Annotated in this window: 58 protein-coding genes and 1 riboswitch (2 of these 59 cut by a window edge); of the genes, 21 read left to right on the plus strand and 37 right to left on the minus strand. The window is 72.1% G+C overall.

Features of this window, described 5'->3' with window-relative positions; translation table 11 throughout:
- Positions 1–571, minus strand: partial view of an AAA family ATPase gene (locus EW117_RS22175; protein WP_165362817.1) — the 5' portion only. It extends 122 nt beyond the left edge of the window; only the first 571 of its 693 coding nucleotides appear in the window; it begins with the start codon at positions 569–571; its stop codon lies off the left edge, out of view.
- Between the two features lie 274 nt (positions 572–845).
- Here EW117_RS22175 and EW117_RS22180 point away from each other — a divergent pair, with 274 nt between their 5' ends.
- The gene (locus EW117_RS22180) at positions 846–1,211 is read left to right on the plus strand and encodes a hypothetical protein (protein ID WP_129788875.1); all 366 of its coding nucleotides are present in this window, start codon (positions 846–848) and stop codon (positions 1,209–1,211) included.
- A 39-nt stretch (positions 1,212–1,250) separates the two neighbouring features.
- Here EW117_RS22180 and EW117_RS22185 read toward each other — a convergent pair whose 3' ends face one another.
- On the minus strand, positions 1,251–2,102 hold the full coding sequence (locus EW117_RS22185) for a phosphotransferase family protein (protein ID WP_165362818.1): 852 nt from the start codon (positions 2,100–2,102) through the stop codon (positions 1,251–1,253).
- 190 nt (positions 2,103–2,292) lie between these two features.
- Here EW117_RS22185 and EW117_RS22190 point away from each other — a divergent pair, with 190 nt between their 5' ends.
- From EW117_RS22190 to EW117_RS22200, 3 genes are all read left to right on the plus strand, one after another.
- Positions 2,293–2,748 (plus strand): helix-turn-helix transcriptional regulator, encoded by a 456-nt coding sequence (locus tag EW117_RS22190; RefSeq protein ID WP_129788877.1) that lies wholly within the window; start codon positions 2,293–2,295, stop codon positions 2,746–2,748.
- Positions 2,749–2,769: 21 nt separating this feature from the next.
- On the plus strand, positions 2,770–3,189 hold the full coding sequence (locus EW117_RS22195) for a VOC family protein (protein ID WP_165362819.1): 420 nt from the start codon (positions 2,770–2,772) through the stop codon (positions 3,187–3,189).
- Positions 3,190–3,377: 188 nt separating this feature from the next.
- A complete protein-coding gene (locus EW117_RS22200; protein WP_129788879.1) occupies positions 3,378–5,831 on the plus strand; it encodes an ATP-binding cassette domain-containing protein in 2,454 nt (817 codons plus the stop codon).
- A 46-nt stretch (positions 5,832–5,877) separates the two neighbouring features.
- On the opposite strand, the gene EW117_RS22205 is transcribed toward EW117_RS22200, so the two are convergent.
- Positions 5,878–6,612, minus strand: a complete 735-nt coding sequence (locus tag EW117_RS22205) for a response regulator (RefSeq protein WP_129788880.1) — start codon at positions 6,610–6,612, stop codon at positions 5,878–5,880.
- A 91-nt stretch (positions 6,613–6,703) separates the two neighbouring features.
- Between EW117_RS22205 and EW117_RS22210 the strand changes: the two genes are divergently transcribed.
- Together EW117_RS22210 and EW117_RS22215 are read left to right on the plus strand one after the other, a co-directional pair.
- Positions 6,704–7,990 carry a sensor histidine kinase gene (locus EW117_RS22210; RefSeq protein ID WP_129788881.1) on the plus strand — a complete coding sequence of 429 codons (1,287 nt, stop codon included), beginning with the start codon at positions 6,704–6,706 and terminating at the stop codon, positions 7,988–7,990.
- Between the two features lie 92 nt (positions 7,991–8,082).
- The gene (locus tag EW117_RS22215; RefSeq protein WP_129788882.1) at positions 8,083–9,186 is read left to right on the plus strand and encodes a fatty acid desaturase family protein; all 1,104 of its coding nucleotides are present in this window, start codon (positions 8,083–8,085) and stop codon (positions 9,184–9,186) included.
- Between the two features lie 60 nt (positions 9,187–9,246).
- On the opposite strand, the gene EW117_RS22220 is transcribed toward EW117_RS22215, so the two are convergent.
- A complete protein-coding gene (locus tag EW117_RS22220; RefSeq protein WP_207211993.1) occupies positions 9,247–10,215 on the minus strand; it encodes an oxidoreductase in 969 nt (322 codons plus the stop codon).
- Positions 10,216–10,322: 107 nt separating this feature from the next.
- Between EW117_RS22220 and EW117_RS22225 the strand changes: the two genes are divergently transcribed.
- The 3 genes from EW117_RS22225 to EW117_RS22235 are packed head-to-tail and all read left to right on the plus strand — an operon-like array spanning position 10,323 to position 11,834.
- Entirely contained in the window at positions 10,323–10,982 is a 660-nt protein-coding gene (locus EW117_RS22225) for a helix-turn-helix domain-containing protein (RefSeq protein WP_129788883.1), read from the plus strand.
- Positions 10,983–11,013: 31 nt separating this feature from the next.
- Complete coding sequence (locus EW117_RS22230; RefSeq protein WP_129788884.1) at positions 11,014–11,394, plus strand: MmcQ/YjbR family DNA-binding protein; 381 nt, start codon at positions 11,014–11,016, stop codon at positions 11,392–11,394.
- A gap of 14 nt (positions 11,395–11,408) precedes the next feature.
- Positions 11,409–11,834, plus strand: a complete 426-nt coding sequence (locus tag EW117_RS22235) for a YybH family protein (protein ID WP_129788885.1) — start codon at positions 11,409–11,411, stop codon at positions 11,832–11,834.
- 21 nt (positions 11,835–11,855) lie between these two features.
- Here the strand turns inward: EW117_RS22235 and EW117_RS22240 are convergent, their stop codons facing one another.
- Complete coding sequence (locus EW117_RS22240) at positions 11,856–12,797, minus strand: NAD(P)-dependent oxidoreductase (protein ID WP_165362820.1); 942 nt, start codon at positions 12,795–12,797, stop codon at positions 11,856–11,858.
- Positions 12,798–12,852: 55 nt separating this feature from the next.
- Positions 12,853–13,392, minus strand: a complete 540-nt coding sequence (locus EW117_RS22245; protein ID WP_129788887.1) for a GrpB family protein — start codon at positions 13,390–13,392, stop codon at positions 12,853–12,855.
- A gap of 500 nt (positions 13,393–13,892) precedes the next feature.
- Here EW117_RS22245 and EW117_RS22250 point away from each other — a divergent pair, with 500 nt between their 5' ends.
- On the plus strand, positions 13,893–14,477 hold the full coding sequence (locus tag EW117_RS22250; RefSeq protein WP_129788888.1) for a TOPRIM nucleotidyl transferase/hydrolase domain-containing protein: 585 nt from the start codon (positions 13,893–13,895) through the stop codon (positions 14,475–14,477).
- Here EW117_RS22250 and EW117_RS22255 read toward each other — a convergent pair.
- Complete coding sequence (locus EW117_RS22255; protein ID WP_129788889.1) at positions 14,474–15,520, minus strand: alcohol dehydrogenase catalytic domain-containing protein; 1,047 nt, start codon at positions 15,518–15,520, stop codon at positions 14,474–14,476. The genes EW117_RS22250 and EW117_RS22255 overlap by 4 nt on opposite strands.
- A 197-nt stretch (positions 15,521–15,717) precedes the next feature.
- Between EW117_RS22255 and EW117_RS22260 the strand changes: the two genes are divergently transcribed.
- From EW117_RS22260 to EW117_RS22275, 4 genes are all read left to right on the plus strand, one after another.
- Positions 15,718–16,683 (plus strand): ABC transporter ATP-binding protein, encoded by a 966-nt coding sequence (locus EW117_RS22260; RefSeq protein WP_129788890.1) that lies wholly within the window; start codon positions 15,718–15,720, stop codon positions 16,681–16,683.
- Positions 16,680–17,537: an ABC transporter permease gene (locus EW117_RS22265; protein ID WP_129788891.1), complete on the plus strand. Its 858-nt coding sequence runs from the start codon at positions 16,680–16,682 to the stop codon at positions 17,535–17,537. Before EW117_RS22260 ends, EW117_RS22265 begins: the two co-directional genes overlap by 4 nt.
- 155 nt (positions 17,538–17,692) lie before the next feature.
- A complete protein-coding gene (locus EW117_RS22270) occupies positions 17,693–18,724 on the plus strand; it encodes a tyrosine-type recombinase/integrase (protein ID WP_129788892.1) in 1,032 nt (343 codons plus the stop codon).
- 113 nt (positions 18,725–18,837) lie between these two features.
- A complete protein-coding gene (locus EW117_RS22275; protein WP_129788945.1) occupies positions 18,838–20,067 on the plus strand; it encodes a phospholipase D-like domain-containing protein in 1,230 nt (409 codons plus the stop codon).
- 71 nt (positions 20,068–20,138) lie between these two features.
- Here the strand turns inward: EW117_RS22275 and EW117_RS22280 are convergent, their stop codons facing one another.
- The gene (locus tag EW117_RS22280) at positions 20,139–20,705 is read right to left on the minus strand and encodes a TetR/AcrR family transcriptional regulator (protein ID WP_129788893.1); all 567 of its coding nucleotides are present in this window, start codon (positions 20,703–20,705) and stop codon (positions 20,139–20,141) included.
- A gap of 96 nt (positions 20,706–20,801) precedes the next feature.
- On the opposite strand from EW117_RS22280, the gene EW117_RS22285 reads away from it, so the two are divergent.
- The gene (locus EW117_RS22285) at positions 20,802–21,746 is read left to right on the plus strand and encodes an NmrA family NAD(P)-binding protein (RefSeq protein ID WP_129788894.1); all 945 of its coding nucleotides are present in this window, start codon (positions 20,802–20,804) and stop codon (positions 21,744–21,746) included.
- Positions 21,747–21,807: 61 nt separating this feature from the next.
- Here EW117_RS22285 and EW117_RS22290 read toward each other — a convergent pair whose 3' ends face one another.
- The 10 genes from EW117_RS22290 to clsA form a co-directional block, all read right to left on the minus strand.
- The gene (locus EW117_RS22290) at positions 21,808–22,893 is read right to left on the minus strand and encodes a mechanosensitive ion channel family protein (protein ID WP_129788895.1); all 1,086 of its coding nucleotides are present in this window, start codon (positions 22,891–22,893) and stop codon (positions 21,808–21,810) included.
- Between the two features lie 99 nt (positions 22,894–22,992).
- A complete protein-coding gene (locus tag EW117_RS22295) occupies positions 22,993–23,670 on the minus strand; it encodes an MBL fold metallo-hydrolase (protein ID WP_129788896.1) in 678 nt (225 codons plus the stop codon).
- Positions 23,671–23,773: 103 nt separating this feature from the next.
- A complete protein-coding gene (locus EW117_RS22300) occupies positions 23,774–24,364 on the minus strand; it encodes a MerR family transcriptional regulator (RefSeq protein WP_129788897.1) in 591 nt (196 codons plus the stop codon).
- Positions 24,365–24,464: 100 nt separating this feature from the next.
- The gene (locus EW117_RS22305; protein WP_129788946.1) at positions 24,465–24,971 is read right to left on the minus strand and encodes a bifunctional nuclease family protein; all 507 of its coding nucleotides are present in this window, start codon (positions 24,969–24,971) and stop codon (positions 24,465–24,467) included.
- Positions 24,972–25,157: 186 nt separating this feature from the next.
- Positions 25,158–25,952 (minus strand): transcriptional regulator FtsR, encoded by a 795-nt coding sequence (gene ftsR, locus EW117_RS22310; protein ID WP_242504447.1) that lies wholly within the window; start codon positions 25,950–25,952, stop codon positions 25,158–25,160.
- Positions 25,949–26,422, minus strand: a complete 474-nt coding sequence (locus EW117_RS22315; RefSeq protein ID WP_129788899.1) for an FHA domain-containing protein — start codon at positions 26,420–26,422, stop codon at positions 25,949–25,951. The genes ftsR and EW117_RS22315 overlap by 4 nt, the downstream gene beginning before the upstream one ends.
- Positions 26,423–26,677: 255 nt before the next feature.
- On the minus strand, positions 26,678–27,676 hold the full coding sequence (locus EW117_RS22320) for a DUF881 domain-containing protein (RefSeq protein ID WP_242504448.1): 999 nt from the start codon (positions 27,674–27,676) through the stop codon (positions 26,678–26,680).
- Between the two features lie 2 nt (positions 27,677–27,678).
- Complete coding sequence (locus EW117_RS22325; protein ID WP_129788900.1) at positions 27,679–28,011, minus strand: small basic family protein; 333 nt, start codon at positions 28,009–28,011, stop codon at positions 27,679–27,681.
- Entirely contained in the window at positions 28,008–28,976 is a 969-nt protein-coding gene (locus EW117_RS22330; RefSeq protein ID WP_129788901.1) for a DUF881 domain-containing protein, read from the minus strand. The genes EW117_RS22325 and EW117_RS22330 overlap by 4 nt, the downstream gene beginning before the upstream one ends.
- A complete protein-coding gene (gene clsA / locus EW117_RS22335; protein WP_129788947.1) occupies positions 28,973–29,527 on the minus strand; it encodes a cardiolipin synthase ClsA in 555 nt (184 codons plus the stop codon). Before clsA ends, EW117_RS22330 begins: the two co-directional genes overlap by 4 nt.
- A 366-nt stretch (positions 29,528–29,893) precedes the next feature.
- Between clsA and EW117_RS22340 the strand changes: the two genes are divergently transcribed.
- On the plus strand, positions 29,894–31,846 hold the full coding sequence (locus EW117_RS22340; protein WP_129788902.1) for a DEAD/DEAH box helicase: 1,953 nt from the start codon (positions 29,894–29,896) through the stop codon (positions 31,844–31,846).
- A gap of 101 nt (positions 31,847–31,947) precedes the next feature.
- On the opposite strand, the gene EW117_RS22345 is transcribed toward EW117_RS22340, so the two are convergent.
- The 12 genes from EW117_RS22345 to rpe form a co-directional block, all read right to left on the minus strand.
- Positions 31,948–32,409, minus strand: coding sequence for a PH domain-containing protein (locus tag EW117_RS22345; protein ID WP_242504450.1), 462 nt, complete (start codon positions 32,407–32,409; stop codon positions 31,948–31,950).
- Positions 32,410–32,448: 39 nt separating this feature from the next.
- Entirely contained in the window at positions 32,449–33,312 is an 864-nt protein-coding gene (gene hisG, locus EW117_RS22350; protein ID WP_129788904.1) for an ATP phosphoribosyltransferase, read from the minus strand.
- Positions 33,313–33,401: 89 nt separating this feature from the next.
- Complete coding sequence (locus EW117_RS22355; RefSeq protein ID WP_108494143.1) at positions 33,402–33,665, minus strand: phosphoribosyl-ATP diphosphatase; 264 nt, start codon at positions 33,663–33,665, stop codon at positions 33,402–33,404.
- A gap of 66 nt (positions 33,666–33,731) precedes the next feature.
- Complete coding sequence (locus tag EW117_RS22360) at positions 33,732–34,343, minus strand: hypothetical protein (protein ID WP_129788905.1); 612 nt, start codon at positions 34,341–34,343, stop codon at positions 33,732–33,734.
- Between the two features lie 220 nt (positions 34,344–34,563).
- Positions 34,564–35,043: a 6,7-dimethyl-8-ribityllumazine synthase gene (gene ribH, locus EW117_RS22365; protein WP_129788906.1), complete on the minus strand. Its 480-nt coding sequence runs from the start codon at positions 35,041–35,043 to the stop codon at positions 34,564–34,566.
- Complete coding sequence (gene ribB / locus EW117_RS22370; RefSeq protein WP_129788948.1) at positions 35,040–36,530, minus strand: 3,4-dihydroxy-2-butanone-4-phosphate synthase; 1,491 nt, start codon at positions 36,528–36,530, stop codon at positions 35,040–35,042. Before ribB ends, ribH begins: the two co-directional genes overlap by 4 nt.
- A gap of 68 nt (positions 36,531–36,598) precedes the next feature.
- The gene (locus EW117_RS22375) at positions 36,599–37,303 is read right to left on the minus strand and encodes a riboflavin synthase (protein ID WP_129788907.1); all 705 of its coding nucleotides are present in this window, start codon (positions 37,301–37,303) and stop codon (positions 36,599–36,601) included.
- A complete protein-coding gene (gene ribD / locus EW117_RS22380; RefSeq protein ID WP_129788949.1) occupies positions 37,303–38,391 on the minus strand; it encodes a bifunctional diaminohydroxyphosphoribosylaminopyrimidine deaminase/5-amino-6-(5-phosphoribosylamino)uracil reductase RibD in 1,089 nt (362 codons plus the stop codon). Before ribD ends, EW117_RS22375 begins: the two co-directional genes overlap by 1 nt.
- A 197-nt stretch (positions 38,392–38,588) precedes the next feature.
- Positions 38,589–38,723: riboswitch (FMN riboswitch) on the minus strand.
- A gap of 106 nt (positions 38,724–38,829) precedes the next feature.
- Entirely contained in the window at positions 38,830–39,507 is a 678-nt protein-coding gene (locus tag EW117_RS22385) for a DUF2306 domain-containing protein (RefSeq protein WP_242504452.1), read from the minus strand.
- Between the two features lie 112 nt (positions 39,508–39,619).
- The gene (locus EW117_RS22390; protein ID WP_277986487.1) at positions 39,620–40,279 is read right to left on the minus strand and encodes a response regulator; all 660 of its coding nucleotides are present in this window, start codon (positions 40,277–40,279) and stop codon (positions 39,620–39,622) included.
- Between the two features lie 59 nt (positions 40,280–40,338).
- Complete coding sequence (locus EW117_RS22395; RefSeq protein WP_129788910.1) at positions 40,339–41,622, minus strand: histidine kinase; 1,284 nt, start codon at positions 41,620–41,622, stop codon at positions 40,339–40,341.
- A 174-nt stretch (positions 41,623–41,796) separates the two neighbouring features.
- Positions 41,797–42,459 carry a ribulose-phosphate 3-epimerase gene (gene rpe / locus EW117_RS22400; RefSeq protein WP_129788911.1) on the minus strand — a complete coding sequence of 221 codons (663 nt, stop codon included), beginning with the start codon at positions 42,457–42,459 and terminating at the stop codon, positions 41,797–41,799.
- Between the two features lie 92 nt (positions 42,460–42,551).
- On the opposite strand from rpe, the gene EW117_RS22405 reads away from it, so the two are divergent.
- Entirely contained in the window at positions 42,552–42,980 is a 429-nt protein-coding gene (locus EW117_RS22405) for a DUF1761 domain-containing protein (protein ID WP_129788912.1), read from the plus strand.
- A 69-nt stretch (positions 42,981–43,049) separates the two neighbouring features.
- On the opposite strand, the gene EW117_RS22410 is transcribed toward EW117_RS22405, so the two are convergent.
- The gene (locus EW117_RS22410; RefSeq protein ID WP_207211994.1) at positions 43,050–43,889 is read right to left on the minus strand and encodes an alpha/beta fold hydrolase; all 840 of its coding nucleotides are present in this window, start codon (positions 43,887–43,889) and stop codon (positions 43,050–43,052) included.
- Positions 43,890–43,959: 70 nt separating this feature from the next.
- Here EW117_RS22410 and EW117_RS22415 point away from each other — a divergent pair, with 70 nt between their 5' ends.
- From EW117_RS22415 to EW117_RS22430, 3 genes are all read left to right on the plus strand, one after another.
- Positions 43,960–44,910, plus strand: coding sequence for a helix-turn-helix domain-containing protein (locus EW117_RS22415; protein ID WP_129788913.1), 951 nt, complete (start codon positions 43,960–43,962; stop codon positions 44,908–44,910).
- A gap of 814 nt (positions 44,911–45,724) precedes the next feature.
- A complete protein-coding gene (locus EW117_RS22425; protein WP_207211995.1) occupies positions 45,725–46,813 on the plus strand; it encodes a hypothetical protein in 1,089 nt (362 codons plus the stop codon).
- A gap of 9 nt (positions 46,814–46,822) precedes the next feature.
- A complete protein-coding gene (locus tag EW117_RS22430; protein WP_129788916.1) occupies positions 46,823–47,317 on the plus strand; it encodes a DUF3592 domain-containing protein in 495 nt (164 codons plus the stop codon).
- 12 nt (positions 47,318–47,329) lie between these two features.
- Here EW117_RS22430 and EW117_RS22435 read toward each other — a convergent pair whose 3' ends face one another.
- Positions 47,330–48,964: a transcription antitermination factor NusB gene (locus tag EW117_RS22435; protein ID WP_129788917.1), complete on the minus strand. Its 1,635-nt coding sequence runs from the start codon at positions 48,962–48,964 to the stop codon at positions 47,330–47,332.
- Entirely contained in the window at positions 48,961–49,971 is a 1,011-nt protein-coding gene (gene fmt, locus EW117_RS22440) for a methionyl-tRNA formyltransferase (protein WP_129788918.1), read from the minus strand. The genes EW117_RS22435 and fmt overlap by 4 nt, the downstream gene beginning before the upstream one ends.
- 171 nt (positions 49,972–50,142) lie before the next feature.
- Between fmt and EW117_RS22445 the strand changes: the two genes are divergently transcribed.
- Positions 50,143–50,853, plus strand: a complete 711-nt coding sequence (locus tag EW117_RS22445; protein WP_129788919.1) for a hypothetical protein — start codon at positions 50,143–50,145, stop codon at positions 50,851–50,853.
- Between the two features lie 67 nt (positions 50,854–50,920).
- Here the strand turns inward: EW117_RS22445 and EW117_RS22450 are convergent, their stop codons facing one another.
- The 4 genes from EW117_RS22450 to coaBC form a co-directional block, all read right to left on the minus strand.
- Positions 50,921–51,592 (minus strand): HAD family hydrolase, encoded by a 672-nt coding sequence (locus EW117_RS22450; protein WP_242504453.1) that lies wholly within the window; start codon positions 51,590–51,592, stop codon positions 50,921–50,923.
- Positions 51,589–53,922, minus strand: coding sequence for a primosomal protein N' (locus EW117_RS22455; RefSeq protein WP_129788920.1), 2,334 nt, complete (start codon positions 53,920–53,922; stop codon positions 51,589–51,591). The genes EW117_RS22450 and EW117_RS22455 overlap by 4 nt, the downstream gene beginning before the upstream one ends.
- A 69-nt stretch (positions 53,923–53,991) precedes the next feature.
- Positions 53,992–55,182, minus strand: coding sequence for a methionine adenosyltransferase (metK, locus tag EW117_RS22460; RefSeq protein ID WP_129788921.1), 1,191 nt, complete (start codon positions 55,180–55,182; stop codon positions 53,992–53,994).
- A 111-nt stretch (positions 55,183–55,293) separates the two neighbouring features.
- A protein-coding gene (gene coaBC, locus EW117_RS22465) for a bifunctional phosphopantothenoylcysteine decarboxylase/phosphopantothenate--cysteine ligase CoaBC (protein WP_129788922.1) crosses the window boundary here: on the minus strand, positions 55,294–55,590 show its 3' end. 966 nt of this gene lie beyond the right edge of the window; only the last 297 of its 1,263 coding nucleotides appear in the window; the start codon falls outside the window, past its right edge; its stop codon occupies positions 55,294–55,296.

Consider the following 55,590-nt stretch of genomic DNA (forward strand, 5'->3'; position numbering starts at 1 on the left):
CCGCGAGCGCCGAGCGCTGCGCCGTCCACCGTTCCCAGTGCCGCACGAACTCCTCGGGTCGCACGACCCGGCCACGGTCCAGCTGCCCGTCCAGCGCGTCGTCCAGGGAGACGTCGACCGCCACCAGCACGGGATCCCAGCCCCGCGACCGGGCCAGCAGCCCCAGGCTCTCTCGCCGGCGCTCACGGGTGGCGGTGTCGTGCACCAGGAGCGGTGCGCCCGAGCGTGGTCCGCGCAGCAGGTACAGCAGCGTGACGGCGGCGTGCAGCGTGTGCACCGCCCACCGGTAGGCCGCGTACGGCACCCAGGAGGGCAGGCGCCTGGCGAAGCCTCTGCGGTAGCGGTCGGGGTCGAGGACGACGCTGCCGGGGACGTCGTCGGCGATCCGGGCCAGCAGGGTGCTCTTGCCGGCGCCGGGGACGCCTCCCACCACGATCAGCAGCGGGTCGGGCGTGCTGCCGGGCGTGTTGCCGGCGGGGTTGTCGGGGGTGTTGCCAGGCGCACGATGGGGGGAGTCACCGGGGGAGCCAGGTACCGGGCGCAGCCAGGACAGGGGAGCGGAAGTCGTCACGTGGTCCTCCATGCGTAGGGGGCCGGGTGAGCAGCATCGCGCGAGCCGATCCAGGATCGCCGGGAACACCCTGAGAGGATGCTGGACGCGATTCACGGACCGGGGCGAGCCTCGGCGTCGGGCACGGGGCGGGATCCCGTCGGCGCAGGTCGCCGGATGCTCATTTCACCCCTAGAACGGACGAAACCGTCACGTTTGTTCCCGGTTTCGGCGGTGAGTCCTGGCTGGTCGGGACCTGTATCGCCGGTCCGGCGATCCCGCTAAGGTCTGCCGCGTGAAGCGCTTCCTCCTCGGCGTCCTGTCCGGTGTGGTGATCGCCCTGGCGGGCATCGGCACCTGGTCGGTGGTCGCCGACCACCTACGACCCCGCCTGGTCCAGGAGGTGTGCGACCCCGGCGCCGACTCGGCGCCGGTGTGCGTCCAGCTGCGCGACGACGGGACACCGGGCGGTGTGCTGTGGGTAGCCCGCAAGGATCCGGACCTCGGCCCGCGCATCAGCTACGTCGCCAGCCCGTTCACCGATCTCGAGCACGACACGGCCGAGGAGATCGACGTGGCGTTCGAGAGCGACCACCTCGTCGTGCACGGGTCTGACGGCTCGGAGCTGGTCCTCACCGAGGACTTCTACCGGGAGGACTGACGCCCGCCCGTCGCAGGCCTGGCTGTCGCCGGCCGGCCGCTACACGCCGAGCCGGTCGGCGAGATACCGCGCCCGACGCCGCACGCGATCGATGCCCGCGGGGTCGTTGTAGGCGGCGAACGGCGGCCACAGGAAGACCAGGACGGCCAGCTCCTCCAGCATCAGGCTCCGCTCGAGCTCGATGGCATCGAGGTGGACGCCGGCACACGCACACTCCCGCAGGTACTCCTCGAACAGCACGGCCGGCACCCGCGTGCCGGACGGCGTCGCCCGGACGCTGAGCAGCGCGAGGTCCGACGTCGCGCGCCCCGTACCCGACTCCTGCCAGTCGCAGAGCACGACGTCGTTCCCGTGCACCACGTTCCCGGTGTGGCAGTCGCCGTGCACGAACACCGGCGGCGCCGACCCCAGCCGGTCGCGCAGCGCGCCACGACCCGCCAGGAGCTCGTCGAGCCGCGGAAGACGACCCGACCAGAACCCGGCCACCGCGTCGAGGTCCGGGGCCGCGAGCGCGCTCAGCAGGGCGTCCGGACGGTCCCAGTCGCCCGCCGGCACCGGCATCGTGTGCAGCCGGGCCAGCGTGCCACCGAGCCCGCGCCACAGCTCCGGCGACCAGACCGCGACATCGCGCTGCTCGCCGGCGTCGCCCAGGAGCAACGCGACGCCCGCATCGGCCTCGAACGCCCCCAGCAGCGGGGGAACGCACACCGGCGCGTCCGGACCCACCCGGCGATAGAACCGCAGCTCCCGCCCGGCAGCGGCAAGCGCGTCACCACCCAGCTCGGCTCCCGTGACCTTCAGGTACGCCGAACCGCCGTCGGGCAGCCACACACGACGCACCCCCGCGCCGGAACGCGCGTCGGCCGGCGAGGCCCCTCCCGTGAGACGCACCCCGAACACCTCAAGAGCCGACACCATCAGGTCACACAGGTCACGCTCCGGCGCAGGCACCCCCTCAACCTAGCGACGCACACCGACACACCTCCCCGGCCCCGGAACACCCGGTCTCCGGAAGGCCACGCCACCGAAAACCGCACAAGACACCAGACACGAGCCACCAGCACGTGGCAACATCACACACGTGACCAGCAAAGCCGCCGACACCGACCACCTGCGCGACCTCGTCCTCCTGCGCCGCGTCCGCGACCGCATGGACCGCGAGTACACCCAGCCCCTCGACGTCGCGGCGCTCGCGGCCGGGGTCCACATGTCGGCCGGACACCTGTCACGGCAGTTCAAGGCCGCCTACGGAGAATCCCCGTACAGCTACCTCATGACCCGGCGCATCGAACGCGCCATGATGCTGCTGCGCCGCGGAGACCTCAGCGTCACCGAGGTCTGCTTCGCCGTCGGCTGCTCATCGCTCGGCACGTTCAGCACCCGGTTCACCGAGCTCGTCGGCGTACCACCCAGCGTGTACCGCAACGACCCCCTCGCCGCCGAGGCGATCGACACCGCCGGGCTGCCCGCCTGCATCGCCAAACAAGTCACCAGACCGGTCAGGAATCGAGAAGCGCCGCTCAGAGCCCGGTCCTAGCGTGGCCGCATGAACACACACATGAGCACGAACACAGACATCACCATCCACCAGACCTTCCTCCCGCACACCGACCCCGAGGCCTCCCTCGCCTTCTACCGCGACGCCCTCGGCTTCGAGGTCCAGCTCGACGTCGGCCAGGGCGACATGCGCTGGATCACCGTCGGCCCCGCCGGACAGCCCGACACCTCGATCGTGCTGACCCCGCTCGGCGCGGACCCCGGCGTCACCGACGCCGAGCGCCGGACCGTCGCCGAGATGATGGCCAAGGGCACCTACGCCGCCGTCATCCTCGGCGCCAAGGACCTCGAAGCCACGTTCGAACGCGTCCAGGCCAGCGGCGCTGAAGTCATGCAGGAGCCGGTCGACCAGCCCTACGGCTTCCGCGACTGCGCCTTCCGCGACCCGGCCGGCAACACCGTCCGCATCAAGCAGCTCTGACCCGACACCATGTGCATCCCAGGACTGGCGGCACACGCGGCCGCGGCGGGGACATCCCGTCCCCGCCGCCCGCAGGCCGACGCCGAATCACCCGACACCGACGCACCCGCCGCTGGAACAACCACCCACGAAGAGCACACGATGGAACCCCGACCAGCACCCCTCGTGACCGTCATGGAAGGTCGAGCATGAACACGGCGAGCACCACCACAGCGGACACGGCCACAGCGGACGCACCGGCGCTCGCGGCCCACCCGGCGGACACCCACGACCTGATCCGCGTGCAGGGCGCTCGGGAGAACAACCTCAAGGACATCAGCCTCGAGATCCCGAAGCGCCGGCTGACGGTGTTCACCGGCGTCTCGGGGTCGGGCAAGAGCTCGCTGGTGTTCGCGACGATCGCCGCTGAGTCGCAGCGGATGATCAACGAGACGTACAGCGCCTTCGTGCAGGGTTTCATGCCGTCGCTGGACCGCCCGGAGGTGGACCGGCTCGACGGGCTGACGACGGCGATCGTGGTCGACCAGGAGCGTCTCGGCGCGAACCCGCGGTCCACTCTCGGCACCGTGACGGACACCAACGCGCTGCTGCGCATCCTGTTCAGCCGGCTGGGGCAGCCGCAGATCGGGCCGGCGATCGCGTTCTCGTTCAACGTCCCAGCGCGCAAGGCGAGCGGGGTGATGACGTCGGCGACGGGCGAGAAGCAGATCGTGCGCGACGCCGTCTACCACGGTGGAATGTGCCCGCGGTGCGAGGGGCGCGGGCAGGTCTCCGACCTGGACCTGACCAAGTTCTTCGACGACTCGAAGTCCCTCAACGGGGGTGCCATCAAGATCCCGGGGTACACCGCCGACGGGTGGATGGTGGCCAGCTACACCGAGTCGGGGTTCCTGGACCCGGACAAGCCGATCCGCGAGTACACCGAGACGGAGCGGCACGACTTCCTGCACAAGGAGCCTACAAAGATCAAGGCCAAGGGCATCAACATCACCTACGAGGGCCTGGTCCCCAAGATCCGCAAGTCGATGCTGAGCAAGGACGTCGAGGCGCTGCAGCCGCACATCCGGGCGTGGGTGGAGCAGGCGGTGACGTTCGTGACCTGTCCCGACTGCGACGGGACCCGCCTGGCCGAGGCCGCGCGGTCCTCGAAGATCGACGGCATCAGCATCGCCGACGCGTGCGCCATGCAGATCAGCGACCTCGCCACCTGGGTGCGCGGCCTCGATGCGCCGGGCGCCGGGCCCCTGCTGGCGAACCTGCGCCACCAGCTCGACAAGTTCGTGGAGATCGGCCTGGGCTACCTGTCGCTCGACCGCCCGTCGGGCACGCTGTCCGGGGGAGAGGCGCAGCGCACCAAGCTGATCCGGCACCTGGGCTCCGCGCTCACCGACGTCACCTATGTCTTCGACGAGCCGACGATCGGCCTGCACCCGCACGACATCCAGCGCATGAACAAGCTGCTCGTCGAGCTGCGGGACAAGGGCAACACGGTGCTCGTCGTCGAGCACAAGCCGGAGGCCATCGTCATCGCCGACCACGTGGTCGACCTCGGTCCGGGCGCCGGTTCGGCGGGTGGCACCGTGCAGTTCGAGGGCACCGTCGAGGACCTGCGGTCGAGCGGCACCCTCACCGGCCGCCACCTCGGGTACCGGGCGCGGCTCAAGGACGCGGTGCGCCCGGCGTCGAGTGCCCTGGAGATCCGCGGGGCGAGCACGCACAACCTGCAGGACGTCGACGTCGACGTGCCCCTCGGTGTGCTGACCGTCGTCACCGGCGTGGCCGGTTCGGGCAAGAGCTCGCTGATCCACGGGTCGATCCCGGCGGACGCGGGCGTCGTCTCGGTCGACCAGGGCGCGATCAAGGGTTCGCGCCGGTCCAACCCGGCCACGTACACGGGCCTGCTCGACCCGATCCGCAAGGCGTTCGCCAAGGCCAACGGCGTCAAGCCCGCGCTGTTCAGCGCCAACTCCGAGGGCGCCTGCCCCACCTGCAAGGGCGCCGGCGTGATCTACACCGAGCTGGGGTTCATGGACACCGTGGCCACCACCTGTGAGGACTGCGGCGGCAAGCGGTTCGACGCCTCGGCGCTGGTGTACACGCTGGGCGGGGACCCGGGCAGCGGTGACGGTGAGAAGAGCGGCAAGGACATCAGCGAGGTGCTCGCGATGCCGGTCACGGAGGCCGAGGCGTTCTTCGCGAAGGACGGGCCGGCACCGGTCCCGGCCGCGCACAGGATCCTCGAGCGCCTGGCCGACGTCGGCCTCGGTTACCTCGGCATCGGGCAGCCGCTGACCACGCTGTCCGGCGGCGAGCGGCAGCGGCTGAAGCTGGCCGTCGAGATGGCCCGCGAGGGCGGGATCTACGTGCTCGACGAGCCCACCACGGGCCTGCACCTGGCCGACGTCGAGAACTTGCTCGGCCTGCTCGACCGCCTCGTCGAGTCGGGCAAGTCGGTCATCGTCATCGAGCACCACCAGGCGGTCATGGCGCACGCCGACTGGATCATCGACCTCGGCCCCGGTGCGGGGCGCGACGGCGGCCGGGTCGTCTTCGAGGGCACGCCCGCCGAGCTGGTCGCCCAAGCCCGGGCGGGGCGGGCGACGCTCACGGGGGAGCACCTGGCGCAGTACGTCGACGCCTGACGTGCCAGACGTACGGGTCAGCGGAGTGACCTGTACGTCTGGCACGTCAGCGGCCGGCGCGCACCAGGCCCGACTCGTAGGCGCAGACCACCATCTGGGTCCGGTCGCGCAGGTCGAGCTTGTTCAGGATGCGCGAGACGTGTGTCTTGACCGTCTGCTCGGCGAGGTGCAGCTCGGTGGCGATCTCGGCGTTCGACCGGCCGGCGGCGACCAGCTTCATGACGTCGAGCTCACGGTCGGTCAGGGCGGACAGCGTGGCGGACGGCGAGACGGGCAGCGTCGGGCGCGCCGCGTAGTCGGCGATGAGCGTGCGCGTGATCTTCGGCGACAGCAGCGCCTCGCCGGCGGCCACCACACGGACGGCCTGGGTCAGCTCCTCGGGAGGCGAGTCCTTCAGCAGGAACCCGCTGGCACCCGCGCGCAGCGCCGAGAACACGTACTCGTCGGCGTCGAACGTGGTCAGCATGATCACCTTCGGCGGCGTGCCGGGCATGGCCATGATCGTGCGCGTCGCGTCCAGGCCGTTGACCTTCGGCATGCGGATGTCCATCAGGACGACGTCGGGCTGCATGCGGCGCACGGCGTCGGAGATCCCCACACCGTCGTCCGTGGTGCCGACCACCGTGATCCCCTCGTGCGCGTTCAGCAGCGCGGCGAACCCAGCACGGATCATCGACTGGTCGTCGACGATCAGCACGCGGATCGCGCGCCCGGGCGCATCGTGCGCGGAGGACTCGTGCACGGACGCGCCGTGCGCCGTGACATCGGGAGGTGGCGACATGGGACCAACGTAACCGAGACCCGAAAGTATGACGGCGGTTCGCTCCACCGGGTGACGCGGCAAGCGCTGCCCACCGCATAACCTGCAGAGAATGGACCACCCACCTGACTCGACGCCCGAACCACGCGGCGCCGACGCCCCCGGCCAGCAGGCCCGGCGCCCACGGCGTTTCTCCCCGGGGTTGCGTGCCCTGACCCGGCTGGACGTCACCACGGCCTCGATCGCCCGCCGGGAGGTCGTGTGGCTGTGGACGCTGGTCTCGATCATCTCGGTCGCCCTCGTCGCGATCGGCTGGCCGGTGACGGCGTCCGGGTACGGCACCCACCCCGCCGCGGCCATGACCTTCACCCTCGTGTACTGCGCCGCCCCGATCCTGGCGGTGCGCTGGCCATGGGCAGGGCTCAGCGCCTCGGTCGCCGGCGCACTCCCCGTCATGATCCTGACCGCCTCCGCCGCACCCGTGTGGCCGTGGCCGTGGCCCGTCACGGTCCTGCTCGCGCACTGCCTCACAGTGTTCGTGCTCGCCCTGCGACACCCCTGGTACTGGGCGGCGTCCCTCTGGTCTGCGGGCGCGATGCTGACGGTCCTGGCTCCCGCGGCGATCGTCCACGAGGCCGGTGAGGGCGCCGTCGCCAACGGCGTCGTACTGGTCTCCCTGAGCGGCGGCGTAGCCCTGGTCGGCGTGCTGGTGCGGCTGTGGATCCTCAGCATGGTCCGCATGGAGCAGGCCGAACGCCTCAGCGCCGCCGAGACCGGCCGCCGTCGCGAGCTCGAGGAACGCAACAGGATCGCCCGCGAGCTGCACGACGTCGTCGCGCACAGCATGTCGGTCATCACCGTCCAGGCCTCCACGGCCCGCTACCGCCAGCCCGGGCTCGACGAGGCGATCCAGCAGGAGTTCGAAGAGATCGCCGCATCCTCCCGCCGCGCGCTGGGCGAGATGCGCGGCCTGCTCAGCATCCTGCGCGGCCACGACACCGCCCCCACCGCGCCCCTGCCCGGCCTGTCCGACGTCGCCGACCTCGTCGAGTCCACCCGCGCCTCCGGCGTCGAGATCACCTACACCGGCACCGACGCCGAGGTGCCCGACGCCGTCGGGCTGACCGCCTTCCGCCTCGTCCAGGAGGCGCTGAGCAACGCCCTGCGGCACGCCCCCGGATCCGCCGTCACCGTCACCGTCTCCGACGAGGGACACGACCTCCGGGTCCGCGTCACCAACACCGCCCCGGAACGCGCCGACGAGCCCACACCCGGCGCCCGTCTCGGCCTGGCCGGCATCCGCGAACGCGCCCACGCCCTCGGCGGGACCGTCACCGCCGGCCCCACGCCCGACGGCGGCTTCGAGCTCACCGCGACCCTCCCCGTCGCCCAGGACTGAGAACCCACCGGCGACCCGCTACTCAGGTAGGGGGTGAGGTTGGCTCCAGCGGGGGACGCGCGGACCGTGGACCCGTTCCTAGGTTGACGCGCATGACGACGACCGACGCAGCGCCCCGCCCGGCTCCCCAACCCGTCCAGACCCGCCGGCCGCGCACAGCCCGCAACAAGCAGACCAACGACTACTTCGACCTCGCCGAACGCGCCACCGCCGCGGGCCTGATGGGACGCCGAGTCGGCTGGTACGCCGCCCGCACCGCCCTCCTCGCGGCCGGCCTGGCGCTCGCGTTCTGGCTGCTGCTCACGCTGGGCGACACGTGGTGGCAGCTCGCGGTGGCCGTCCTGTTCGGCGTCGTGTTCACGCAGGGCGCGTTCCTCGGTCACGACGCCGCGCACCTGCAGATCTTCCGGTCCGGACGGCGCAACGAGTGGGCGGCGCGGATCATCGCCAACCTCGTCGTCGGGCTCAGCGCCGGCTGGTGGGCCCGCAAGCACAACAAGCACCACGCGAACCCGAACGTGATCGGCAAGGACGGCGACATCGAGACGGGTGCGCTCGTGTTCGTGCCGGGGGAGGAGGCCGGGCGGACCGGGTTCTGGGGCTGGATCACCCGGCACCAGGGCTGGTTGTTCTTCCCGATGCTGACGCTGTTCGGCCCGACACTGCACGCCAACGCCGTCCAGACGCTGGCGACGACGCCGGCGATCAAGCACCGCGGTGCGGAGGCCTGGCTCCTGGGGCTGCGGCTCGTCGGGTTCCCGACCCTCGTATTCCTCACGCTCGGGCCGGCGCTCGGCGCGGCGTTCATGGCCGTGCAGCTCGCGACGTTCGGCCTGTACATGGGCGCCACGTTCGCCCCGAACCACAAGGGGATGCCGCTGATCCCGAAGGACGTCAAGGTCGACTTCCTGCGCCGCCAGGTCCTCACCTCGCGCAACATCCGCGGCGGCTGGTTCGTCGACGTCGCGATGGGCGGGCTGAACTACCAGATCGAGCACCACGTCTTCCCGCGGATGGCCAGCGTCAACCTGAAGCACGCCCGCCCGATCGTGCAGGCGTTCTGCGCCGAGCGCGACATCCCGTACACCGAGACGGGCCTGCTCGAGTCGTACGGGATCATCACCGCGTACCTGAACCGGGTCGGCCTCGGTCACGCCGACCCGATGGACTGCCCGGTCGCCGCGCAGTACCGGTAGCGCGGGAGGGGCGGGACCTGGCGGCATCTGTCGACGTCGGCCGTCAGGTCCCGCACCCGGCTACCTGGGCATCGACGCGCCGGCGGCCGGCACCAGCCCGTCGAGCAGGGCGAGCTCGTCCTCGCTCAGCCGGAGCGCGCCCGCCGCGACGTTCTCCTCCAGGTGCGCCACGCTGCCGGTCCCAGGGATCGCCAGCACGTGCGCACCCCGGTGCAGGGTCCAGGCCAGGCGGACCTGCGCCTCGGTGGCACCGTGGGCCCGCGCGACGGCCGCCACCTCCGCCTGCCCGGTCTCGTCCGGGCCACCCACCAGCCCGGCGCCCGGGACCGCGGCCCCGACGGCGAAGAACGGTACGAACGCGACACCGTGCTCGCCGCACAGGTCGACCAGGGCGTCGTCCTCCCGGCTGGTCAGGCCGTACTGGTTCTGCACGCACACGACCGGTGCGATGCTCATCGCCTCGGTCAGCTGCTCCGGAAGGATGTTGGAGATACCCAGGTGCCGGATCAGACCCGCTTCGCGCAGCTCCGCCAGCGCCCCGAAGTGCTCGGCGACCGATTCGGGCTCGCGCCCCTGCCCGGCCATGCTCGTGCCCCAGCGCAGGTTGACGACGTCGAGGTGATCGCGGCCGAGCTGACGGATGTTCTCCTCGACCTGCGCACGAAGCTGGTCGGGGCGTGCCATCGGCGCCATCTCACCGTCGCGCGACCGGGCCGGCCCGACCTTCGTCGTGATCACCAGGTCGTCCGGGTAGGGCTGCAGGGCCGTGCTGATCAGCTCGTTCGACGAGCGCAGCGGCGCGAAATAGAACGCGGCGGTGTCGATGTGGTTCACACCGAGCTCGACGGCCCGCCGCAGGACCGCGATCGCCGCGTCCCGGCTGCGCGGCGTCTTCTCCCACGGCATGCCCACGAGACGCATCGCGCCGAAACCCATGCGGTTGATCGTGAGGTCACCGAGCTGCCAGGTGCCGGCCGCCGCCGCGTCCGCGGTGCCAGTCATCGTGTTCGTCTTCGTGTCAGTGGTCATGCAGCCAGCATCACGCCGTGCCCGCCCCGTCCCACGGCGCTGGCAACTTGTTGCCAACCGCCCGAGGTAGGTAGCGCGGGGGAGTGGCACCGGGCAGGATCGGTCCCATGCACACCGGTGAGGCCGTCACGATCGTCCACGGCGAGCAAGAGCTCCTCGCCCGGACCATGCACCTGTTCGCGACCGCGACCGACGTCGCCTGCGCCGCCGACGACCTCGCCACCTGGGCAACCGCACAGTCGACCGACGAGTTCGCCGAACTGGTCCGAGACCGCCACCCCGGCGACGTCCGCCTCCGCAAGCTGTACCGGTCCGCCCTGCTGCTCGACCCCGTGGCCGCGCAGCGGCTGGCGCGAGACCGCGACCGGCACGGCGCCCACATCCGCATCACGACCGACGAGATCAACGAGACGATCATCCTCGACCGCCGCCTGGTCATCCTGGCCGGCGACCTCAGCGGCGGCCGCCGCAGCTACAGCATCATCACCCAGCGCGAGGCCGTACAGGGCGTCACCTCCCTGTTCGACGCCGCCTGGCGACCGGCCACCGAGCTCGCCGTCTACGACACCCAGATCGCCGAGATCCGCCAGCTCGCACCCCAGGTGCTCGACCTGCTCAGCCAAGGTGTCAAGGACGAGGCCGCCGCCCGGACCCTGCGCCTCGGCGTCCGCACCTACCGCCGCCGAGTAGCCGAGCTCATGGACGCCCTCGGCGCCGAGTCACGGTTCCAGGCCGGCGCACGCGCCCGAGAGCTCGGCCTCGTCTGACCGTGTCAGTGGCGGGTGCAAGACTCCACCCGTGAGCGAACGTGCACCCGTCCCTACCGACACCGTCCTGCGGCTCGCCGCCATCCTCGAACGCCTCCCCGAGTGCCACGAGCACGACGCCTGGACCGGCGTCGCCTGGAAGACCCACGACGCCACCGTGGCACACGTCTTCGGCGGAGAAGACGGCCTCGTCCGGATCACCTTCCGCGCCGAACCCGACGAAGTCGAAGCCTTCCAGCACCTCGGACCGCAATACTTCAAGGCCAGCTGGGGAACCAACGTCGTCGGCATCGTCCTCGACCAGCACACCGACTGGGACGAGCTCACCGAGCTGCTCACCGACTCCTACTGCATCCAGGCACCACAGACCCTCGCCGCACAGGTCAACCGGCCCACACCCGAAGCCGGCTGAGTAACCTCGGAAACATGACACAGCGCGCAACCACCGAGGCCTGGGTCCGCGGCTACGAACGACTCTGGCGAACACCCGGCACCGACGGGCTCGCAGAACTCTTCACCACCGACGCGTCCTACCTGCCCTCACCCTGGGCGACACCCGTCGTAGGGCTCCCGGCGCTCGCGGAGTTCTGGGAGTCGGAGCGTTCGGGACCGGACGAGTCGTTCACGATGACGTCCGAGGTGATCGCTGTGGACGGTCCGACGGCGGTCGTGCGGGTGAGCGTCGAGTACGGCGCCCCCGAACGCTCCGGCGAGCCTGGTGCGTTCGGCAGCCGCTGGCGCGACCTGTGGGTCCTCCAGTTCGACGAGGACGGGCGCTGTGCGGCGTTCGAGGAGTGGCCGTTCGCGCCGGGGCAGCCCGACGGGCACGACCAGCCCACGGTTCCCCAGTAGCTGAGTCAACAGCGTGGTGGCTCAGTAGCCGCGTTCCCGCACGACCGCCGACGCCGGACGAACACCGCGACGGATCTCGACGAACGCCGCGTCGAGGCTGGTCACGACGTCGGACGGCAGTGTGAGGCCGGAGACGTGGGGCGTGATCGTGACGTCGGGACGGCGCCACAGAGGCGACGACGGCTCCAGCGGCTCCTGTTCGGTGACATCGAGCGTCGCGTGCCGGACTCGGCCCGCGTCGAGTGCGCCCAGCAGGGTCGCGGTGCGCACGGCCGACCCGCGTCCGACGTTGACCAGGTGGACGGCGTCGAAGGCGGCGAGGAGCTCCGGGGTGATCAGGCCCGCGGTCTGCGCCGTGTGGGGGAGTGCCAGCACGAGGACGTCGGCCCTGGCGAGCGCCGGCGTGCTGTGCGCGTCGGCCAGGGGGAGGACGGCGTCGAAGGCGTCGTCGGGTCGCCCGCTCCTGCTCAGTCCGGTGACCCGGTGCCCGACGGCGGCCAGCGCCCGGCCGATCGCCTTTCCCACGGCTCCCGTACCCACCACGATCGCGCCGTCCCGGGTGGGCGGTGCGGATGGCCTGGACGGATCCCACGTGGCCGACGCCGAGTCGGCGACGTAGCGGGCCGTCTGCCAGCGTTCGGCGAGGACCCAGGTCAGGACGTACTCGGCCATGCGCTGCGGCATCGTGCCGGTGGTGCGGGTCAGGAGCACGCCGTCGGGCAACGCCGGAACCAGGTGCTCCACGCCGGCGAAGGGACAGTGCACCCATGCGGAGCCCACGGCGTGCTCGGGTCTTGTCGTGACCGCGAGCGTCGCGCCGTGCTCGATCACCTTCAGGTTCTGCGCCTGCGCCCAGGCGACGAGCGCGTCACGCACGTCCGGGTCGACGTCGTCGCCGAGGCGAACCGTGGGGCGGGCGCGGAGCGCGGCGGCGAGGGCGGGAATCGCGGGTGCTGAGGTCATCATGGCGATTCTGCCTGGTCGCACGACCACGGGGGACGGTGTCAGCTGAGTACAGTTATGTCAGCGAATTGTCGTTCCAGGCGCGTGCCCGTTGCATCAGCTCACCGATCAGGGGTGCTTTGCCGGACCGGTAGCGGACGCGGTCGTGGCGGTCTGCCACGGCGAGCTCGCTCCTCAGGGCGGCGTATTGCTCGGCCGGCTCGGCATGGGTGCGCAGGTAGTCACGGAACAGCAGCCAGTCGCGCCACGAGGCGGAGTTCCGTTCCACGACGTGCAGGTGGTGCGTGCGATGTTCCACCGTCGGGAAGCACACCGACCATTTGCGTTCAACTTCGTCGCCGGGCTCCGGTGCGTGGGTCCAGCCGATCCGTTGCAGCTCCGAGAGCGCCGGAGCGAAGCCTGTGTAGTCGTCGGTCACGGCGACCATGTCGATGATCGGCTTGGCGGGAAGCCCAGGGACCGACGTCGAGCCGATGTGCTCGATGGGGGCAACGAGCCAGCTGACTAGCACAGGCTCGAGCGCTGCCTTCTGCGTGGCGAAGAGTTCGGCCCAGCCGGGGTCGTGAGGCTGGATGACTATCGGGTCCTGGCGCACGCGCTCAGCCTCGCATGTGTGCTGCGGGCTCTGTCAGTGATTCAGCGGTGTGGTGGCTGGTCCCAGAGCTCCTTCCGGATACATCCGATAATGCACATTATGTCATTATGGCGAGGATCGACCCGGAGACCGCTGCCCTGGGCCGTGCATGCTGTGCACTCGCAGCGCTGCGCCCGTGACATGCGCTTTGAGCGCTCAGCCTCGTTGCGAGCGCTCAGCCTCGCCGTTCGCGCCGGCGCACAATCGCCCGCGACGAAGGCGCTCCGAGTTCGGTCGGTTGCTCAACACCGGCATGCAGCCGCTCACCAGCACCTGGCCAAGCCGCACCCCGCCACGCGGACAGCCGGCAGCGCCCCTGCCCCACCAACAGGACACCAACACATCCAAAGCATTGTGTATAGCGCAACACATCGGTCTACAGCCAGCAAAGAAGGTCAACACAGTAACACCCCGAAAATCCTGCGGCCGCTCCCGGGCACGAGGCATACCATCCTCGGACCATGAATCTCGCCGGGATCCTCTCCGCCTCGACGAGCACCGCCGTGCTCGTCGAGGGCGAGAGCGACCGTGCGGCGGTCGAAACACTCGCGGCACGCAGGGGCCTCCCCCTCTCCGATCTCGGGGTGCAGGTCGTGGCGATGGGCGGGATCACCAACGTCGGGCATCACCTCGTCGCGCTCGCCGGCCAGGACGTCCGTGTCGGAGGCCTGTACGACGCCGCGGAGGAGCGCTTCGTCATCAAGGGACTGGACCGGATGGGCCTGCGCCCGTTCGCGGCAGCCACTCCCCTGGCCGATCTCGGCTTCTTCCGGTGCGACCGCGACCTCGAGGACGAGCTCATCCGGGCGATCGGTGTCGACGGGCTCCTCGCCCTGATCGAGTCCGAGGGTGAGCTGCGCAGGTTCGAGCTGCTGCAGGGCCAGCCGGCGCAGCGCGAACGCACCACCATCCAGCAGCTGCACCGCTTCATCGGTTCCAAGAGCGGCCGCAAGGAGCGTTACGGGCGCCGCCTGGCGCAGGCGGTCGCCCTGGACCGGGTGCCCGCGCCGCTGGACGCCGTCCTGCACTGGGTCTCAGAGCCCTAGGGCAGCCGCGGGTCGAGCACCACCATCCCGGCTCGCGGCGCGGAATCCATCGTCGGCACGAGCGCGGCCGCCTCGGTCATACCGACCACCCGGTCGAGCAGATCCTGGGGCCGGAGCGCCCCGGACGCGACCAGCGCGAGCATCTCCGGGTAATCGGCGGCGGCCATGCCGTGACTGCCCAGCACGTCGAGCTCCCAGGCGATCACCCGGCCCATGGGCACGCGCGGTCCGCCGTCGACGGGCGCGAACAGCCCCACCTGGACGTGGCGCCCGCTTCGGCGCAGGCTTCCGATGGCGTCGGCGCACGTCTGCTCGCTGCCGACGGCGTCGACCGCGACGTGGGCCCCGCCGTCCGTCAGCTGCTGCACGACAGCCGGGACGTCGAGGCCGTCGGCGAGCACCGTGCGCTCGGCACCGGCGCGGCGGGCCGCTTCCAGCGCTACCGGCGACCGGTCGACCGCCACCACGTGCGCGCCGCGGGCCACGGCGATCATGATGGCGCTGAGCCCGACGCCCCCCGCACCGACCACGGCGACCCACTCCCCTGCCTCGACCCGTGCCCGCCCGGCCACGGCCCGGTAGGCGGTGGCGAACCGGCAGCCCAGGCTCGCAGCGGTCTCGAACGAGACGCCGTCGGGGATGGCGACCACGTTGGCGTCGGCCGCGTGCAGCACGACGAGCTCCGCGTAGGAGCCCCAGTGCGTGAACCCGGGCTGGGTCTGGTCGGGGCAGACCTGCGCCTGACCGCCGCGGCACCACTCGCACGTCCCGCAGCCGCTCACGAACGGCACGGTGACCCGGTCCCCCACCTGCCATCTCGTGACGCCGGCGCCGACCTGGTCGATCGTGCCCGCGAGCTCGTGGCCGGGGACGTGCGGCAGCTCGGTGATGTCGCTGTCGTGCCCCGACCAGGCATGCCAGTCGCTCAGGCACAGGCCCGTGGCATGCACCCGCACGACCACCCCGCCGTCGGGCGCCTGCGGTGCGGACACCTCGCGGACGTCGATGGGGCCCCGGAACCGGTCGAAGACGATGGCACGCATCAGCGGATTCAACCACGCGCCCGACCGTGACTTCAGCAGAGTTCAGGTGCCGGGCCGGACACGAGCCGGAGTCCGGAGCGCCGTCGGGCATCGGGCCGGTGTTGAGCCGGAGGGGTCGGTGCGTACGCAAACCTGCGTAGGCGGGTGTCGCTCCTGGACGGACGCCGCACCCCTCCTCCGGGGCGCACGGTGGGGACATGGACACAGGCGTGAACGAGACGGGCGAGCTGGTGCTGCGCACCGACGCGCTGACGAAGCGGTACGGCGACCGGGTCGCCGTCGACGGCGTCAGCATGACGGTGCGGCGTGGTGAGGTGTACGGCTTCCTGGGCCACAACGGTGCGGGTAAGACGACGACGCTGCGGATGGTGCTGGGCCTGGTCCGGCCTACCGCGGGTCGGGCGTCGGTGCTGGGCCGTCCGGCGGGGCGAGCGGACGTGACGGGCCGGGTCGGTGCCCTGGTCGAGGGGCCGGGCTTCTACCCGTACCTGTCCGGCAGGGACAACCTGCGCTCCCTGGCTCGCTACCGGCATCTACCGCGTGCGGAGGTGGAGCGGGTCCTGGACCTGGTCGATCTGGCCGGGCGTGGTGACGACGCGTACAAGGGGTACTCCCTGGGGATGAAGCAGCGTCTCGGGGTCGCGGCGGCCCTGCTCGGTGACCCGGAGCTGGTGATCCTGGACGAGCCGACCAACGGGCTGGACCCGGCGGGTATGGCGGACATGCGTGAGCTGGTGGTGTCGCTGGCCCGGGGCGGTCGCACGGTGCTGCTGTCCAGTCATCTGCTGACGGAGGTACAGGAGATCTGTGACCGGGTGGGCGTGATCGACCACGGTCGTCTCCTGCGTGAGGCGGCGGTCGCCGACCTGCGGGGCGGCATCACCGTGCGGGTGCGTGCCACTCCTGCGGACACGGCGCTCGCGGTCGCCACCCGCATGGCCGGCCCGGACGGCGTCCGCACGCTGCCCGACGGCGCCCTGGGTGTCGGCCTGCCCGCCTCGGCCGCGCCCGATCTGACGCGGGCGCTGGTCGCCGCCGGCGTCGACGTGCACGAGGTGGCGCCCAGTGAACGCACCCTCGAAGAGGTGTTCTTCGAGATGACGACCGGCGCCGCCGCCCCGGGCAGCGCCTCGAACGCGAACATGAAGGAGACCGTCTCATGACCGCCGTCCTCGACAGCGCCCGCGCGGAGCTGCTCCGGCTGCGCAAGTGGCCCGCGGTGTGGATCACCGTCGGCGCCTGGATCGCCCTGGCCCTGACCTTCGGGTACGTCTTCGACTACGTCTCCTACGCCACCGGCACGGAGAGCTTCGCCACCGAAGGCACCACAGCGGGCGCGGCCCGGGATGCCCTCCTGACCGGGCTGCTGCCACAGGCCGTGCCCGACGTCCTGGTGCAGGGCATGCCCATGTTCGGCGGGGCGCTCGCGATGGTGCTCGGCGCCCTCGTGGCGGGCAACGGCTTCGGCTGGGGTACGTGGAAGACGGCGTTCACACAGGGCCCGTCCCGGCCGGCGGTCGTCGGCGGATCCCTGATGGCGCTGAGCGCGTTCGTGGTCCTCATCGTCGCGATCACGCTCGTCCTGTTCACCGTCGTCTCGGCGGGGATCGCCCTGACCGAGGGCGAGGCCATCACCTGGCCGACGGCGGGCGACCTCGCGCGGGCGGTGGGCGGCGGGCTCCTGGTCCTTCAGATGTGGGCCCTGCTCGGCTACGCGGTCGGCATCATCGCCCGCGGTCCGGCGCTCGCGGTGGGCCTGGGTCTGGTCTGGGCGCTGGTGGTGGAGAACCTGCTGCGTGGTGTCGGCTCCCTGCTGGACGCGATCGAGCAGCTCACGCACTTCCTGCCGGGCACGGCAGCGGGCTCCCTGGTGGGGTCGCTCACGGGGACGGGTTCCGGCACGCCGGGTGTGCTCGACGTCATCGGCGGCGAACAGGCGGTGCTCACGGTCGCGGCGTACGTCGTGGGCCTGGTCGTGGTGGTCCTGACGGTGATGCGCCGGCGCGACCTGGCCTGACCCGCTCCCGCTGCCGTGTCAGAGCTGCCGTGTTAGACGTACGGGGCACTCAGGTGACCCGTACGTCTGACATCTCTGGACGGATGTCTCGTCGCAGGTCAGGGGCTTATTCCGGCAATTCGGGAGTGTCAGTGGTGCCGCCTAGGGTGACGCTCATGGTCGCTCCCCCGCGCCTCGAGCGCATCACCGTCGACGAAGCCACCCGCCGTTATCTCGCGGCGGTCGAGGTCGAGACGATCCGTGGTGTCCTGTCACCCGCCACGGCGCGCAGCTACACGCGTGACGTCACGGAGTTCGGCAGGCTCACGGGCCGCGACCGGATCCTGGACGACGTCACGGGTGCGGACGTCGACAGTGTCCTGGTGCGCTACCAGTCGGCGCCCGACGCCCGGTACACGGATCCGGGGCGTAAGCCGGGCCCGGGGCGCAGCACAGCCACGGTCAACCGGTTCCGGCAGTCCGTGACCCGGTTCTTCGCGTACGCCGCCCGCGAGTGCTGGGTGCAGGCCGATCCGATGCAGTGGGCGGCCCCGCCCGCCAAGGTGCGTGGCACGCTGCGCACGGCGCGCACAGCCCTGTCGGCCGGAGCTGCCCGCAGCCTCCTGGCCACCGGTCCGGCCGACTCCCCCGCCCGTACCGACCAGGACCTCGCCCTGCGTGACCGGCTCGTCGTCGCACTGCTGCTGGTGCTCGGCCCGCGTGTCTCGGAGCTCGCCCGGACCGACGTCGACGACATGGCCCGCGAGCCCGGCCGTGCCACCTGGCGCATCCGGGGCAAGGGCGGGAACACCCGCACCGTGACGCTGTCCCCGCCGCTGGCCCGTGCCCTGGACGACTACCTCACCCACCTGCGACCCGTCCTGGCGGCCAAACGCCCCCAGGACGACGACGCCCAGCGTGCGCTCCTGCTGTCCTGGCGCGGACGCCGCATCGACACCCAGGCGATCCGCGCCCTGCTCACGCGTGCGGTGGCCCGTATGCCCGCGCCCTACCAGCGTGAGGCCACGCCCCACGCGCTGCGGCACACCACGGCGACCCTGCTCGTGGCCGACGGCTGGGACGTCAAGGTCGTGGCCGAGCTGCTCGGCCACGCGTCGATCGCCACGACCGGCGTCTACCTCGACCGCATCGAGGGCGAGCTCGCGGCCGCCATCCGCTCCCACCCGCTGGCCGCGGCCATCGAGTGAGACCCCGTAAAATGCCGGGCCGATCTGCCGAGACCGGGTACCGTGAGGTCGTGGCGTCCCGCAAGATCCCCGGTAATCTCCCGAAGCTCACGCTCGACATCCCGTCCGGCTTCATGCAGCGTGCCCGCACGCTCGCGACCCGCGCCGCGATCGTCGCGGCCGCCGTGCCGGTCGGGGCAGCGGTCGCGCTCATGGTGACCGACAAGATCCGACGGCGCGTGCACCCGCTCACCTCGAAGTTCCCCACCGAGAAGCCGCTCACGGAGCACATCGACGAGACCGCCACCACGGTCTACACCTACGGCGCGGACCTGTTCGAGGCGATGCTCGACGCCATCCAGGGTGCACGCAAGACCGTGATGCTCGAGTCGTACATCTGGAAGAGCGACCAGGTGGGCCAGCAGTTCAAGCAGGCGCTGATCGACGCGGCCGCACGCGGCGTGGACGTCTACGTCATCGTGGACGGCTTCGCCAACCTCGTCGTCCCCTACTCGTTCTTCCGCTTCCCGCCCAGCGTGCACGTGCTGCGCTTCCCCGTGCTGCGCCCCGGGATGGCCTACCTCAACATCCGCACCTCCGGCCGCGACCACCGCAAGATCCTGGTGGTCGACGACGAGGTCGGCTTCGTCGGCGGCTACAACATCGGCTCCCTGTACGCGACGCAATGGCGCGACACTCATGTCCGCCTCGCCGGGCCGTCCGTGTGGGAACTGCGCAACGCGTTCGTCGACTTCTGGAACCGGCACCGCAAGCCGCGCCACCCGATCCTGTCGGACGTCGGCTCCGGCACCTGGATGCCCCACCTCAAGGCAGCCCGCAACGCGCCCTCCGAGCTCGTGTTCCCCATCCGCGGCATCTACCTCGACGCCATCGACCGGGCCACCAGCCACATCTACATCACCCAGGCGTACTTCATCCCGGACCACGACATCCACACCGCGCTGCTCGCCGCAGCCGCCCGCGGCGTCGACGTCCGCGTCCTGGTCCCGCACCGCTCCAACCACGTCGTGGCCGACTGGCTCGCCCGCGGCCACTACGCCTCCCTGCTGCGCGGCGGGGTGCGGATCTTCCTGTACCAGGGCGCCATGGTCCACGCGAAGACCGCCACCATCGACCGGCGCTGGACCACGATCGGCACCGCCAACATCGACCGCCTCAGCCTCACCGGCAACTACGAGGTCAACCTCGAGATCGTCGACCCCGGGCTGGCCGGCCGCATGGAAGACGTCTTCACCATGGACCTGTCCAACGCGCAGGAGCTCACGCTCGAACAGTGGGAGGAACGCGGCGCGCTCGCCAAGATCGGCGAAGCCCTCCTGGTCCCCCTGCGGCCCCTGCTGTAACGGACGCCGACTACCCGGGGCCGGACGGGCAAACGAGTGGGTCTGCCTCCGCAGGAAGCCGGGACCCTTCCTCAGCCACGCGGGCTCAGTCCCCCGACAGCCAGCCCGAACAGCCGCTCCGCCGCAGCGCCACGGTCCGCATGGTGCTCCGTCGCCAGGACCACGCCGACAGCCAGCGTGATCAGGTCGACGACGGTGACCCCCGCGTCGACCGCGCCGTCCCGCACGGCACGGTGCAGGAGTGGCTTTCCCGCGTTCTCCAGCGCCGTCGTGCAGCTGTTCTCGTGGATCGACTCGGGCTCGGTCCCCTCGTAGGTCAGTGCGGCCGCCAGCCCGCGGGCGGAGACACAGTAGGCGACGACGTCGCTCAGCCAGTCCAGCAGCGCCTTCCTGCTGTCGCCGACGCCGGCGAGCTCCTGGGCGCGAGCGACCAGGGCGTCGATCCGCTCCCGCGAGACCGCCTCCACCAGCGCACGACGCGTCGGGAAGTGCCGGCGTACCGTCGCCGAACCCACGCCCGCGACGCGAGCGATCTGCTCCAGGGACGCACCGGCGCCATGGGCCGCCACCTCCTCCTCGGCCACGGCGAGAATCCGCGCGTAGTTGCGCCGGGCATCGGCGCGCTGACGCTCGGGCATCGTGCACCTCCTTGCTAAATGGCGGGGCTCGCCATATCGTAGCGCCCAGTAAACGGCGGGACCCGCCATTTAGTTGATGAGCAACGAGGAGCACCCATGTCGGCGTCAGCCCTGTCCACCACACCCGTCGACGCCCGACCTGTCCTGGTCACCGGCGCCACCGGCAGGCAGGGCGGCGCGACGGCTCGCGCGCTCCTCGCCGCGGGGGTTCCCGTCCGCGCCCTGGTGCGTGACCCGGCCGGCGTCCGGGCCAAGGCGGTCGAGGCGCTGGGCGCCGAGCTGGTCACCGGCGATCTGCACGACGTCGACTCCGTGGTCCGGGCAGCCACGGGCGCTCGCGCCGTCTTCTCCGTGCAGATGCCCGCCTACACCCCGGACGGCTTCGACTTCGCCGGGGAGGTCACCCAGGGCACCAACCTCATCGAGGGCGCGCGGGCCGCGGGAGTGCCGCAGTTCGTGCACACGTCGGTCTCCGGCGCGGGCCAGCACACCGAGGTTCCCGGCTGGGCCGAGGGACGCTGGGCGGTCGAACCCTCCCTGAGCGCCAAGACCGCGGTCCAGGACCGGGCCCGCGAGGCCGGCTTTCCGCGCTGGACGCTGCTCAAGCCGGGCACCTTCATGGAGAACTTCCACCCGTCGATGGCATACATGTTCCCGCGGGGCGTCGAGGGCGGTCTCGTGAGCGTCCTGAATCCCCGGACCCGACTGTCCCTGGTCGCGGTCAGGGACATCGGCACCGCCGCGGCCGCGGCCCTCGTGGCGCCGGAGCGGTTCGACGGCGTCGAGCTGGAGCTGGCGAGCGACTACCTGTCCATGACCGAGATCGCCGAGGTGCTCTCCCGCGCTCTGGACGTGCCGCTGTCCGCGCCGGACATGACCGAGGAGCAAGCCCTCGCGGCAGGCATGCCGGCGATGGGCGCGTCGCTCGAGTGGATGAACGTGGCGGGCCAGCCGGGCCGCCCGCAGTACGCGCGGGACCTCGGCATCGCGCTGACCAGCTTCGAGCAGTGGGCGCGAGACCACCTACGAGCCGGGTCGTGACCCGGGCCAGGCCTCAGACCTCAGACGGCGAGGACCTCCCCCGCTGTGAGCCGTGAGCCGGTCACACCCGGATCTGCGCGGCCCCCTCCGCGACGGCGCCCGCGGCGCCGCTCTCCCACCGACTCCGCGGCAGCGCGTCGGGCGCCTCGCGCTGCAGCCACGACACGAGACCCTCGCGGACCTCGCACCGCAGGTCCCACAGGGCGGAGCTGTCCGCACCGCTGACCAGCGCCCGCGCCCGCACGACCCCGGAGACCGCTGACGTCACCTGGAGGCTGACCACGCGCCCGTCCCACAACGGCGACTCGGTCACGATCCGTCGTAGTTCCGCGCGCATGTCGTCCAGCGGCACGCGGAAGTCCACGTCGATCTCCACCGTGCCCAGCACCTCCGACGACTGTCGCGTCCAGTTCTCGTAGGGCGTCGACGTGAAGTAGGTGCAGGGCAGGATCAGCTTCCGCTCGTCCCAGATGCCCACCACGACGTACGCCAGGGTGATGTCCTCGATCCTGCCCCACTCCCCCTCCACGACCACGACGTCGCCGACCCGTACCGCGTCGCTGAACACGATCTGCAGCCCGGCGAACACGTTGCCCAGGGACGACTGGGCGGCCAGTGCGGCGATCACGGACAGGACGCCCGCCGATGCCAGCAGGCTCGCGCTCGCGGTCCGCGCCTCGGGAAAGGTGAACAGGACGGCGGCGCAGGCCACCACGGACACCAGTCCGATGGTCAGGCGTCGCACCACCATGATCTGGGTACGCAGCCGGCGCGCGTGCCGGCCCGACAGGCGGTTGCCGACCCGGTGCAGCGCCCGGTCCTCGATGACGAGCGCGATGGTGGCGACCATCCACGCCGAGCTGAGGATGACCGACACGAGCACGACGTGCTCGAGCACGGGCAGCCAGGGGTCGTCGCGGTTGGCGGTCGACCATACGGCGATCCACATGCCCAGCACCATGAAGGTCGCGTGCGCGGGCCAGCGCATCCGCAGCGCGATCTCCCGGACCGTGTCGTGGCGACGGGCCGCGAACCGGACCAGCTTGGAGGCGAGCGTCACGACGACGAACGCCAAGGTGATGGCGAGAACCACCCACCCGAGGGTCACGGCGAGGTCGGTTGCCTGTTCGATCTCTTGCTCTGCCACCGGCACAGCGTCGCCCAGGGCATCCACACCTCGCAAACCGGGCAGTACGGGCGCGGCAGGTAGGTCCGGGATGCGGCACCAGCGCCCGGGGCGCTCGCGTCAGACTGCCAGCAGGTCGCCCACCGTGAGCCGTGAGTAGGTGTACTCGCCGCCGAGGCGCGCGGTGTCCAGCCACCGGGCGGTCAGCGTGTGCCCGATCTCGGACAGCAGGGCGTCGTGAATCGGCACGACGGCTCCGGCTGGTACGGAGCGTGCGAAGTCGATGGCCTCCGCCAGCTTCGTCCAAGGCCCTGACACCGGGACGAGGAGCACGTCGAGGCCGTCCTCGGGCAGCCGCGTGGGCGCCTCGTACGAGTCGCCGGGGTGGTAGAGGCTCTGCGCGTCGACCTCGATCAGGTAGGTCACGTTGACCGCGCGCGGGACCTCGGGGTGGATCACCGCGTGGTCGCCGCCGCCGACCGTGACCCGCGTGCCGGCGACGTCGAGCACCTGGCCGGCTTCGACCTCGTGCACCTGGTTCGACGGCGCGCCGCCGTCACGCAGGGCGACCGTGGCGGGGCCGCTGGCCCGAACGTGGACGTCGGGGTGCGACGCGAGGTATTCGACGAGCGTCGGGACGTCCACGTGGTCGAAGTGGTCGTGGGTGATCAGCACGGCCGCGGCGCCCATGAGCGCTGAGGCCGTGTCACTGAAGGTGCCGGGGTCGATGACGAGCGTGCCGCCGCCGTCGGGCAGGGTGAGGGAGACGCATGCGTGACCATGGAAGGTGAGCTGCATGCTCGCAGGCTACGCCCGCTCGCCGGGTATGGCAGACCGCCTGGCCGGGGTGCGTGGTGACCCCGTTCCAGACGGCTGGGTGAGTCGTTGCGGTGCTGCGTCCTCAGACGGCGGACCTGGCGGCCCGGCGTTGTGCGAGCTCGTCGCCCTCGACCGCGGGGACCTCCCCCGGCTCGCCCTGCTCGAGGGTCTCGGTCGGCATCTGGGACAGGGTGCCTTCGATCTCGCGCCACACTCGTCCGACGGCGATGCCGAACACGCCCTGGCCGCCGGCGACGAGGTCGACGACCTCGTCCGGTGAGGTGCACTCGTACACGCTCGCGCCGTCGGACATGAGGGTGATCTGCGCCAGGTCCTCGACACCGCGCTCGCGCAGTGCGGTGACGGCGGTGCGGATCTGCTGCAGGGAGACGCCGGTGTCGAGGAGTCGCTTGACGACCTTGAGCACCAGGATGTCCCGGAAGCTGTACAGCCGGTGCGTGCCGGAACCGGTGGCGGGCTTGATGCTGGGCTCGACGAGGCCGGTGCGCGCCCAGTAGTCGAGCTGACGGTAGGTGATGCCGGCGATGTGGCACGCCGTGGTGCCGCGATAGCCGGTCGTGGCGTCCTGCTCCGTCAGGTCCTCACCGAAGAGGAGACCCTGCGCGCCGTGCGGGACCGTAGCGCGTGTGGCTCTCTCACCGCTGGTGTTCACTGTGCCTCCTGGGGTGTCGTGGCCACGCTATGGCGCGTCGAAGGTGATTTCAAAGATGCTGGCTGTGAAACGCCCCGGCGTGTCGCGAGTTGGTCCACTATCAGCCGTTTCGCCCGCCGCCCTGGCTCCCTCCGCCGGGTGGTCCGAGGAAGTCCTCGGGGGTGACGTGGTCGAGGAAGTCGCGGAACCGTTCGACCTCGGCCTGCTGGTCGACGTCGACGATCTCGACGCCGGCCAGGGCGACGATCTCTGCCGAGCACAGGACGGGGCTGCCGGTGCGCACGGCGAGGGCTATCGCGTCGGAGGCGCGGGAGTCGAGGTGGACGCCGTTGCTCAGGACGAGCTCGGCGAAGTAGATGCCGCCCTCCAGGGCCACGATCTCCACCCGTTCGAGCGTGACGCCGACGGCGCCCAGCACGTCCCGCAGCAGGTCATGGGTCATGGGGCGGGGTGTGGCGAGGCCGGCCTGGGCCATGGCGATGGCGCTGGCCTCGCGGGCGCCGATGACGATGGGGATGGCCAGGTCAGCGGCACTGTCCAGCAGCAGCACGACGATCTCCTGATCGCGTTGCTGCTGTCGAACGCCGAGGATCTCCACGGGGACCATCGGCACGTCGTCCGGCCTCACGCTTTCACCGTACGGCTTCTGGCGGTCACTCGTCGCGCGCGCGGATCAAATTTCTGGCCACGGAATCGTTGTCAGGCGGCAAATGCCGGGTGAGATCCAGCTCCGCCGCACCGGGGCCGCGCCCGCGTCGCGCCTGGGACTGAGCGGCGGGCGGGAGGGGATGGCTCAGCCGAGGTCGTCGATGCCCTGGCGTATCCAGGCGGCGTGCAGGCGGGTGAACAGCTCACCCATGTCGCTCGCCGTGTTCGCGGCGCGTCCGCGGGCGGCGCTGGCCTGCTGGCTGCGCAGGGGCGCTACGACCTGGTCCACGAGCGTGACCTGCCGGTCCGCGGCCGTGCGGAAGGACCGCAGGTGCCGGGGCTCGACGCCGAACTCGGCCAGGGCGCCCGCGATGCGGGCGACCTCGACGGCGCCGGACCCGAACGTGCTGCCCGACGACGGCAGGAGGCCGGCCTGGGCCAGGTTCTGCACCAACTCCTCGCTGACGCCCGCTGCCTGCGCCACGGACTGTGCGGTCCAGCGGCGTCGGGCGGGCTCGCCGGCGCCGGCCAGGCGGGGTGCGGGGTGCTCGGCGGAGTCGGGGTCGGCGTCCATCGCGGCGAGGCGTTCCTTGATCACCTTCAGCGGCATGTAGCTGTCGCGCTGTTCGGTGAGGACGAAACGCAGACGTTCGACGTCGGCCTGGCTGTACTGGCGGTAGCCCGAGGGGGTGCGCACCGGATCGATCAGGCCTTGCTCCTCCAGGAAGCGGAGCTTGGAGTGCGAGACGGACGGGAACTCCTGGCCCAGGGCGCGCAGGACGTCGCTGATGCGCATGGTGGCCTGGCGGGAGATGCCCCGGGGCCACGGCGCGTCGGCGTCCGCCTGGTCGTGGCCCTGCTCACCGCCCTGGAGATTGCCCAGCTCGTGCTCCTGCGCGGGGTCGGTGCCGCGGTGGACGCGTGCGGCGCCGGCCGTCACGGGGCGGGCGTCCCCGCGCCCCACTGCGCCGGCGACTGCGGGCTGGCGTGGAAGGTCAGGCGGAACTTGCCGATCTGCACCTCGTCACCCGTGACCAGCGTCGCGGCGTCGATGCGGCCGCGATTGACGTAGGTGCCGTTCAGGGAGCCGATGTCGCGGACGACGAACGAGTCGCCCTCGCGGACGAACTCGGCGTGCTTGCGGGAGACCGTGACGTCGTCGAGGAAGATGTCGGCCTGCTCGCTGCGGCCGGCGACGCTGCGAGCGGTGTCCAGGAGGAAACGTGCGCCGAAGCCCGGGCCGCGCTGCACGATCAGCAGTGCGGAGTGGCGCGGGAGGGCGGCGACGGCCGCGGCCTCCTCCGGGCTGAGCGCCGTGCGGGGCGCCTGCTCGTCAGAGGTCGGGAACGCGATGCGACCCAGGTTGGCCGTGGTATCGGGCCCGACCGGATGGGCGCTGGGGTCCGTCATCAGGTCTCCTCGGGTGCTGTGGGGATGAGCTGGCTGGTGCGTTTGCTACTACGTCCGGACAACGCCTGGTACCTCGTCCGGGTTCCACTCAACCTACCCCGATCGGGATGGAAGCGGGAACCAAAGTTGGGAACCAACCCGGATAAAACTACCCACCTCGCGGCGGTTCCGCATGCCGGTTTCCACAGGTGAGGCCGTCGAGCCCCGCGCGGACGCGGTGAACGTGTCGGGCGTCACTCCCCCGTCCCGGCTCTGTCACTCCTCGTCGGCCGGGTCGGCGTACTCCGGTTCGCCCGGGATACGTACGGCGTCGACGCTGACCTGGTCGGACACCGTCGTGGTCGCCTCGCCGCCCTCCTCCCGGATCCGGGGCAGCGCCCCGCCGGGGATCTCCAGCGCGCGGTCGATCGTCTCGGGGTCGCCGATGGCCGTCCACTCGTACGGGGACGCGATCGCGGCGCCGTCGAGCACCACACCGCCGCCGGAGTCGACGAAGTAGCTCGTCGTGACCAGCCGCACCCCGTTGACCTGGATCGCCTCGGCGCCGGCGTTGCGCAGCTCCTCGAGCAGGTTGAACAGCGCCTGTGCCTCGAGCGGGCGGTCGCCGTCGGCCACGTGGATCTGCACGCCCGGGCCCTGGGCCGGCAGCCGGCCCGACAGGATGCCCTCCTGCTCGGCGCGCTGCCGCGCCAGGTCCCGCGCCGCCTGGTCGCGCCCGTCCTCGGACTGCAGGTCGTCGCGGATCGCCTCCAGGTCCGAGACCTCCGCGTCCAGCTGGTCGGCGCGCTGCGTCACCTCGTCCAGGAGCCGCACCAGCTCGTCCTGCCGCAGGCTGCTGAGCTGGTCCCCCGTCGACTGCCCCACCTGCACCGCCAGGGCGAAGCCCAGCGCCAGGCACAGCAGGCCCGTCAGCAGCTCCGAACGGGTACCGCGCGGCCGCAGCAGCTGCGCCACGCGCTTCCAGCCCGACGCCGGCTCGGGCTCCGGTTCCGCGGAGGTGGCGGGCTCGAGAGCCTCCGGCGTCACCGGCTCGTCGGAGCCTGCAGCATCGGGGCCTGGCTGATCAGCGCGGGGCTCGTCCGCACGCGCCCCGGCGCCGTCGGCAACCTCGGCGCCGGAATCCCTGGCGTCCTCGACGGTGTCGCTGTCGACGTCCGCAGCTTCACTGCCGACGTCGTCGGCCTCGGTCCGGTCAGGCTTCTCGTCAACCCGGTCCTCGACCGGGTCGTCGGCCCTGTCCCGCTCGTCGCTCATGCTCACGCCTTGAAGATGTGCCGTCGGATCGATGCGGCGTTCGAGAAGATCCGGATACCGAGCACCACCACGACCGCCGTCGACAGCTGCCCGCCGACACCCAGCTGGTCACCCAGGAACACGATGAACGCGGCAACCACCACGTTCGACAGGAACGACACGAGGAACACCTTGTCGTCGAACAGGCCGTCCAGCATCGCCCGCAGCCCTCCGAAGAGGGCATCCAGCGCCGCCACCACCGCGATCGGCAGATAAGGCTGCAGCATCAGCGGGACGGTCGGCTGCAGCAGCAGACCGGCGACCACCCCGATCACGAGCCCGACGATCGCGATCATCCGTTGTCCTCCTCGGAACGGTCCTGTGTGGAACTGCCCTGCCCGGAACCGTCCCGTTCGGAACCGTCCTGTGTCGTGCCCGCGTCCCCGGACTGCGGGGTACGCGCGTACCGCAGCGTCGAGGACCTCGCACCCGGCAGGTACATCCCCTCGCTCGTGGTCACCTCGTTCTCGATGTCGTACTCCGCGCTCAGCAGCTGCAGAAACCCCAGCCCCGCCGACCGCGCGAACTCCACCTGCATGGCCTCGGCGTCACCCACCGCCTCGATCGTGTACGTCGGACCGTTCAACGGCTGCAGGTCCACCAGGATCGCGTCACCCGCGTTCCGGATCGCCGACAACGACGTCAACCGCTCGTCGTTCACCGCCACCGCCTCCGCACCCGCCGCCCACAGCTCGTTGACGACGAACTGCACGTCCGCGTCCCGCACCCGTGACTCCGCCGGCGCGTCACCAGGCTCCACCAGCCCACCGCCCGAACCGTCGGTCAGCTTCACCACCATGCCAGGACCGCGCACCGGCACGGCACCGTTCACCCACCGGTCCAGCTCGTTGATCTCCCGCACCGCCGACGGCAGCAACCCATCACTCTGCAGCCCGTCCACCTCGGCGCTCAGCACCGCCGCACGCTGCGACAACGCCTCCACCTCGGCACTACGGTCCTGGATCTGCTCCATCAGCACCGACCGGCCCTTCGCCACCACCGGCTGCGGCGCTCGCAGCTCACGGACCACCACCGTCGTCGCCGCGCCGAGCAGTACCGCCACCAGCAGCAGGGCGATCAAGCTCGGCACGGCGCGCCGCGACGTCGCCTGACCCGCTTCGGCGCGACGCTGCGCCATCTGCGCGTACCCGGGGTCCAGGGGGCGCTCGGTGACCTCCCGCAGGAGGGTCATCGACTCGTCCGGACGGCGGCCGCGGGCCGGCGCGGTCGCATCCCGCACCGTGGTGCCCGGTGCGGTCATGGCCCGGCCGCCAGCCGGCGCACCTGCGCCACGTACTGCAGCCCCGCCAGCCAGTACAGGCCGACGCCCCACCACGTGAAGGCCCAGCCCACCACGTGCGCGGCCGCGCCGACCCAGCCGGGCACCTCCGCCAGGAGCAGCAGCGGGAACGCGTACAGCAGGGCGAAGGTGGCGACCTTGCCGACCAGCGTCACGTTCAGCGTCCCGTACCCCAGCCGGGCCAGCACCGGTACGGTCAGCGCGAGCAGCACGTCACGCGCCACGATCGCCACGACGAGCCACAGGGGCACGACCTCGCGCCACGCCAGACCGATCAGGGTCACGAAGATGAAGAGACGGTCGGCGAACGGGTCCAGGATCTGACCCAGCCGGGTCACCTGGTTCAGGCGACGGGCCAGCACACCGTCGAGCCAGTCCGACACGCCCGAGACCGCGAGCACCAGCAGCGCCCAACCGTCCTCGCCAACGACGATCAGCACGGCGAAGACCGGCACGAGAGCCAGCCGCACCAGGCTGATCACGTTGGGCACGGTCAGCACCCGGGAGCTCATCTCCGCCCCAGTGGACACGCACACCGCCCTCGCTCACGCCGGTTCCGTCTCGGCCGCCATCTTACGTCGCAGCCGTTGCGTATCCGCACTGGCACGCCGTCCGACCCCTGCTCCACCCGCCTCACCACGCACGACATCACCCCGCGTGCTGCACGTCACGCTCCCCAGCTCTGTGCCGAAGCGCCCGTGAACCGATAGGGTGATGCCACATCCCCTTGGAGTTCGTCGTCTTCCCGTGTGTGCACACAACGTGCGAGGCAGGCCCGCAGCCCTGGCTGCGGGGAAGGTGTTTCGGGAGCGAGCGACGCGAGGGCCCTCACCTCGGCCCTGACTCCGCCCTCCCGACGACGAACGGTGCAGCACTGCATGTCTATCGACACCCATGACCTGATCGCGCCTGCCCAGCAGGACACCGAGCAGGCCATCGCCGACACCGGCGACCAGACGACCCCCGAGGCCGTCACCCCCGACGCCACTCCTGACGTCACCCCCAAGGCCGAAGCACCCGAGCCCACCGGCCCGACCTTCGCGAGCCTCAACCTGCCCGCGCAGCTCCAGGCAGCCGTCGACGAGCTCGGCTTCGTCACGCCCTCGGCCATCCAGGCCCGCGCCATCCCCGAGCTGCTCGCCGGCCGCGACATCACCGGCGTCGCCCAGACCGGCACCGGCAAGACCGCCGCGTTCGGCCTCCCGCTGCTCGCCGCCGTCGACCCCGAGCTCCGCAAGGTGCAGGCCCTCGTCCTGACGCCGACCCGCGAGCTCGCCATGCAGGTCGCCGACGCCATCGAGTCGTTCGCGTCCAAGCTCGACGACGTCCGCGTGCTCCCCGTCTACGGCGGCGCACCCTACGTACCCCAGCAGCGCGCCCTGCGCGACGGCGTGCACGTCGTCGTCGGCACCCCCGGCCGCATCAAGGACCACCTCGAGCGCGGCGCCCTCAAGCTCGACGACATCCGCTTCCTCGTCCTCGACGAGGCCGACGAGATGCTCCGCATGGGCTTCGCCGAGGACGTCGAGGAGATCTTCGGCCAGGCACCCGCCAAGCGCCAGGTCGCCCTCTTCTCCGCGACCATGCCCCCCGCGATCCGCAAGGTCGCCGACCACCACCTCACCGACCCCGTGCAGATCGCCGTCACCCGGCAGGCCTCCACCGTCACCGCGGTCCGCCAGACCTACGCCGTCGTGCCGTTCCGCCACAAGGTTGGCTCGCTCGCTCGCGTCCTCGCGACGTCCGACGCCGACGCCGCGATCGTCTTCACCCGTACCCGTGGTGCCGCAGAAGACGTGGGCTCCGCCCTCGTCGAACGCGGCATCTCCGCCGCCACCATCTCCGGTGACGTCGCACAGAAGGAACGCGAGAAGATCGTCGAGCGACTCCGCTCCGGCGCCCTCGACGTGCTCGTCGCCACCGACGTCGCCGCCCGCGGCCTCGACGTCGACCGCATCGGCCTCGTCGTCAACTTCGACGTCCCCGGCGAGCCCGAGGCCTACGTCCACCGCATCGGCCGCACCGGCCGCGCCGGCCGCACCGGCGAAGCACTCACCTTCGTCACCCCCCACGAGCGCGGCAAGCTCCGCAGCATCGAGCGCACCATCCGCGCCCAGCTCGAAGAGGTCGACATCCCCTCCCCCCGGGACGTCTCCGCCCACCAGGTCAAGCGCACCCTCGGCAAGGTCCAGGCCCGCCGCGAAGCCGGCCGCCTCGAGATGTACACCGACCTCATCCGCACCTACGCCGAAGAGACCGGCACCGACCCCATCGAGATCGCCGCAGCCATGGCGGCGCTCGCGGTCGGCGACGACGGCCCCCGTGCCCGTGCCGAGCAGGAGGAGTACGAGCGCGAGCAGGCCGAGGCCCGGTCCGCCGCCGCCCGTCGCACTGCGCGTGACGGCGACCGCCACGACCGTTCCGGTGACCGCCGTGGCCGTTCCGAGGGCGAGCGCGGCATCCGCCGTCCGGCCCGGGGCACGCGTTACCGCATCGCCGTCGGGCACACGCACGGCGTGCAGCCGGGCGGGATCGTCGGCGCGCTGACGGGCGAGGGCGGCATCACGGGCGCCGACGTCGGCAAGATCGACATCTTCGGCAGCTTCTCGCTCGTGGACATCATCGCGCCGCTCGACAACGACGCGCTCGACCGTCTGGCCCGCGCCCGCGTGGCCGGCAAGCCGCTGCGCATCACGCTCGACCGCGGTCCGGCACGTCCCGGCGGCGACCGGGACCGGGCTCCGCGCAGCGGCGGCGACCACCGCCGTCCGGACGGCGAGCGCGGCCCCCGCGGCCGCGGGGCCCACTGGGAATCCCGCACCTCCCGCTGACCCGCGCCCCTCGAGGTAGGACTGTGGCGAGGTAGAACCCTGGCGAGGTAGGACCACACAAGCCAGGTCCTACCTCGCCACAGTCCTACCTCGCCACAGTCCTACCTCGGGGAGGGGCGGCCGGGTTCTGCGGCTTCACCCAGGTCCGCGATGAGCGCTACCAGGCGGCGGGCCTCCGCCATGCCGTGCTCGCCGTCGGCGCGCTGGATGCCCATGACGGCGAGCACGTCACCGTCGGCCAGGTCCAGGTGCACCCACGGGTCGTTCGGACCGAACCGGACCGTCACGATCTCGGCCCAGGCCAGGCGCCGGCTCGTCGCGTAGTTCACGACGGTGAGGCCGGTCGGGTCGGGGACGGCGCGCACGGCGCCGAACCGCCACGCGATCACGGCGCCCAGCAGACCGAACACGATGATCGCTATCCGGTTCGCGGTGTCGGCGGTGCTGGCCGCCAGGGCCACGAACGTGCACCCGCCGGCGCACAACAACGCCAGCCCGTACGCCGTCGGCGTGCCGAAGCGGCCGCGGAAGGTGCGGAAGCGGTCATCGCCCGTAGCGCTCATACGTGCCTCCACCCCCATCGACTCACGACCCGGTCGGCGTCACAACCGGGAGGCGTGGATGGACGTCACGATGATGGCGCGCGCCCCGACGTCGTACAGCGCGTCCATGATCCGGTTGGTCTCCCGGCGCGGCACCATGACGCGCACCGCGCGGGCGTCGCTGTGGTGCTGCAGCGAAACCGTCGGGGACTCCTTGCCCGGCGTGATCGCCACCGCCTCCTCGAGCCGCGCCGCAGGGACCACGTAGTCCATGAGGACGTACTCGCGGGCGGTGATGACGCCCTCCAGGCGGCGGGTCAGGATGCTCAGGCCCGCGGGCGGCTCGGCGTCCGCCTGCCGGATCAGCACGGCCTCCGAGCGCAGGATCGGGTCGCCGAATACCTCGAGACCCGCGGCCCGCAGCGTGGTGCCGGTCTCCACGACATCCGCGATGACGTCCGCGACGCCGAGGCGCACGCTCGACTCCACCGCGCCGTCGAGGTGCACGATGGCGGCCGGCTCGACGCCCTGCTTCGCCAGGTGCTGCGCCACGAGCGTCGTGTACGACGACGCCACGCGCCGCCCCGCGATGTCGCTCACCTGGGTCACGGCTGCGGGCTCACCGGGCAGCGCGGGCGCCGCGTACCGGAACGTGGACCGGGCGAACCCCAGGCCGAGGTGCTCGACGGCGTCCGCGCCCGAGTCGAGCATCAGGTCGCGACCGGTGATCCCGACGTCGACGGTGCCGGTACCCACGTAGACCGCGACGTCGCGCGGCCGCAGGAAGAAGAACTCGACGTCGTTCTCGGGGTCGGCGAGCACCAGCTCGCGGTGGTCCCGGCGCTGGCGGTAGCCCGCCTCGCTCAGCATCTCGGAGGCGGGCCCGGACAGGGAGCCCTTGTTGGGGACGGCGATACGCAGCATGGTTGGTTCCTCTCTGGGGTGTACGACGGGTCTGCGGAACCCCGGTCTCCCGACGGGCCTCACCAGTGGTGGAGCCTGCCGGGGCCGGGTCACAGATGCGTGTACACGTCCTCGAGGGTCAGTCCCTTGGCGACCATCAGAACCTGCAGGTGGTACAGGAGCTGAGAGATCTCCTCAGCGGTCTCGCTGTCCGACTGGTACTCGGCCGCCATCCACACCTCGGCGGCCTCCTCGACGACCTTCTTGCCGATCGCATGGACGCCGGCATCCAGCTGGGCCACGGTGCCGGAACCCGCGGGACGGGTCTCGGCCTTCTCGGTCAGCTCGGCGAACAGGGTCTCGAAGGTCTTCACGGGCTCAGAGTAGTCGGGCACCGGGGGCACTACCCGCCGCCGTCCCACGGAGTGGCCATGTCCGCGCTATGACGCGGGCCACTCCGACGGCAGCGCGCCGTCCTGCGCCGGGGTCAGGACGCCCTGGTACGGCGTGATCAGGTGGAAGCCGCCGACGTCGCTCTCCTCCCCCGAGGCAGCGGACAGGAGGATGATCACGGTGCCGTCCGCGCCGACGAGGCCCGACGCCGGATCGAGCGGGTCGCCCCCGGGGTAGGCCTCCTCGCTGCAGGTCTCGGGCGTCGAGACGACGGCGATCTGCTCCCCGGCCGAGACCTCGAGCTCCGGCTGTGTCTGCGGGCGCCCGGCGGGAGGATCGGGCCGCTCGAGCACCTCCTCGACGTCGACCAGCCAGCGGTTGGACTCGACGCCGTACATCTGCGCCGTGCCGTCCTGCTCCACCACGGTCACGCGGAGCACGGCGCCGGCGTCCGACGCCGCCTCGGCCGGGGTCTCGAAGAAGATCCAGTCGACGCAGGCCACAGCGGGCGGATCCTGCGTCGGATCCTCCGTCGGAGGGCCAGACGCATCGGCTGTCTCCGCCGTGCCCGACGGCTCGGCTCCCCCTGCCGGCTGCGCCGAGGCACAACCGGTGAGGCCGCCCGCGGCGGCCCCCGCCATGACCAGCGTGACGGCCACCGTCGTCAGCGCCGATCGTGATCCCAGGAGAGGCGCCGGCCGCGATGCCGACCGTCGAGCACGTGAGGTTCTCATACCCGGTACATGTGCCGACCGCGCAGTTCTTTCAGGCTGTCGGTGGGTTGTTGGGTCGGCGTGGGTGATGGTGCAGACGCTTGGCACACTATTAATGAGGGAAGCAACCAACGGAATCGGGCGGCCGGGTCCGCGCTGCGGAACGTCAGACCGGAGCGAGCTTCAGATCGCGCAGCGTCACCGCCGTGGCGACAGCCGCCTCAGCGGCCTCGGCGCCCTTGTCCTCGTGCGAGCCCTCCAGCCCGGCCCGGTCCAGCGCCTGCGCCTCGTCGTCGCACGTCAGCACCCCGAACCCGACCGGGACGCCGGTGCGCACGCTCACGTCCGTGAGGCCCGACGTCGCAGCCGAGCACACGTACTCGAAGTGCGGCGTACCGCCCCGGATCACCACGCCGAGCGCGACGACGGCGTCCGCTCCCCCGGCTGCCGCACGCGCCGCGGCGACCGGCAGCTCGAACGAGCCCGGCACGCGCACCTCCGTCCAGCCCGCGCCCGACGCCCGCAGCGCCCGGCGGGCGCCGTCCAGCAGGCCGTCCATCACCTGCTCGTGCCAGCTCGCCGCGATCACGACGACCCGCAGGCCCGTACCGTCCACGGTCACCTTCGGTGCTCCAGCCCCGCTCATGCGCATGCTCCTTCGTCCTCGTCCAGCTCGTTCACGGTGTTCAGGCCGGTCAGGTTCTCGATCCGGTGTCCCAGCACCGCCCGCTTCGTCTCCAGGTACCGGTGGTTGTGCACCCCTCGCCCCACCACGAGCCCTCGCCGCCCGACGACGTCCGTGCCCGCCTCGCGCAGGCCCGTCACCTTGTCCGGGTTGTTCGTCAGCAGGGTCACGCCGTCCAGCCCGAGGTCCGCCAGGATCGCCGACGCCGCGCCGTACTCCCGCGAGTCCACCGGCAGCCCGAGGTCCACGTTCGCCTCGACCGTGTCCCGGCCCGTGTCCTGCAGCGCGTATGCCTGGATCTTCGCGGCCAGGCCGATCCCCCGGCCCTCGTGCCCTCGCAGGTACACCACGGCGCCGCCCTCGGCGGCCACGGCCGCCAGCGAGGCGTCCAGCTGGGGACCGCAGTCGCACCGCAGCGAGCCCAGCGCGTCACCCGTCAGGCACTCCGAGTGCACGCGCACCAGCCGCCCGTGCGCCGAGTCCCGCGCTGCTGTCCGGCCCGGCGTATCGCGCCGCGGGCCGGACAGCGCCACCGGCCGCAGCGCGAGGTGCTCGGCGCCCGTGAGCAGGTCCCGGTACGCGACCACCCGGAAGTCGCCGTACCGCGTCGGCAGCGACGCCTCCGCGACCCGGTGCACCCGGTCCGCGGAAACTCCGTCGGCCGGAGCACCGTCTGCACTGTCTGCACTGTCTGCACTGTCTGCACTGTCTGCGGCGGCGCTTTGATCCGGCGTGCCGGCGACCGGCTCCGGGTCGTGCACCCGGCGCCAGGCCACCAGGTCGGCGACCGTCAGCACCACGAGGCCCGCTTCCCGTGCCAGCGCCTGGGCCTCGGGCAGCCGCATCACCGCCCCGTCGTCCCGGACGAGCTCGGCGATGGCGCCCACGTCGCCAAGGTCTCCGTCGTTCGCGCTGCTCGCGTCGCTACCAGCGCTGCCCGCACGGCCCGCGAGCCGCACCAGGTCGACCGCCGCCTCGGTGTGCCCAGCACGCTCCAGCACCCCGCCCGGACGCGCCCGCAGCGGCAGCACGTGCCCGGGCCGGATCAGGTCCCGCGCCCCCGACACCGGGTCGCCCAGCACCCGTAGCGTCCGTGCGCGGTCCGCCGCTGAGATCCCCGTCGTCACGCCCGCCGCGGCGTCCACCGAGACGGTGTAGGCGGTCCCCCGCGGGTCCTCGCCGCGCTCGACCATCAGCGGCAGCTCCAGCTCGTCGGCGCGGTGCGCGGGCATCGGCGCGCACAGGTAGCCCGACGAGTGCCGCACCGTCCAGGCCACCCACTCGGCGGTCGCGGTGCTGGCGGCCAGGACGGCATCCACCTCGTTCTCCCGGCCGGCGTCGTCGGCCACGAGGACGGGACGTCCGGCGGCGAGCTCGGCGAGGGCACGCTCCACCACGGTGCTGGGGCTGTCCGCCTCGCCCTGCCCCTCCGGGACGACGACGCCCATGGCGTCCGCAGCGGTGTTCGTTGCCGTGTCCACCGCGACGTCCACGGCACGCACCGTGCTGTCCGCGCTCATCGTGCGGCCCCCGTCGCCAGGTCGCCCACCACGTCGGTCGCCGCCGACCGGCCCACCGCGCCGGTCGCCAGCAGCCGCTCGACGTACTTCGCGAGCACGTCGACCTCCACGTTCACTCTGTCACCCGGCACCAGCCGGCCGAGCGTCGTCACGGCCAGCGTGGTCGGGATGAGCGACACCCCGAAGCCGTCGTCCGACACCCAGGTCACGGTGAGCGAGACGCCCGCCAGCGTGATGGAGCCCTTCTCGGCGACGTACCGGGTCAGTGCGTCGGGCGCAGAGAACTCTAGGTCGTCCCAGCGCGGGCCGGGGGTGCGGCGCACCAGCGTCGCGACGCCGTCGACGTGCCCCTGGACCACGTGCCCGCCCAGCCGGCCGTTCGCCGGGAGGGCGCGCTCCAGGTTCACGGGCGCGCCCTGGACGAGGCCTCCGAGCGACGTGCGGCGCAGAGTCTCCGGCATCACCTCGGCCACGAACGCGGCGGCGTTCCCGTCCTCCCCGGCCAGCACAGTCGTGACGGTGAGGCACACGCCGTCCACGGCTATCGAGTCGCCCGGCCGGGCGTCCGACGTGACGAGCGGACCCGCGATGGTCAGGACGGCGTCGGGCGCCGTGCCGGTCTCGGCGTCCGCGCCGGCGTCGCCGGTGGGCCGGTCGAGCGCGACGACGGAGCCGAGCTCCTCGACGATTCCGGTGAACATCAGATCTCCTCCTTGGTGTGCCGGCTGGGCCGACCTGTCTGGGCGGGCTGGGCGAGGGCGGGCTGCGTGTGGGCGTGCGGCGCCGCCCCCTCGGACCGGGCGCGGCGCGCGACCAGCAGCACGTCGTCGCCCAGCCGCGTCATGTCGTGGGTGGCGAAGCGCGCGGCCTCGCCGATCGTGGTGACGCCGAGGTCGCCGACGGCGGTGGCCCCCGCGCCGAGCAGCACCGGGGCGACGTAGGCGTGGAGCTCGTCGACGGCGTCGGCGGCCAGCAGAGCCGTGGCCAGCGTGGGCCCGCCCTCGACCAGGAGGTGGCGCACCTCCCGTTCGGCAAGCTGCCGCAGGGCGGCGTCGAGATCGTGCTCGGGCAGCTGGAGCAGGGGGCCGCCGGGCCCGCGGAGGCGGGCGTCGTCGGGCACGGCGCGGCGGCCGAGCACCACGCGGAGCGGCTGGTGCTCGAAGAGGCCGCCGTCGACGGTCCGGGCGGTGAGCGACGGGTCGTCGGTCAGGGCGGTCCCCGAGCCGACGGCTATTGCGTCGACCTGCGCGCGGACCGTGTGGGCATGTGCCCGCGCCTGCGGGCCGGTGATCCAGCGGCTGGTGCCGTCGGCGGCGGCGACCCGGCCGTCGAGGCTGGTCGCGAGCTTCAGCGTCACGTAGGGACGCCCGGTGCGCACGGCGTGCAGCCAGGGGCGCAGGAGCTCCTCGCCCTCGCCCGCGAGGGTGCCCGTGGTGACCTCGATCCCCGCGGCCCGCAACCGGTCCGCGCCGCCCGTCGCCACCGGGTTAGGGTCGGCGACCGCGACGTGCACGATCGCGACGCCGGCTTCGATCAGGGCGTCGGCACAGGGGCCGGTGCGGCCCTGGTGGGCGCACGGCTCGAGCGTCACCACCGCCGTCGTGCCGCGCGGGTCGACTCCGCTCGCCCGGGCCGCGGCCAGGGCCGCAGCCTCCGCGTGGGGCGTGCCCGCGCCGCGATGGAAGCCCTCGGCGACCATGCGGCCGCCGGGGTCCAGGAGCACGCAGCCGACGCGCGGGTTCGGGCCGTACGCCGGGCCCATCGCGGCCAGCGCGAGGGCGCGGCGCATCGCCGTCTCGACGGCCTGCGGTGCGGTGCGTGTCGCCGTGTGCGCGGCGGTGCGGCCCTGCGGTGCCTGGGTCATGCTCTTCGTCCTCCCCGAGCTTCGGCGCTCCGGGGTGGACGACGGGTACGCGGACGAGGCCTCTCGGCCCGGACCGCGCGCACGACGTCACGGCGACACACGTCCCGGAGGACGGTGGCGCCGCACGTGCTTCCTCCCATCCGGACTTTCACCGTCGGTCCTGGAGTTCCACCAGATCAACCGGTCCCCCTTGCGGGAGACGCGGGTCGCGGACTGTTACCGCCGGCTCGGAATTACACCGACCCCGGAGCACGTGTGTGCGTACTGCTGCTCGTCAGCATGCCATATCGCGGGCGGTGGTTCGGCATGGCATGCGTCACACCGTGCCGCATGCCATGCCGCAGTCCCCGACTCACGCCGTCGTCATGCCCGGCGCCGAGCGGTACCGCCCGTGCTGCGACCCGTCCTGCGCCGTCGGATCAGCCACTCGGCGAAGGCCACGTTGATGACCCACGCCGCGACCATCCCGGTCGCGTAGACCGTCGTGCTCAGCGGGCCGGCGATCACGGTGGCCGGCCCGAGCAGCACCGCCTGCGTCCCGGCGCCCATCGCCAGCGCGTACGCCCGCATCATCCAGGCCGGGTGGTTCACGAAATCGCGGCGCAGCGCCGCGCGCACGCCCAGCACTATGGACACGGCCATGGCTGTGCCGACCACGTACCGCGCCCCGTTGACGATCATGTTGTCGTGGGCCGGCAGGTCGTAGAACGCGGTCATCCAGAGCCCGGTCAGCGCGACGCCGAGCCCCGCGGGCGCGAGGACCCGTCCGGCCAGCCGGTGCCAGCGGCGTCGGCGCAGGCTCGGCACGAACTGGAACGCGCCGAGCATGCTGTACGTCGTCACGCAGATGATGTGCACGACGACGGGCAGCGGCTGGGTCACGAACCGCGCGTTCGCCTCGGTGACCACGGGGTCGGAGGCCAGCTCGGTGAGCCGCACGGAGCCGGCGAGAGCCGGCACGGCCGCCAGGAGGAGCAGCCCCGCGGGCACGAGCCACTCGCGGCGGCTGGTGGGCCTGGTCATCGCCTGGGAGGTTGTCATGTGCCGAGCCTGCCCGGCCGCATACGGGCTGGTCATGGGCCCGTGGACCGGTCTCGTCCTGGCCGAAAGTACGAGCCGCGCGACGCCCGTTGCTTGGTCAGCGGCAGCAGGGTCAGGAGCGTCCGGTCCGCACGCGCCCCGTGTCGTATGCCCAGAGCGCGACCTCGACGCGGTTGCGCGCCCCCAGCTTGGTCATCAGGTTCGCGACGTGCGACTTCACCGTGCTGAGCGTGACGAAGAGCTCGCGCGCGATCTCGGTGTTGGTCCGCCCGCGTGCCACGGCCAGCAAGACCTCTTCCTCGCGCGCCGTGAGCGGGTCGAGGGGCTGCGCGGGCGGCGCGTCGGGTCCCACGTCGGCGAAGGCCCTGAGCAGGCGCGTCGTCACGCTCGGAGCGATGAGCGCGTCGCCGGCCGCGGCGGCCCGCACGGCCTGGGCCAGGAGTGCCGGGCCGGCGTCCTTGAGCAGGAAGCCCCGCGCGCCCGCCCGGAGCGCCGCATACACGTACTCGTCCAGGTCGAACGTCGTGATGACGACGACGGCGAGCGGATCGGCGACTCCCGCACCGGCCAGCATCCGTGTCGCCTCGATGCCGTCGAGCACGGGCATCCGGATGTCGAACAGGCAGACGTCGGGCCGGAGCCGCCGCGCGAGCTCGACGGCGGCGGCGCCGTCCGCCGCCTCACCGACGACCTCGATGCCGTCCTGGACGCCCAGGATCATGCTGAGACCCGTGCGGACGATCTCCTGGTCGTCGGCGACGAGCACGGTCAGGGCGCGGTCTGCGGGTCGTTCCGGACCTGGCCCAGGACCCGGCCCCGGCGTCGGGCCGGTCACGCGTGCCCGCCCGTCAGCGGGAGGACGGCCTCCACGGCCCATCCGCCCGACCGCTCCGGTCCGGCGGTGACGTCTCCGCCCAGCTCCCGGGCGCGTGACCGCATCCCGGCGATCCCGTTCCCGGGCACGAACGGCGAGGTCGGCGGCTCCCCGTCGTCGGAGACACGCAGGCGAAGGGTCCCGGCCTCGACCGTGAGTGCGACGTCGACCCGCGTCCGTCCGCGGGCATGGCGGCGCGCGTTGGTGACCGACTCCTGCGCGATGCGATAGGCCGCCGCACCGACGTCGGGCCGGACGCTCTCGACCTCGCCCCGGACCGTGACGACCACGGGCGACGGCGGCCCGGCGGCGAGCCGGACGACGTCGGCGGCTCGGGGGCTGGGCTCGACGGTGCGGGTGCTCGCGCTGGCGGTGTCCGCGGTGTCGGTGCCCGGGGTGTTACCGGTGCTGAGGGGCGAGGCCGGGGCCGGTACCCGTGGCGTACCAGCCGAACCGTCCGCGGTCTGCTCTTCCTCGCGCAGGGTGCGGACCAGGGCGCGCATCTCGATGAGTGTCTCCTTCGCCTCGCCCTCGATGACTCGCAGGGCCGCCTCCAGCGGGTCGCCGTCGTCTCCGCGATCTCCGATGCTCCCGCTGTCTGCCCCGTCGGGACGCCCGCGCCGCGCCTCGGCCTGGGCGAGGCCGGCCTGCGCCCGGACGGCGATCCCGGAGACGTGGTGCCCGACGATGTCGTGCATGTCCCGGGCGATGCGCTCGCGTTCCTGGGCCCGCGCCTGCGCGAGCGCGCGCTGCCGTGCCGTGGACCGGAAGCGGACCGCCAGCCCGCTGGCGCCGAGCATTGCGACGACCGAGGCTCCGCCCACCGTGTCGGCACCCGTGGCATGCCCCAGTACCCACGTCAGGCCCAGCGACGCGACCAGGAGCCCCGCCCCGACGACGACCTGCCGACCGCTCCCCCACCGGAACAGCGCGTAGACCAGGACCGCGCCGTACACCGCCGTGACCAGGTCTCCGGCGTTTCCCGTGGCCAGCATCACCGCGGTAGAGACCACCGTCGTGGCCACCACGGGCAGCAGCGGGTGCGTGCGGCGCCAGAGCAGCGTCGGGACCAGGACCAGCGCGGCGGCCACCTGCAGCCAGCGCCACGGCAGCTCGGGCCGCACCAGGCCCTCGATCACCAGGGCCGGGACCACCACCCCGACCAGAGCCCAGTCCCGCCAGACCCGCACCGGCGGATCGGACGGCGGCGGCTCGTCCCAGACCGAGCGGATGGCGGACACGGGCTCATGCTACGAGTGCCGGACTTGCCCCGGACCGGGCAAAAGTACGAGTTCACCTTCCTGGTCGGGGCTGGTGGTGCGGTGTCGCGGTCGTGGCGTTGGGTGCGCTCGGCGCTTGGCACACTTTTTCTCTACGGAACGCAAGGCGCGAAGGGCGCTCAAAAAGGCCCGGCGTCAGTGCGTGTGCTTGGCCGCCAGCTCACGCAGCGTCGCGATCTCCGACGGGATGTCCTCGGCCCCGTACACCGCCGAACCCGCCACGAAGACGTTCGCGCCGGCGTCGGCCGCCCGCTCGATCGTGTCGCGGGACACTCCCCCGTCGACCTGGATCCAGACGTCGAGGCCGGACTCGCTCACGGCCTGCCGCGCGCGCCGGATCTTCGGCAGCGTGCCCTCGATGAACGACTGCCCACCGAACCCGGGCTCGACCGTCATCACGAGGATCATGTCGATCTCGGCCAGCAGGTCGAGGTAGGGCTCCACCGGGGTCGCCGGGCGCAGGGCCACACCCGCCCGCGACCCGAGCTTGCGCAGCTCGCGGGCGAGGCGCACCGGGGCCTGCGCCGCCTCGGCATGGAAGGTGACAGACGCCGCCCCCGCCTCCGCGAACTCGGGCGCCCACCGGTCGGGGTTCTCGATCATGAGGTGCGCGTCCAGCGGGATCGGCGACACCTTCGCGAGCCGCTCGAAGATCGGCAGCCCCAGCGTCAGGTTCGGCACGAAGTGGTTGTCCATGACGTCGACGTGCGCGTAGTCGGCGGAGGCGATCCGGCCGAGGTCGCGCTCGAGGTTCGCGAAGTCGGCGGACAGGATGCTCGGGGCGATGAGGGCTGCCATGATGCCAGCGTAGAGCGCGATTCCCTCTGCACCTCGTCGTGCCGCCGAACCGCACCACGCAACTCCACAAGCGCAACGGACCGGGAGCAAAGATGATCCCCGAAGTGAACTACTGGGCAGTGATCGTGGCCACGCTGTCCACGCTGGTCGTGGGCTCGCTCTGGTACACACCCAAGGTTCTCGGCACCCGCTGGATGCGCCTGGCGAAAGTGGACCCGAAGGCCGCCGAGGCCGCCGGCATCTGGCCCATCGTCGTCACCGTGATCGTCAGCTTCCTGACCGCGTGGGTGCTGGCCGGCGCGGTCTACATCTCCTGGGAGTTCTACGAGGGCAGCTTCTTCACGGCAGCGGTCGTCACCGCCGTCCTGCTCTGGATCGGGTTCACGGCCGCTCGCATCGTCACGCACGACGCGTTCGAGGGCCGCCCGCCGGCGCTCACCACCCTGAACCTGGCGCATGAACTGGTCACGATCCTGGTCATGGCTGTGATCATCGGGGTGTGGCCGCCGGCGGGAGTCTGACGCCTCAACATCGCACCCCGGCTCGTAGGGCCGGGGTGCGCTGTCTTGTCCCGCAGGCGGCTCGTCCCCCTATGCCATGAGAAAGCCGCTCAGCGCACCGGCGACCCTGCCGGGCGCGTTCTCCGTGGGGATGTGGCCCGCACCCGGAATGCGGACGAGTGTGGTGTGCGGGATCTCCGCGGCGAACCGCTCGGCGTACTCGAGCTTCTGGAAGCCGTCGTCCACGCCCCAGACGAGCAGCTTGGGCGTCGCTGACTCCCGGAGCGCGGGCAGGAGATCAAGGGTGTAGCGGCTGTCGGCCGCACCCGCCAGGGCAAGCCAAGAGCGGCGGACCCGCGCGTCGGTCCACGGATCCAGGTACTCCGCGATCAGCTGCTCGGTGGCGGCGCCCGCCAGCGCGCCGGTCACGGCCTGTCTGCGCGCGTCGAGCACCTCGTCGGCGGTGGTAGCGGCGGCGACCTCGGGGTCGCGGAACCGGGCCACGCTGGGCACCGGCCAGGAGTCGTAGGTGACCGAGTTCATCAGGGCGAACCGGGACACCTCCAGCCGGTCGTGCGCGAGGAGGTGCTGGGCGATGGCGCCGCCGATGTCATGGCCGACCACCGCGAATGGCCCGGAGAGCTCCAGCGCCGAGGCGAAGCGCACCACCCAGTCCGCGAGCGCCGGGACCGTGCCCGTCGCCAGGGTGAGCTCGCCGCCCGAACGGCCGAGGCCGGGGAGGTCGACCGCGATAGGCCGCAGCCCGGCCTCGGCGAGCTGGTCCAGCACCGGGAGCCAGACCCGGCTCCAGTACGTGCCGTGCAGCAGCAGCACGGGCGGGCCGTCCTGTTCGACGGTCAGGTAGCTCGCCGCTTCGCCGTCGACCTGGACCGTGGTCCTCAGCACTCTCGTCCCAGTGTTTTCGCTCATGGGACCACTGTGGCCGCCGCCGGCTTCCCGGTCGAGAGTCAGGAAAGACACCCTTGGGTATATTCCTGCCATGGACCTGCACCGGGTGGTCGCCCTGCTCAACGAGCCCCAGTCGCCCTTCGAGCTGTCTTGTGCCGCCGAGGTCTTCGACACCGCCCTGCCGGGCGATCCGGCCCGCTACAGCTTCGGGATCTGCGCTGAACGCCCCGGTGCGCTACGGACCACAGTCGGCTATTCGGTGCTGGTCGACGCCGGGCTGGAGGCCCTGCGGGAGGCGGACACAGTCGTCGTCCCCGGCTGGCAGCCGCCCGGGGCCGCTGCGCCGTCGGCCGTCCTGGAGGCGTTGCGGGCGGCACACCGCCGGGGAGCGCGGGTCGTCGCGATCTGCACGGGGGCGTTCGTCCTCGCTCAGGCCGGGCTGCTCGACGGGCGCCGGGCCACCACGCACTGGCGTAACGCCGCCAAGCTCGCGGCAGACCATCCCGAGGTCCAGGTCGACGAGGACGTGCTCTACGTGGACCACGGCGACGTGGCGACGAGCGCGGGATCCGGCGCGGGCATCGACCTGTGCCTGCATCTGGTGCGATCAGACCACGGGGCCGCCTACGCCGCCCAGGTCGCCCGGAACATGGTCCTGCCACCGCACCGGGAGGGCAGCCAGCTCCAGTACGCCACGCAGCCCGCGCCGGCCCGGACGGACGAGTCCCTGGCCCCGCTGTTGGAGTGGGCAACCTCCCGCCTCGATACCCCGCTGACCCTGGACCGGCTCGCCGAGCACGCCGGGCTGTCCAGCCGGACCCTCGCCCGCCGGTTCGCCGAACAGCTCGGCATCAGCCCAGGACAGTGGCTCCTCCGCCAGCGCCTCGACGCGGCACGCGTCCTGCTGGAGCAGACCGGCCTGCCGGTCGAGGCGATCGCCACCCGGGTGGGTCTCACGTCCGCCGTCAACCTCCGACGCCGTTTCCGGGCGCACCTGGGCACGACGCCTGGCGCCTACCGACGGGTCTTCAGCGAGACCTGAAGTCCCAAGGCGACAGCTGCTGACTGGCCAACGTCGCTGCGGCCTTGTGAGCGCGGCGCGGTCCGAGCAGCCGACGGCGCAACCCGCCGTCCTGGAGTTCACCCGCGCTGTATCCCTAGATCGTGGCCCGACTTCCTGCCACGGACTAGCCTCCCCGAGTGGCAAAGCAGCAGGGACCCGCGCAGTCCGGCGGCACAACAGGGCCCGCGAACCCCGGCGGTCGCGCCGCCTACTGGAGCGCTTTATTCCGCGTCGCGGAGATCCGGGCTCGATCGACGCCGCAGCTCGTCGCAATCGTCTCCCTTGCGATCGCATTCCCGTGGATGACGATCACGCGCATCTACGAGGGCGCCCCCTTCGACTGGGTATGGATTGCGCTCCTTCTCATCGCAGACCTGACGATTCTGTTCTGCCTGCCGGGCTTGGGCGTCGCGATCGCGGAGCTCGCACAGCGGGCGTGGCGCTTCGTCACACGGGATGACGGTCCGCTACTGCCACGCCTTGCCCGTTCGGCCACCAAGTTCACCGCAGAGGGCCGCAGGGACATGGGGCGCTGGCTCGACGGCGTGAGCGGAATTGTCGTGTTCAGCATTCTCGTCACCCCAATCCTGGCCATAGCCGTCGGCGCCTTGGTCGCCTACGAGGCGATCCGTGAGGGCCGAGCCGTCGGTTCCTGGTTCCTCGGCCCCGTCGTGGCAGTCATCGCGCTCTGGGTTCTCCCCGTCTCCATTCCGGCGACGATCGGATCGTTCGCTCGACGCATCAGCCGCAGGCGGCCGGAGCGACGCGGCGCCAGAAGGAAGCTCGCCGGGCAATGGAGCGGCGGATCGCTGCCCTATCGCAGCCGAAGAGCGCGCGGCGATCGGTATGGGCGCGACTCCGCGACAGCCACGCCGCTGCGCGGACCAACCTCTCCAAAGCTCCGATTACGAGTGTCTGGGGAGCCGTCCTCGGCATCCTGATCTTTTGGATTCCCTTCGCCTGGATCACCGCCGAACACCTGGCCACGCCCTTCATCCTCGACACCCGTGGCGTCACCGTCGAGGCGACCGTCGACCATAGGAGCTACGGCAGAGGTGCCCATTCGCTTGAGGTGCGCACCCTCGACGAACCGCAGTTCTCGATCACCCTCCACCACTGGCCCCGGGATCTGGAGGTCGGCGACCGGTTCGAGCTGACGTACGACCCGCAGCAGCCGACCCGAGCGTCCGCGGAAGGCACACCCTGGGTCGATGCCGTAATCAGCGAATTCGTCCTCTTGGACCTGTTCTTCCTGCCATGGGGAATCCTGCTTGTTCCGATCCTCGGAGAGCTCGCGCGCCGCGCGAGGAGCGGCCTGGTCGCGAGGACAGCGCTGAAGGACAGCGACGGGACGCCACGAAGTCCGCTCCAAGACCTGCGTCGGGGGTACAGGTTCGCTGTCCATCACCTGCGCGACGATGCCCGGACACAGCCGCGGATCATGGCCTTCACCCTGTTCCTGCTCATTCCAGGACTGGTCACCCTCGCAAGCGGAAGCTTCGTCGTGGTCCAGGCCGCACAGGCCGCCGCGCTGTACCAACGAGGGACGTCAGGCATGGCAATCGTCGACCGCACAAACATGGTCTCGGGGCCGTTCGAGTACGCGGACATCCAGTTCGCGGTGAACGGGTCGCCGGACAGGACCGTTCGGACGACGACCACCCACCTCGCCGAACCTCACTTCGAGGGCACGTCCCTCAGGATCGTCTACGACCCGAAGCACCCGGAGAATGCGATCGAAGCGGGCGCGATCCCGTGGGGCTGGGCCGAGTGGACCGCGACCGCCGTCTTCATCGCCGCCGGAGCGTTCGCCGCAACAAGCATTCCAGCCGCTGTCCCACCGCTGCTGCGCCGGACGCACGAACGAACCGACGCCAGGTAGGAGCACGGAATGTTCCGCAAGTTCCACGACGAGACGTACGACCTCCGCACCATGAGCACCAGGCGCCTCTGGTTCAACGCGCTCGTCTTCCCATGCGTCATCGTGCTCGGCATCTTCTTGATCGCAGATACCTACGAGTCGCAGCGCATCCTGGAGAGCAGGGGTGTCGTAGTCGACGCCGTCGTCGTTGAGCACGAAAACCGGCTGCAACTGGAGATCTTGGCCAAGGGGGGCGGCCAAGCACGCTACGTAGCCAGCCCCGATGACGCACTCGCCGTCGGCGACGTGGTCACGATCCGCTATGACCCTCGGGATCCGACGAACTTCGCTCCGACCATGGACACCCAGCTCGGCGGCCTCATGGTCCTCTTCGGGGCAGTCTTGACCATCATGGCTGGGTTGTGGTTGTTCCAGACCGTCGAGCTGATCGGGCGTCGTGCCGGGCGCCGCAAACGCCAGCCCAGGAACCTCGGGTGCAATCCGAACCCGAGGTCCACTGACTGACCGGCCCTCGGCTCACACCGTCCGCCGAAGCAGCGTCAGGTGCATCGCGTCCGTGCCGTGCACGTGCGGCCACAGCTGCACGTCGTCGCGGTCCGACAGGGGGATCTCCGCGGCGTCCGGCCCCGGGCGGACGGCGGCGCGCACCGCTGCGGGGGTGTCGAGCCGTTCGACGTCGTCGCGCTTCTTCAGCACGTCCGCGACCACGAGCTGCGTCTCGGCCAGGTGCGGCGAGCATGTCACGTACGCCACCACTCCCCCGGGCCGGACGGCGTCCAGCGCCGAGGCGAGCAGCTCGCGCTGCAGGCCGGTGAGCGCGGCGAGGTCCGACGGCGTCCGCCGCCACCGGCTCTCGGGCCGACGGCGCAGCGCGCCCAGCCCCGTGCACGGAGCGTCGACGAGCACGCGGTCGTAGGCGCCCGGCTCGTCCGCGCCGACCTCGCGCCCGTCGCCGGTGCGGACCTCCTCGACCACGCCGTCGGGCATGGCGGCCAGCGCACCCGCGACCAGGCGGGCGCGGTGCGGCGTCACCTCGTTGGCGACCAGGGTCGCCCCCCGCTGCGCGGCCAGCGCCGCCAGCAAGGCCGCCTTGCCGCCCGGGCCGGCGCACAGGTCCAGCCAGCGCTCGCCCGCGCCGTCCGACACGGCAGTGCCATCGGACGCAGTGCTCGGAGACGCAGTACCCCCGGCCACAACACCGCTCAAAGGCGCTCCTGCCAGGGCGAGGGTCACGAGCTGCGAGCCCTCGTCCTGAACGCCGGCGAGGCCCTCCCGGATCGCGGGGATCCCGGACGGGTCCGAGCCCTCCAGCCGCAGCGCGGTGGGCGCCCAGCGGCCGGCGACCAGGTCGGCGTCGCCCCATGCCGCCTCGTCGGCCACGTCGACCAGGCCGGGCCGGGCCACCAGGGTGACGCGCGGCGAGGCGTTGTCGGCGGCCAGCAGGTCCGCGATCTCGTCGGCCGCGCGCCCGTTGCCGACCAGCGCCTCGCGCAGGGCCCGGGCGATCCACAGCGGGTGGGACTCGGTGGCCGCGAGACCGGTCAGGGGGTCGGGAGCCTCCTTCTCGAGCACGGACAGCCACTCCTCCAGCGGGCGCTCCGACACCCGGCGCAGCACCGCGTTGACCATCTGCGCGGGCCCGGCGCCCACGCGGTTGCGCGCGAGCCCCACCGTCTCGGAGACCGCCGCGTGCACGGGCACGCGCATGCCGAGGACCTGATGGGCGCCGAGGCGCAGCACGTCCAGCAGCGCCGGGTCGAGCCCGGGCAGCGGCCGGTCCACGCAGGTGGCCAGGATGGCGTCGTAGCGGCCGCGCAGGCGCAACGTGCCGTAGGTCAGCTCGGTCGCGAAGCCGGCGTCGCGACCGCGGATGCGCCGCTCCCGCAGCAGCGGGGGCAGCACCAGGTTCGCGTACGCGTCCGACTCGTCGACCTCGCGCAACACGTCGAACGCGGCCATCCGGGCCGGGTCCGTGCGCTTGCGGCGCTCCGACGGCGCCTGCGACGTGCGCGGCCGGTCACCGCCCCGGGACCGCGACGCCGAGCGCTGGCGCCCGGAAGAGTTGCGCCGGTCGTCGTCGAAGCGACGGCCGCCTGCACCGCCGTCGCGGGAATCACCTCGTGCGCCGCCATCACCCTCGTACCCGCTCACGCCGACACCTCCGTGGCGTCGGTCGAGGCAGCCGTCGTCTGAGCGTCCGTCGTCGAACCGCCCGTCGTCGAACCGCCAAGCACCAGCCCCGCCTCGACAAACGACCGGCCGCCGCCCCGCGCCCAGTCGGGCGCGGGCATCGCCTTCTTGCCGACCGGCCGCACCTCGCCCAGCACGACGGCATGCGTGGCCGTGCCGACCAGGACTTCGCGCTTCAGGGCCCGCACCTCACCCGGCCGCAGGTCCGTGACCTCCGGACGCGGCGAGAGGGGCCCGAGCCCGAGCCGGGACCCGTCCGGCAGCACCGTCCACGCGCCCGGCGCCGGGGTGCAGCCTCGCACCAGCCGGTCGACCGCGAGCGCCGGGTCGGTCCAGGCCACGCGGGCGTCGTCGGTGGTGAGCTTGGGGGCGACGGAGACGCCGTCGGCGGGCTGGGGCTGTGGCTGGAGCGTGCCGTCCTCGAGGGCGTCGAGGGTGGCCACGAGGAGCTCGGCGCCGGAGACCGCGAGGCGGCCGAGCAGGTCGCCGGCGGTGTCGGTGGGCCGGATGGTCTCCGTGGCCGTGCCGAGGACCGGTCCGGTGTCCATGCCCTCGTCGAGGAGGAACGTGGTGGCGCCGGTGACCTCGTCGCCGGCGATGACGGCCCGTTGCACGGGTGCGGCGCCGCGCCAGGCGGGCAGGACGGAGAAGTGCAGGTTGACCCAGCCGAGGCGGGGCACGGCGAGCACGGCGGGCCGCAGGATGTGCCCGTAGGCGACGACGGGGGCGGCGTCGATCTCCAGCTCGCGCAGGCGTGTGATGAACTCGTCGCCGCGGGGGACGTCGGTGATGACGGGGATCCCGGCTTCCTCGGCGCGGGCGCGCACGGGGCTCGGTGTGAGCTTGCGGCCGCGGCCCGACGGCGCGTCGGCGCGGGTCAGGACGGCCACGACCTCGTGGCGCGAGGCGAGCAGGGCCTCCAGCGAGGCGACGGCGGGTTCGGGGGTTCCGGCGAAGAGAAGACGCACCCGGTCAGTGTAAGTTCGGCGGCCCGACGACGTGGTGTCGCGCGGTGCGCAAGGGCCGTGCCCCTCGGCACACAGAGTCAGCACAGACGCTGTGCCAGCGCTGTGCCAGCTCTGCGACAGCGCTGGGACAGCACGAGACCCGGTCGGAGGGCCACCACGATGCGCCGAACCATGCTCGCCCCACCGATCGTCGCTGTGCTCTCGGGGCTCTCCGTGGTCACGTCCGTCGTGCTGACGGGATGCGCCGCCAATGAGGGTGCAACGGGTGGTGCGGGCGAGTGCGACGACGGGGCGGGTAGCGCCGGCTTCGCGGAGGTGCTCGCCCGCTCGGCGCCGACGGCCGACTACGCCTGGTACCCGGAGACGGTCACCTCGGCGCTGCCGTCGGTCCGGTACGTCGACGGGGCCGGCGAAGCGCACGCCTCCGAGCTCGCCGCCGTCGGGCGCTTCACGGGCTGGGAGCCCGGTGAACCGGCTTATCCGAACCTCCAGGAGATTGACCTGACGTTCGAGGTCGGCGAGGTGATCGACTCGCTCGGCGACCTGACGATGCTCGAGGGCGGCACGGTCACGGTGCACGTGAGCATCGACGGCTGCGCGGACGACGGCCGCGTGGCCGAGGAGCTCCTCGCGCTCGACGACGTCGTGCTGCTCATGAACCACGTGGGTCCCGAGCCCTGGCCGCCGCCGGAGTGGGTCGTCGTCTTCGAGGACGCGTTCCTGGGCGACGTGCACGACGACGGCACGCTCACCTGGCCCGTCGCGGAGGCGATAGTGGCGAACAACCCGGCCGACGCCCACCCGGAGGCCGACGCGGACACCCTCGACGAGCTGCGGGACGCCGCGACGGAGGAACGCACGGTCGACGTCTCCGTGGAGTGACAGGTCCCCGCAGTGACACGTCCTGCGCTGCCTCGTCCTGCACGGCGTCGTCCTGTGCGGCGGGCCGTTACTCGGCTACGGGGAGCCCCAGCGCACGCAGGTCCTTGCGGAGCGCCTCGGTCGAGGTGAACACCACGCCGTGGAACCCGACGCCGCGTGCCGCGTCCACGTTGACCGTCTTGTCGTCCACGAACACGGCGCGAGAGGGGTCGACCCCGAATCGCTCGACGACCAGCTCGAAGATGCGCCGGTCGGGCTTGGCCATGCCCTCGCGGCCGGACACTATGACGTCCTGCATCAGACCGATCGCGGGCGCCGACGGCTCGGCCGCGTGGAACGTCTCGGCCTGCCAGTTCGTCAGCCCGTACAGCCGCAGGCCCAGGCCCTTGAGCTCGGCGACCAGCTCCGCCGACCCCTCGATCGGGCCCGTCAGCGACAACTCGTAGTGCTCCACGTAGCGGCGCAGGTCGTCGACCAGCTCGGGGTGCGTGCGCTCGACCCGCTCCAGCAGGACGGCGTACGGCGTCCCGGCGTCGGCCGCGTGGTTGATCGAGTCGAAGTCCACGGCCTCGAAGAACGCGGCGATCTCGGCCCGGGGCCGGCCTTCGTACGGGCCGAACGGGTCCCAGCCGACGAGCACGTTCCCGAAGTCGTAGACGACGGTGTCGATCTCGGGGCCGGCCGCTGGGTCGGTCAGGGGGTCGGTCAGGGGGTCGGTCACGGGGTCGGCAGAGTTCACAGCATCTCCTTCGGGTCGAGCTGGACGCGGACCGTGCCGCCCTCGCGACGCGCGGACCGGACGGCAAGGCTCGCCTTGAGCCTACGGGCCAGCTCGTCACCCTGAGCCAGCGGTACCCGCAGCACGGTTCGTACGGGCAGCTCCAGGGCCTGTACCGCCACGCTGCCCGCCGTACTCCGGCCGGCCGTACTCCTGCCCGCCGTACCCCGGCCGGCCGACGGCGCCGCCGCGCCCCGGCCGCCCGGCCCGCGGCCCATGGCGTCCGGGTCGACCTCGACCGGGCCCAGCACGCCCGAGCCCGTTCCCAGATCCTCGCGCAGCCCGACGCGCGCGACGACGGCGTCGACCGCCGTCCGGTCACCCGTCACCGCGGCGACCCGGACGGCCGGCGGCAGGTGCAGCTCCGCGCGCTCGTCCAGCTCGCGCGCCGCGAAGCCCGCTGGGTCCCAGCGCACCAGGGCCTGGGTGGGACCGGGGGCGCCGTCGCCCACGAGCAGCACCTGCCCCTCGGGTCCGGGACGGACCAGCGATGCCGCCGCCAGCCAGCGATGCAGCGCCTCCGTGCCGGCGGCCAGGCCCGTGCCGCCCGTCATCACCGCGGCGTCCAGCAGGAGCGCCGTGGCGTACCCCGTCGCGGCCACCGGCTCGGCGCCAGGCGTCGCCACGACGAGCGCGGGCGTCGCCGGGACGGCGTCGAGCACTCCGCCCGGGGCCGACGCCGACGACAGGCGCACCGGCACGCCGGTGAACGCGCGCCCCAGCTCCTCGGCGGTGCGCGCCGACCCGACCCGGACCGACCGCAGGCCCGTCCACCCGCACTCCGCGCAGTGCCAGCCGCCCGCCAGCCGCCCGCACCAGGTGCACTGCGGCGCACCGTCGGCGTGCGGCAGGCCCAAGGGCCCGTGGCAGTGGCCGCACCGGGCCGCGACCCGGCAACGCGAGCACGCCACGACGGGCAGGTAGCCCGACCGCGGCACCTGCACCAGCACCGGACCGCGCGCCAGGGCGTCCCGTGCGGCCTTCCAGGCGACGGAGGGCAGCCGGGCCGCCGCCGCGGCGCCATCCCGCGCCAGCTCCACGGACGTCAGCGCCCGCACGCGCGGCGCCCGTGCCCGCACCACGTCCCGGCCCGCCGCCAGCTCGCGCGCCCAGCCCGAGGCCAGCAGCGCCTGTGCCTGCGCCGTCCGGCCGGGCGAGCCCAGCAGGAACGCAGCGTCCTCGCGCTCCGCCCGCAGCGCCAGCACGTCCCGCGCGTGCGGGTACGGAGCGTGCGGTTCGGCCAGCGTCTCCTCGCCGTCTCCCCACAGGACCACCAGGCCGAGATCGGTGACCGGTGCGAACATCGCCGCGCGAGTGCCGACCACCACGCGTGCGGCACCGCGCAGCGCCCGCAGGAACGCGCGGTAGCGGGGCGCGGGCCCGTCGTCCGCGAGGAGCCGCACGACGTCGTCCGCGCTCAGCCCCGCACCCGACAGGGCCGCGCTCACCCGCTCCGCGTCCCGGGCGTCCGGCACGACGACGAGCGCACCGCGCCCGCCCGCCACACACGCCCGTACGGCCTGCGCGACGGCGGCCGCCCAGTGCGGCGTGCCGTCGGCGCAGGTGTCCGTGCCCACACTGTCTGCGCCCACACCCGGCAGCGCCGACCACACGGCTCGCGGCGCCTCGCCCGCCTGGATCCGCCGCAGATACGCGTCGCCCCCGCGGTACGGAGCCCACGTGGAGGGAAGCCGGGGTCCGGGCGCAGGGGTCTCGACCGCCTCGACCACCGAGGGCGAGGTGGCCGGACCGGTATCGACAGGCACGACCACCGGAGGCGGCTCGACCCCTGGGGCCGGCTCAGCCTGCGCGAGCGGCTCCTTCTCGACGCGCGCGTGCCGTGGCGGCAAAGCCAGCCGCAGCACGTCCGCCAACGTGCCCGCGTACCGGTCGGCGACCGCGCGGCACAGGTCCAGGACCTGCGGGGTCAGCACTTGCTCGCCGGACACCACCTTGCGCAGCGGCACGAGCCGGCCGTCGTGGTCGGAGGTCTCCTGGCGGGCCACGACGTATCCGGCGACGTCCTGCCGCCCGAACCGGGCCTTGATGCGCACGCCGGGCTGGGCATCGTCCGCCATCGTGACGGGGACCAGGTAGTCGTAAGCCTGGTCGAGGTGGGCCGGCTGCAGGTCGAGGACGACCCGCGCCACCGGCAGAGTCTCGGTGATGGGGATGCCGTTCGTCTCGGCCTTGTCGAGCGGGTCCCGCCCTCGCGCGGGCCCCCCGCCGACCTCGTCCAGCCCGAGCAGCGCGCCGTCCGGCAGCGTGTCCTGCTCCGTTTCCCCGTTCACGTCCCTATCCCATCACGCGCCACCGACATCCCGAGGCGCGTGCACAGGGAAGACTCAGAACCGGCCGAGTCAGAACAGGCTGAGCAGGTCGTCGACGCGGTCCGTGCGCTCCCACGTGAAGTTCGGGAGGTCCCGGCCGAAGTGCCCGTAGGTCGCCGTCTGCCGGTAGATCGGGCGCAGCAGGTCGAGGTCCCGGACGATGGCGGCCGGGCGCAGGTCGAAGACCTCACGGATGGCCGCGATGATCCGGTCGACGGGCACGGTCTCGGTGCCGAAGGTCTCGACGTAGAGGCCCACGGGGTGCGCCTTGCCGATCGCGTAGGCGACCTGCGCCTCGCAGCGCCGAGCAAGCCCGGCGGCGACCACGTTCTTGGCCACCCAGCGCATGGCGTACGCGGCCGACCGGTCCACCTTCGACGGGTCCTTGCCCGAGAAGGCCCCGCCACCATGCCGTGCCATCCCGCCGTAGGTGTCGACGATGATCTTGCGGCCCGTCAGGCCGGCGTCGCCCTGCGGCCCGCCGATGACGAACTTGCCGGTCGGGTTCACGAACTGCTTCGCGCTCGACCAGTCCAGGCCGGCGGCGTCGAGCACCGGGGCGATGACCGTCTCGGCGACCTCGACGTGCAGCTTCTCCTGCAGGACGTCGGCGTCGTGCTGGGTGGACAGCACCACCGTGTCGATCGCGACGGGTCGGTCGCCGTCGTACCCCACGGTGACCTGCGTCTTCCCGTCGGGGCGCAGGCCGAGCAGCTCACCCGACTTGCGCACCGTGGCCAGTCGCTCCGACAGGCGGTGCGCCAGCCACCCGGCCACCGGCATGTAGGACGGCGTCTCGTCGGACGCGTAGCCGAACATGAGGCCCTGGTCGCCGGCGCCCTGGGCGTCCAGGGGGTCGAGGTCGCTGGCGTCGTCCCGCATCTCGAGCGCCTTGTCGACGCCCTGTGCGATGTCGGGCGACTGCTGCCCGATCGACACGGACACGCCGCACGAGTCGGCGTCGAACCCGATGGTCGACGACGTGTAGCCGATGCCGCGCACCACGTCCCGCACGATCTGCGGGATCTCGACGTAGGCCTCGGTGGTGACCTCGCCCGCTACGTGCACCAGGCCGGTGGTCACCATGGTCTCGACCGCCACGCGCGACGCCGGGTCCTGCTCCAGGAGGGCATCGAGGATGGCGTCACTGATCTGATCACAGACCTTGTCCGGATGACCCTCGGTCACGGACTCGGACGTGAACAGACGCAGCTCGCTCATGTGCCCCAGCCTACGGTCTCGCACAGCGAACAGTCGATCCTGAAAGGTGAGACAGGTATCACGGCTCGGCTCACGAACCGTGTCACCACCTGTGTCACAGTCGCGCTGTGCTCACGGCAGCAGCTTGGCGACGGCGTCCCACAGGGCGTCCGCCACCTCGCGCTTGGACCCGGACGCCTGCCCGACGACGTCGCCGGTCCCGTCCAGGATGGTGACCTCGTTGCCCTCGGTGCCGAACCCGCGCCCGGCGCCGACGGCGTTCACCGCGATCAGGTCGGCGCCCTTGCGCCGCGCCTTGGTGCGGCCGTGGTCCAGCACGCTACCGGACTCGTCCCCGGTCTCGGCGGCGAAGCCCACCACCACCTGGCCGGCGCGCAGCCGCTCGTGGGCGAGCTCCGCAAGGATGTC

It is taken from the genome of Promicromonospora panici, from assembly GCF_900608595.1.
Lineage (GTDB): Bacteria > Actinomycetota > Actinomycetes > Actinomycetales > Cellulomonadaceae > Promicromonospora > Promicromonospora panici.

Coding starts and splice junctions, on each gene's coding strand:
- EW117_RS22275 (WP_129788945.1), top strand. CDS start 18,838: ATGCAGCGTGCCCGCACGCTCGCGACCCGCGCCGCGATCGTCGCGGCC.
- EW117_RS22425 (WP_207211995.1), top strand. CDS start 45,725: ATGGAGCGGCGGATCGCTGCCCTATCGCAGCCGAAGAGCGCGCGGCGA.
- EW117_RS22235 (WP_129788885.1), top strand. CDS start 11,409: ATGACACAGCGCGCAACCACCGAGGCCTGGGTCCGCGGCTACGAACGA.
- EW117_RS22220 (WP_207211993.1), bottom strand. CDS start 10,215: ATGACCACTGACACGAAGACGAACACGATGACTGGCACCGCGGACGCG.
- EW117_RS22385 (WP_242504452.1), bottom strand. CDS start 39,507: ATGACAACCTCCCAGGCGATGACCAGGCCCACCAGCCGCCGCGAGTGG.
- EW117_RS22340 (WP_129788902.1), top strand. CDS start 29,894: ATGTCTATCGACACCCATGACCTGATCGCGCCTGCCCAGCAGGACACC.
- EW117_RS22260 (WP_129788890.1), top strand. CDS start 15,718: ATGGACACAGGCGTGAACGAGACGGGCGAGCTGGTGCTGCGCACCGAC.
- EW117_RS22225 (WP_129788883.1), top strand. CDS start 10,323: ATGCACACCGGTGAGGCCGTCACGATCGTCCACGGCGAGCAAGAGCTC.
- EW117_RS22215 (WP_129788882.1), top strand. CDS start 8,083: ATGACGACGACCGACGCAGCGCCCCGCCCGGCTCCCCAACCCGTCCAG.
- EW117_RS22255 (WP_129788889.1), bottom strand. CDS start 15,520: ATGCGTGCCATCGTCTTCGACCGGTTCCGGGGCCCCATCGACGTCCGC.
- EW117_RS22345 (WP_242504450.1), bottom strand. CDS start 32,409: ATGAGCGCTACGGGCGATGACCGCTTCCGCACCTTCCGCGGCCGCTTC.
- metK (WP_129788921.1), bottom strand. CDS start 55,182: ATGAGCGAGCTGCGTCTGTTCACGTCCGAGTCCGTGACCGAGGGTCAT.
- EW117_RS22295 (WP_129788896.1), bottom strand. CDS start 23,670: ATGCAGCTCACCTTCCATGGTCACGCATGCGTCTCCCTCACCCTGCCC.
- ribB (WP_129788948.1), bottom strand. CDS start 36,530: ATGGGCGTCGTCGTCCCGGAGGGGCAGGGCGAGGCGGACAGCCCCAGC.
- EW117_RS22240 (WP_165362820.1), bottom strand. CDS start 12,797: ATGACCTCAGCACCCGCGATTCCCGCCCTCGCCGCCGCGCTCCGCGCC.
- EW117_RS22195 (WP_165362819.1), top strand. CDS start 2,770: ATGAGCACGAACACAGACATCACCATCCACCAGACCTTCCTCCCGCAC.
- EW117_RS22250 (WP_129788888.1), top strand. CDS start 13,893: ATGAATCTCGCCGGGATCCTCTCCGCCTCGACGAGCACCGCCGTGCTC.
- ribH (WP_129788906.1), bottom strand. CDS start 35,043: ATGAGCGGGGCTGGAGCACCGAAGGTGACCGTGGACGGTACGGGCCTG.
- EW117_RS22375 (WP_129788907.1), bottom strand. CDS start 37,303: ATGTTCACCGGAATCGTCGAGGAGCTCGGCTCCGTCGTCGCGCTCGAC.
- EW117_RS22200 (WP_129788879.1), top strand. CDS start 3,378: ATGAACACGGCGAGCACCACCACAGCGGACACGGCCACAGCGGACGCA.
- EW117_RS22330 (WP_129788901.1), bottom strand. CDS start 28,976: ATGACCGCACCGGGCACCACGGTGCGGGATGCGACCGCGCCGGCCCGC.
- EW117_RS22270 (WP_129788892.1), top strand. CDS start 17,693: ATGGTCGCTCCCCCGCGCCTCGAGCGCATCACCGTCGACGAAGCCACC.
- EW117_RS22315 (WP_129788899.1), bottom strand. CDS start 26,422: ATGACGGACCCCAGCGCCCATCCGGTCGGGCCCGATACCACGGCCAAC.
- EW117_RS22325 (WP_129788900.1), bottom strand. CDS start 28,011: ATGATCGCGATCGTCGGGCTCGTGATCGGGGTGGTCGCCGGTCTGCTG.
- EW117_RS22445 (WP_129788919.1), top strand. CDS start 50,143: ATGCTCGCCCCACCGATCGTCGCTGTGCTCTCGGGGCTCTCCGTGGTC.
- EW117_RS22320 (WP_242504448.1), bottom strand. CDS start 27,676: ATGAGCGACGAGCGGGACAGGGCCGACGACCCGGTCGAGGACCGGGTT.
- EW117_RS22265 (WP_129788891.1), top strand. CDS start 16,680: ATGACCGCCGTCCTCGACAGCGCCCGCGCGGAGCTGCTCCGGCTGCGC.
- EW117_RS22405 (WP_129788912.1), top strand. CDS start 42,552: ATGATCCCCGAAGTGAACTACTGGGCAGTGATCGTGGCCACGCTGTCC.
- EW117_RS22305 (WP_129788946.1), bottom strand. CDS start 24,971: ATGGTCCCCGTGGAGATCCTCGGCGTTCGACAGCAGCAACGCGATCAG.
- hisG (WP_129788904.1), bottom strand. CDS start 33,312: ATGCTGCGTATCGCCGTCCCCAACAAGGGCTCCCTGTCCGGGCCCGCC.
- EW117_RS22410 (WP_207211994.1), bottom strand. CDS start 43,889: ATGAGCGAAAACACTGGGACGAGAGTGCTGAGGACCACGGTCCAGGTC.
- clsA (WP_129788947.1), bottom strand. CDS start 29,527: ATGAGCTCCCGGGTGCTGACCGTGCCCAACGTGATCAGCCTGGTGCGG.
- EW117_RS22205 (WP_129788880.1), bottom strand. CDS start 6,612: ATGTCGCCACCTCCCGATGTCACGGCGCACGGCGCGTCCGTGCACGAG.
- EW117_RS22430 (WP_129788916.1), top strand. CDS start 46,823: ATGTTCCGCAAGTTCCACGACGAGACGTACGACCTCCGCACCATGAGC.
- EW117_RS22415 (WP_129788913.1), top strand. CDS start 43,960: ATGGACCTGCACCGGGTGGTCGCCCTGCTCAACGAGCCCCAGTCGCCC.
- ribD (WP_129788949.1), bottom strand. CDS start 38,391: ATGCGCCGCGCCCTCGCGCTGGCCGCGATGGGCCCGGCGTACGGCCCG.
- rpe (WP_129788911.1), bottom strand. CDS start 42,459: ATGGCAGCCCTCATCGCCCCGAGCATCCTGTCCGCCGACTTCGCGAAC.
- EW117_RS22280 (WP_129788893.1), bottom strand. CDS start 20,705: ATGCCCGAGCGTCAGCGCGCCGATGCCCGGCGCAACTACGCGCGGATT.
- EW117_RS22210 (WP_129788881.1), top strand. CDS start 6,704: ATGGACCACCCACCTGACTCGACGCCCGAACCACGCGGCGCCGACGCC.
- EW117_RS22285 (WP_129788894.1), top strand. CDS start 20,802: ATGTCGGCGTCAGCCCTGTCCACCACACCCGTCGACGCCCGACCTGTC.